General features: G+C 26.8%; 47 protein-coding genes and 2 tRNA genes (2 of these 49 only partly in view). 10 read left to right on the top strand and 39 right to left on the bottom strand.

Annotation, left to right across the window (positions count from 1 at the left end):
* From fdhD to ACKU4C_RS05810, 7 genes are all read right to left on the bottom strand, one after another.
* Window positions 1–585: the 5' portion of a formate dehydrogenase accessory sulfurtransferase FdhD gene (fdhD, locus tag ACKU4C_RS05840; RefSeq protein WP_321315244.1), read on the bottom strand. 204 nt of this gene lie to the left of the window's left edge; only the first 585 of its 789 coding nucleotides appear in the window; it begins with the start codon at window positions 583–585; its stop codon lies off the left edge, out of view.
* A gap of 77 nt (window positions 586–662) precedes the next feature.
* Window positions 663–1562, bottom strand: coding sequence for a formate dehydrogenase subunit gamma (locus tag ACKU4C_RS05835; RefSeq protein WP_321315242.1), 900 nt, complete (start codon window positions 1560–1562; stop codon window positions 663–665).
* A gap of 11 nt (window positions 1563–1573) precedes the next feature.
* Window positions 1574–2185, bottom strand: coding sequence for a formate dehydrogenase FDH3 subunit beta (gene fdh3B, locus ACKU4C_RS05830; protein ID WP_321315240.1), 612 nt, complete (start codon window positions 2183–2185; stop codon window positions 1574–1576).
* A gap of 10 nt (window positions 2186–2195) precedes the next feature.
* Window positions 2196–5021: a formate dehydrogenase subunit alpha gene (locus ACKU4C_RS05825; protein WP_321315238.1), complete on the bottom strand. Its 2826-nt coding sequence runs from the start codon at window positions 5019–5021 to the stop codon at window positions 2196–2198.
* Window positions 5022–5048: 27 nt separating this feature from the next.
* Window positions 5049–5255 (bottom strand): Tat pathway signal protein, encoded by a 207-nt coding sequence (locus tag ACKU4C_RS05820; protein ID WP_321315237.1) that lies wholly within the window; start codon window positions 5253–5255, stop codon window positions 5049–5051.
* A 91-nt stretch (window positions 5256–5346) separates the two neighbouring features.
* Window positions 5347–6138 carry a molecular chaperone TorD family protein gene (locus ACKU4C_RS05815; RefSeq protein ID WP_321315234.1) on the bottom strand — a complete coding sequence of 264 codons (792 nt, stop codon included), beginning with the start codon at window positions 6136–6138 and terminating at the stop codon, window positions 5347–5349.
* 485 nt (window positions 6139–6623) lie between these two features.
* Window positions 6624–8327: a 4Fe-4S binding protein gene (locus ACKU4C_RS05810; RefSeq protein ID WP_321315233.1), complete on the bottom strand. Its 1704-nt coding sequence runs from the start codon at window positions 8325–8327 to the stop codon at window positions 6624–6626.
* A 151-nt stretch (window positions 8328–8478) separates the two neighbouring features.
* Here ACKU4C_RS05810 and ACKU4C_RS05805 point away from each other — a divergent pair, with 151 nt between their 5' ends.
* The 4 genes from ACKU4C_RS05805 to ACKU4C_RS05790 are packed head-to-tail and all read left to right on the top strand — an operon-like array spanning window position 8479 to window position 12413.
* Window positions 8479–9636, top strand: a complete 1158-nt coding sequence (locus tag ACKU4C_RS05805; RefSeq protein ID WP_321315231.1) for an ABC transporter substrate-binding protein — start codon at window positions 8479–8481, stop codon at window positions 9634–9636.
* Window positions 9620–11251 carry a HAMP domain-containing sensor histidine kinase gene (locus ACKU4C_RS05800; protein ID WP_321315229.1) on the top strand — a complete coding sequence of 544 codons (1632 nt, stop codon included), beginning with the start codon at window positions 9620–9622 and terminating at the stop codon, window positions 11249–11251. Before ACKU4C_RS05805 ends, ACKU4C_RS05800 begins: the two co-directional genes overlap by 17 nt.
* Window positions 11244–11909 (top strand): response regulator, encoded by a 666-nt coding sequence (locus tag ACKU4C_RS05795; protein WP_321315227.1) that lies wholly within the window; start codon window positions 11244–11246, stop codon window positions 11907–11909. The genes ACKU4C_RS05800 and ACKU4C_RS05795 overlap by 8 nt, the downstream gene beginning before the upstream one ends.
* A gap of 9 nt (window positions 11910–11918) precedes the next feature.
* Window positions 11919–12413: a type II toxin-antitoxin system antitoxin SocA domain-containing protein gene (locus tag ACKU4C_RS05790; RefSeq protein ID WP_321315226.1), complete on the top strand. Its 495-nt coding sequence runs from the start codon at window positions 11919–11921 to the stop codon at window positions 12411–12413.
* An 11-nt stretch (window positions 12414–12424) separates the two neighbouring features.
* Here ACKU4C_RS05790 and ACKU4C_RS05785 read toward each other — a convergent pair whose 3' ends face one another.
* The 4 genes from ACKU4C_RS05785 to ACKU4C_RS05770 form a co-directional block, all read right to left on the bottom strand.
* A complete protein-coding gene (locus ACKU4C_RS05785; protein WP_321315225.1) occupies window positions 12425–14464 on the bottom strand; it encodes a methyl-accepting chemotaxis protein in 2040 nt (679 codons plus the stop codon).
* 141 nt (window positions 14465–14605) lie between these two features.
* Window positions 14606–14887 (bottom strand): heavy metal-associated domain-containing protein, encoded by a 282-nt coding sequence (locus tag ACKU4C_RS05780; protein ID WP_321315223.1) that lies wholly within the window; start codon window positions 14885–14887, stop codon window positions 14606–14608.
* 2 nt (window positions 14888–14889) lie between these two features.
* Window positions 14890–15216, bottom strand: a complete 327-nt coding sequence (locus ACKU4C_RS05775) for a hypothetical protein (protein WP_321315220.1) — start codon at window positions 15214–15216, stop codon at window positions 14890–14892.
* Window positions 15213–16307, bottom strand: a complete 1095-nt coding sequence (locus ACKU4C_RS05770; protein WP_321315218.1) for a transglutaminase family protein — start codon at window positions 16305–16307, stop codon at window positions 15213–15215. The genes ACKU4C_RS05775 and ACKU4C_RS05770 overlap by 4 nt, the downstream gene beginning before the upstream one ends.
* Window positions 16308–16720: 413 nt before the next feature.
* Between ACKU4C_RS05770 and selD the strand changes: the two genes are divergently transcribed.
* On the top strand, window positions 16721–17758 hold the full coding sequence (gene selD, locus ACKU4C_RS05765; RefSeq protein ID WP_321315216.1) for a selenide, water dikinase SelD: 1038 nt from the start codon (window positions 16721–16723) through the stop codon (window positions 17756–17758).
* Between the two features lies 1 nt (window position 17759).
* On the opposite strand, the gene ACKU4C_RS05760 is transcribed toward selD, so the two are convergent.
* Window positions 17760–17859, bottom strand: a tRNA-Sec gene (locus ACKU4C_RS05760).
* A 53-nt stretch (window positions 17860–17912) separates the two neighbouring features.
* Between ACKU4C_RS05760 and selA the strand changes: the two genes are divergently transcribed.
* Complete coding sequence (gene selA, locus ACKU4C_RS05755) at window positions 17913–19262, top strand: L-seryl-tRNA(Sec) selenium transferase (protein WP_321315214.1); 1350 nt, start codon at window positions 17913–17915, stop codon at window positions 19260–19262.
* On the top strand, window positions 19255–21084 hold the full coding sequence (gene selB / locus ACKU4C_RS05750; protein WP_321315213.1) for a selenocysteine-specific translation elongation factor: 1830 nt from the start codon (window positions 19255–19257) through the stop codon (window positions 21082–21084). The genes selA and selB overlap by 8 nt, the downstream gene beginning before the upstream one ends.
* Window positions 21085–21104: 20 nt before the next feature.
* On the opposite strand, the gene ACKU4C_RS05745 is transcribed toward selB, so the two are convergent.
* The gene (locus tag ACKU4C_RS05745) at window positions 21105–21971 is read right to left on the bottom strand and encodes a GyrI-like domain-containing protein (RefSeq protein ID WP_321315211.1); all 867 of its coding nucleotides are present in this window, start codon (window positions 21969–21971) and stop codon (window positions 21105–21107) included.
* Window positions 21972–22115: 144 nt separating this feature from the next.
* Between ACKU4C_RS05745 and ACKU4C_RS05740 the strand changes: the two genes are divergently transcribed.
* A complete protein-coding gene (locus ACKU4C_RS05740; RefSeq protein ID WP_321315210.1) occupies window positions 22116–22265 on the top strand; it encodes a hypothetical protein in 150 nt (49 codons plus the stop codon).
* Here ACKU4C_RS05740 and ACKU4C_RS05735 read toward each other — a convergent pair.
* The 8 genes from ACKU4C_RS05735 to ACKU4C_RS05700 all read right to left on the bottom strand — a co-directional run bounded on the left by ACKU4C_RS05735 (window position 22260) and on the right by ACKU4C_RS05700 (window position 31046).
* Window positions 22260–23594 carry an SLC13 family permease gene (locus ACKU4C_RS05735; RefSeq protein WP_321315208.1) on the bottom strand — a complete coding sequence of 445 codons (1335 nt, stop codon included), beginning with the start codon at window positions 23592–23594 and terminating at the stop codon, window positions 22260–22262. The genes ACKU4C_RS05740 and ACKU4C_RS05735 overlap by 6 nt on opposite strands.
* A gap of 158 nt (window positions 23595–23752) precedes the next feature.
* The gene (gene mog, locus ACKU4C_RS05730; RefSeq protein WP_321315206.1) at window positions 23753–24292 is read right to left on the bottom strand and encodes a molybdopterin adenylyltransferase; all 540 of its coding nucleotides are present in this window, start codon (window positions 24290–24292) and stop codon (window positions 23753–23755) included.
* Window positions 24289–24801, bottom strand: coding sequence for a pimelyl-ACP methyl ester esterase BioV (gene bioV / locus ACKU4C_RS05725; protein WP_321315204.1), 513 nt, complete (start codon window positions 24799–24801; stop codon window positions 24289–24291). The genes mog and bioV overlap by 4 nt, the downstream gene beginning before the upstream one ends.
* Window positions 24791–26278: an AAA family ATPase gene (locus ACKU4C_RS05720; RefSeq protein ID WP_321315203.1), complete on the bottom strand. Its 1488-nt coding sequence runs from the start codon at window positions 26276–26278 to the stop codon at window positions 24791–24793. The genes bioV and ACKU4C_RS05720 overlap by 11 nt, the downstream gene beginning before the upstream one ends.
* A complete protein-coding gene (mtaB, locus tag ACKU4C_RS05715; RefSeq protein ID WP_321315201.1) occupies window positions 26238–27506 on the bottom strand; it encodes a tRNA (N(6)-L-threonylcarbamoyladenosine(37)-C(2))-methylthiotransferase MtaB in 1269 nt (422 codons plus the stop codon). The genes ACKU4C_RS05720 and mtaB overlap by 41 nt, the downstream gene beginning before the upstream one ends.
* Window positions 27507–27513: 7 nt before the next feature.
* Window positions 27514–29226, bottom strand: a complete 1713-nt coding sequence (locus tag ACKU4C_RS05710) for a mechanosensitive ion channel domain-containing protein (protein WP_321315199.1) — start codon at window positions 29224–29226, stop codon at window positions 27514–27516.
* Window positions 29223–30263, bottom strand: a complete 1041-nt coding sequence (gene aroB, locus ACKU4C_RS05705; protein ID WP_321315197.1) for a 3-dehydroquinate synthase — start codon at window positions 30261–30263, stop codon at window positions 29223–29225. Before aroB ends, ACKU4C_RS05710 begins: the two co-directional genes overlap by 4 nt.
* A 141-nt stretch (window positions 30264–30404) precedes the next feature.
* On the bottom strand, window positions 30405–31046 hold the full coding sequence (locus ACKU4C_RS05700) for a thioredoxin domain-containing protein (protein WP_321315196.1): 642 nt from the start codon (window positions 31044–31046) through the stop codon (window positions 30405–30407).
* A 158-nt stretch (window positions 31047–31204) separates the two neighbouring features.
* Between ACKU4C_RS05700 and ACKU4C_RS05695 the strand changes: the two genes are divergently transcribed.
* Window positions 31205–31969: a TSUP family transporter gene (locus tag ACKU4C_RS05695; RefSeq protein WP_321315194.1), complete on the top strand. Its 765-nt coding sequence runs from the start codon at window positions 31205–31207 to the stop codon at window positions 31967–31969.
* A 239-nt stretch (window positions 31970–32208) separates the two neighbouring features.
* On the top strand, window positions 32209–32658 hold the full coding sequence (locus tag ACKU4C_RS05690) for a Fur family transcriptional regulator (protein ID WP_321315193.1): 450 nt from the start codon (window positions 32209–32211) through the stop codon (window positions 32656–32658).
* Window positions 32659–32668: 10 nt separating this feature from the next.
* On the opposite strand, the gene ACKU4C_RS05685 is transcribed toward ACKU4C_RS05690, so the two are convergent.
* From ACKU4C_RS05685 to ACKU4C_RS05600, 18 genes are all read right to left on the bottom strand, one after another.
* The gene (locus ACKU4C_RS05685; protein WP_321315191.1) at window positions 32669–33031 is read right to left on the bottom strand and encodes a diacylglycerol kinase; all 363 of its coding nucleotides are present in this window, start codon (window positions 33029–33031) and stop codon (window positions 32669–32671) included.
* Window positions 33015–33710, bottom strand: coding sequence for a phosphatase PAP2 family protein (locus ACKU4C_RS05680; protein ID WP_321315190.1), 696 nt, complete (start codon window positions 33708–33710; stop codon window positions 33015–33017). Before ACKU4C_RS05680 ends, ACKU4C_RS05685 begins: the two co-directional genes overlap by 17 nt.
* The gene (locus ACKU4C_RS05675) at window positions 33691–35301 is read right to left on the bottom strand and encodes a phosphoethanolamine--lipid A transferase (RefSeq protein WP_321315188.1); all 1611 of its coding nucleotides are present in this window, start codon (window positions 35299–35301) and stop codon (window positions 33691–33693) included. The genes ACKU4C_RS05680 and ACKU4C_RS05675 overlap by 20 nt, the downstream gene beginning before the upstream one ends.
* Window positions 35302–35311: 10 nt before the next feature.
* Entirely contained in the window at window positions 35312–37216 is a 1905-nt protein-coding gene (locus ACKU4C_RS05670) for an LTA synthase family protein (protein ID WP_321315186.1), read from the bottom strand.
* A gap of 165 nt (window positions 37217–37381) precedes the next feature.
* Window positions 37382–37693: a monooxygenase gene (locus tag ACKU4C_RS05665; protein ID WP_321315185.1), complete on the bottom strand. Its 312-nt coding sequence runs from the start codon at window positions 37691–37693 to the stop codon at window positions 37382–37384.
* A 210-nt stretch (window positions 37694–37903) separates the two neighbouring features.
* Window positions 37904–37979 (bottom strand) — tRNA-Glu (locus tag ACKU4C_RS05660).
* Window positions 37980–38028: 49 nt separating this feature from the next.
* Entirely contained in the window at window positions 38029–40464 is a 2436-nt protein-coding gene (locus ACKU4C_RS05655; RefSeq protein ID WP_321315183.1) for a PAS domain-containing sensor histidine kinase, read from the bottom strand.
* A 24-nt stretch (window positions 40465–40488) separates the two neighbouring features.
* The gene (locus ACKU4C_RS05650) at window positions 40489–41280 is read right to left on the bottom strand and encodes an ABC transporter substrate-binding protein (protein WP_321315182.1); all 792 of its coding nucleotides are present in this window, start codon (window positions 41278–41280) and stop codon (window positions 40489–40491) included.
* Between the two features lie 103 nt (window positions 41281–41383).
* The gene (locus tag ACKU4C_RS05645; RefSeq protein WP_321315180.1) at window positions 41384–42319 is read right to left on the bottom strand and encodes a tetratricopeptide repeat protein; all 936 of its coding nucleotides are present in this window, start codon (window positions 42317–42319) and stop codon (window positions 41384–41386) included.
* Window positions 42312–43088 (bottom strand): hypothetical protein, encoded by a 777-nt coding sequence (locus tag ACKU4C_RS05640; RefSeq protein WP_321315178.1) that lies wholly within the window; start codon window positions 43086–43088, stop codon window positions 42312–42314. Before ACKU4C_RS05640 ends, ACKU4C_RS05645 begins: the two co-directional genes overlap by 8 nt.
* Window positions 43089–43097: 9 nt before the next feature.
* A complete protein-coding gene (locus ACKU4C_RS05635) occupies window positions 43098–45137 on the bottom strand; it encodes an EAL domain-containing protein (RefSeq protein WP_321315176.1) in 2040 nt (679 codons plus the stop codon).
* A gap of 143 nt (window positions 45138–45280) precedes the next feature.
* Entirely contained in the window at window positions 45281–49414 is a 4134-nt protein-coding gene (locus ACKU4C_RS05630; RefSeq protein WP_321315175.1) for a TolC family protein, read from the bottom strand.
* A 14-nt stretch (window positions 49415–49428) separates the two neighbouring features.
* Complete coding sequence (locus tag ACKU4C_RS05625; protein ID WP_321315174.1) at window positions 49429–50184, bottom strand: hypothetical protein; 756 nt, start codon at window positions 50182–50184, stop codon at window positions 49429–49431.
* A gap of 8 nt (window positions 50185–50192) precedes the next feature.
* Window positions 50193–51332, bottom strand: a complete 1140-nt coding sequence (locus ACKU4C_RS05620; protein ID WP_321315173.1) for a hypothetical protein — start codon at window positions 51330–51332, stop codon at window positions 50193–50195.
* A gap of 9 nt (window positions 51333–51341) precedes the next feature.
* Window positions 51342–52295 carry a hypothetical protein gene (locus tag ACKU4C_RS05615; protein ID WP_321315172.1) on the bottom strand — a complete coding sequence of 318 codons (954 nt, stop codon included), beginning with the start codon at window positions 52293–52295 and terminating at the stop codon, window positions 51342–51344.
* Window positions 52296–52402: 107 nt separating this feature from the next.
* Complete coding sequence (locus ACKU4C_RS05610) at window positions 52403–53680, bottom strand: HlyD family type I secretion periplasmic adaptor subunit (protein WP_321315171.1); 1278 nt, start codon at window positions 53678–53680, stop codon at window positions 52403–52405.
* A gap of 2 nt (window positions 53681–53682) precedes the next feature.
* A complete protein-coding gene (locus ACKU4C_RS05605; RefSeq protein WP_321315170.1) occupies window positions 53683–55785 on the bottom strand; it encodes a type I secretion system permease/ATPase in 2103 nt (700 codons plus the stop codon).
* 4 nt (window positions 55786–55789) lie between these two features.
* Window positions 55790–57671: the 3' portion of a tetratricopeptide repeat protein gene (locus ACKU4C_RS05600; RefSeq protein ID WP_321315169.1), read on the bottom strand. Its footprint extends 548 nt past the window's final position; the window shows 1882 of its 2430 coding nt (coding positions 549–2430); its start codon lies beyond the right edge, outside the window; the stop codon is at window positions 55790–55792.

Here is a 57671-nt window from a genome sequence, read left to right as displayed (position 1 = left end):
TGTAGTATCTAAACCTTTTAATTTACACTTACCTACAACCTTATCAATTGCATTGTGTCTTCCTATATCTTCAGCTGTAACCGTGGTACCATCTTCTAAATAAAGCATAGCCTTATGTACACAACCAGTTAGCATATATAGTTCACTATCTTGATAAAATTGTTTTATTTCACTACTTATAACTTCTGGACTAATCACAAATCTAGTTTGGTTAAAAGGTATTTGAACTTGCCCTGCAATATTACCTGTTACTCCTCCACCACATCCACTTACAAGAGTTTTTTCTTTATATAGGTTTGTTAAAGAGTCTTCATCCACTGCTGCTTTAATATCAACTCTTAAACCATCTTCACTAATAGTAATATCATCTACATCATCAATAGATGAAATCACATTTTCACTCATTAAAAATCCAATTGCATGAGCTTTTTGGTCAATAGGGATACACATCATTGAAATTGCTTTTTCTCCATTTAGAAAAATATTTAATCTTGATTCTTCAATTGTAATATCTTCTACTTCAGCAATATCATCGCCATTTACTTTATCTATAATTACTTTTTTTAAATAATTCCTATTTTCCATTTTCCTCTTCTTTAATATGTCAATTTTGCATATTTTAATAATTTTTTTAAACAGTCCCCTTATAAAAGAGGACTAATTTAAATTTTATTATTCTCTTTTAATTTTTTATAATATGAACTATGAAGAATTTCAACTTCTTCTTCCTCTTTATCCCCTGTAATCATAGAGTGTATTGCACCTTTAATTGCAAATACAGACATATAAATATGTACAAAAAATAAAGCTGCTACAGCCATACCTAAAATATTATGTATAATTGCACTTAATCTTAAGAAATCTATTTGTGATAAACCAAGTTGAGCAATTATTTCAAGTTCAAAGTCTTGGAAATACATCGCTGCACCTGTTGCAATCATAACAATTCCACCAACTGTACAAAGCCAAAACCACATTTTTTGACCTGCATTAAATTTACCAGCTGGTATTGGGTCTTTTCTTTTATTTAAGTAACCACCCATAATCATCATCCATTTAATGTCGTCAGATGTTGGTAACATCTCTTTTAACCACATCAATAACATAGGAATTACTGCTATTGCAAAAAATACAGTTGATATAGCATGCAACTCTTTACACACTCTAACAAACTCTCCCCCACCAAATGTTGTACCAAAAATCATTACAAATCCTGTTGGTACTAACACTATAAAAGAGAATCCTGCAATCCAGTGTATTATCCTATGAAAAATCGTAAATACATGAATCTTTTTTCTATCATGTGAAAAAATCATAGGTCCAATAATTAAATAGTGTATTAAAAATACAGTAGGGATTCCTAATATAATTGCTAAAAACCCTAAAGAAAAATATTTACCTTGTAAAACAGTAAACCATTTTCCAAGTTCTAAAGATCCCTCTTTATCATAAGCTAAAATGTTTGGCACTAAATCTTTACCCCAAATTGCACTATCAGCATTAGCACAAAAAGCTAATGTTGATAATGTTAAAAGAGTAAGGATAATATATTTAATTTTCATTTTAACTCCTACTACTTAGAACCGTATGCCGTAGACCAACCATATGGATTTGTTTTAGGTCCGTGACCAGCAGATAATACTCTTTGTCTATAAATATTAGCTACTTCAGTTGCGTCACCTACTAATAATGCTTTTGTTGAACACATAGCTGCACATACAGGAACTTTTCCTTCAGAGATTCTATTTTGACCATATAATTCTCTTTCATGTTCACTATTTGTTTCAAGTGGTCCACCAGCACACATAGTACATTTGTCCATAGCTCCTTTAGTTCCAAAAGCTCCATCTTGTGGAAACTGTGGTGCACCAAAAGGGCAAGCATATAAACAATATGCACATCCAATACATTTTTCTTTGTCATGAAGTACAATTCCATCTTTTCTTACATAAAAGCAATCAACAGGACATACTTGCTCACAAGGTGCATCAGTACAATGCATACAAGCAATTGATAATGAATATTCTAATCCTTCGATTCCCTCATTCATAGTAATTACTTTTCTTCTGTTTATTCCAGCTGGAAGCTCATGAGCTTCCGCACAAGCAACAGAACATCCGTCACAAGAGATACATCTATCTTCATCACAATAAAATTTTAATCTAGCATTTTCTACATTACTCATCTCTCACTCCTTACGCTGGCTCTACTCGGCATAATCCACCTTTAGTCTCAGGAATCTGAGTAATGATGTCATAACCATAGTTAGTTACTGTATTTGCACTTTCACCTGTTGCATAAGGTTTTGTTCCTGCAGGATATTTGTGACTCATATCTTCCCCTTGGAAAACACCAGCAAAGTGGAATGGAAGCCAAACTCTATCTTCACTAACTGCATGAGTGTATTTAGCTTTAACTTTAATTTTTGTTCCTTCTGGAGAATGAATCCACATCATAGAACCATCTCTAATACCCATTCTTCCTGCTAAATCAGGATTAATTTCACAAAACATTTCAGGTGTTAATGCAGCAAGATATTTACTTGCTCTATTTTCCATACCAGCACCATTCATATTTACAAGTCTTCCTGTTACTAAATTTATTGGAAACTCTTTAGACCAATCTTTTTCTGTTTGTTTAGAAACATATTTAGTATCAACTCTATAATGATCAGCTTTATCAGCATAAGAAGGATATTTCTTAGCTAAATCTGCTCTTGGAGAGTGTAATGGCTCTCTATGCATTGGAATTTGATCTGGGAATGTCCATACTTTTGCTCTTGCTCTTGCATTTCCATAAGGTGCGACACCAGCTTCCATACATTTTTCAGCAATAATATTTGAAGTATCAACTTTCCAGTTTTTACCAATTCTTTTTTTCTCATCTTCTGTTAATTTGATTCCAAGAACCTCTTCAATATTATCTCTTGTAATTTCTGGATATCCATTTGGATTTGCTGAATCTTTTGGTGCACTACCCATTCCCGCTAATTGAGAAACTCCATCATGCTCCAATCCAAATCTATTTCTGAATCCCATACCACCTTCAGCAACACTTCTGTTGATGTTATAAAGAATTGGACTTCCACCGTGTTTTTCTGTCCAACAAGGCCATGGTAATCCATAATATTCACCTTTCATTTTTCCATAACCTCTACCTGAGATTTGGTCAAACATATGCCAATTTTCAGTATGTTTTTTAATTCTTTGAGCTGTCCATCCTGTAAGACCAATAGTTTTAAGTGTTCTAGCTATCTCATTAGTAGCATCTTCTGGCCATATGAAGTCTTTTTTATCACCTCTCATAGCAGCTGTATATTCATCATAAAATCCTAATCTTTTAGAAATATCAAAAAGAATATCATGGTCTGTTCTTGATTCATACATTGGTTCAACTACTTGAGTTCTCCATTGTACAGATCTATTTGTTGCAGTTACTGAACCTGAAGTTTCAAATTGAGTAGCAGCAGGTAAAATAAATACATCATCTTGCTTATCTGTTAATACAGCAGCTTCATTTACAAATGGATCACAAAGTACTAGCATATCAAGATTGTCAAGACCCTCTTTGATTTTTGCTTGTTGTGCAACAGAAGTAATACCATTACCCATAACAAAAAGTGCTTTTAGATTTGTTCCACCATTTTCAATTGCATCATTACCATCTTTTCCATCTAATACACCAGCCCACCATCTAGCAAGTGTGAAACCTTTTTTATTCATCCACTCTTTAGCTTTGAACTGACCTTTTAGCCATTCATAATCAACTTTCCATTGTTGTGCAAAATATTTCCAAGAACCATCAGCAAGACCATAGTATCCAGGTAAAGTATGTGATAAACAACACATATCTGTAGCACCTTGAACATTATCGTGTCCTCTTAAGATATTAGTTCCTCCACCTTCTTCACCCATGTTACCAAGAGCAAGTTGTAAGATTGGAGCCATTCTTGTATTTGATGAACCAATAGTATGTTGAGTTAAACCCATAGCCCAGATTAAAGTACCTGGAGTGTTTTTAGCATATAATTCTGTGATTTGTAATAACTGATCAGCTGGTACACCTGTAACATCCTCAACCTTTTCAGGAGTCCACTTTTTAGCTTCTTCCATAATATCTTCCATACCATAAACTCTATCTTTGATGAAACTTTCTTTGTGCCATCCGTTTTTAAATATGATATTTAACATACCGTACATAAATGGAATATCTGTACCAGGTCTTATTCTACAGTAATGATCCGCTTTCGCAGCAGTTTTCGTGAATACAGGATCAACAACAATAATTTTTGCATTATTTCTCTCTTTTGCTTTCAAAAAATGCCCAAAACCAACTGGATGGTTTACTGCAGGATTCGCTCCAAAGATAATAATTGCTTTCGCGTTTTGGATATCTCCAAGTGAGTTAGTCATAGCGCCATAACCCCATGTATTTGCCACACCGGCAACTGTTGCACTATGTCAGATTCTAGCTTGATGATCTATATTATTTGTCCCATACATTGCAGCAAATTTTCTGAAATAATAAGCTTGCTCTGTACTCATTTTAGCTGATCCAAGGAACATTGTAGAATCAGGCCCTACAGTTTCTCTTAAGTTTTTCATCTTGTCCGTGATCCTTGTTAAAGCATCATCCCAAGAGATTCTTTTCCATTTTCCTTTTTCTTTTACCATTGGATGTTTAAGTCTAACTTCAGACCTAACCATATCAATCATATCAGCACCTTTACAACAATGACCCCCAAGTGAAATAGGATGGTCTTGTGCAACCTCTTGTCTTACCCAAACACCGTTTTGAACTTCAGCAATAATACCACATCCAACTGAACATGCAGTACAGATAGTTTTAACTTTTTTTGAACCAGGAAATGGATTTTTAACCTCTTCCTCTGTAGCTTCTCTAGTTATTCCATCATTTGCCAAAGCGCTTGTAGCACCTGCAGCAGTAGCAATTGCAGCCATTTTAATAAATGCTCTTCTCCCTACTTTTGCATTCAGTGCTTCATATGTACTTTGTGACATATAAAACCCCTTTGACTTTTATATCTATTATAAAGCTTGTTTATAAAACTCTTCCCAAGCTTTAGACTTTTTGTATAGAACCTCTTTTTTAGGAGAGTGTCCTACAACAACACCGTTAGAGTCTGCTTCTTTTGACTCCGAACTGTTAGCAGCAGCTAACGCAGTGGCACCCACAGCAGTAGCACCAACAACTATTGCAGTTTTCTTAGCAAAATCTCTTCTACTCTCTTGCATAGCTGTCTCCTTTGATTGTGATTAGTCCCGTTTTAATGAGACTCAAATAAAACAAACACTTTTGACTTATTTGAATTTCATATACTTTTAACTAAATATCTTCCTCAACATCATAAGTTACAAATACTGGACAAGCTTCATCTTGAGCATTCTTTGGGCCATTAGCTTTCATAGCTTTATTTCTTGCTCTTCTTGCTTTTTCCTCTTCTGAGATATCATCTTCTATAACATTAGGAATAATTTTAGTTCGTGCCATAGGTCTTGAAACTTCTAAATACAATCTTTCAAACTCAATAAATGCTTTTAATACAACAACCACATCTTTATATATATTTGAACTTTCATGTTCATATAAAGCCTTTGAAAACTCATCTACAAACTCATTTAATATTGATTCAAAAATACAATGTATTGTATTTTTATATTCAGAATTACCTTTAACTTGTAATTCACAAAGTTCATTTAATACTGTAAATATAAACCCAATATTATCTTCATAATCAGAGTATTGTTTTTCATCTCTTCTAATTTTTGTTTTTGCTAAAAAGTTTTGCATTTCAACTCTTTTTTTACCACTTTCTACCCCTTCATGATAATATGAAGCAGTAGTTCTAATCTGTGAAGTTTGAGGATTATCAAAAATATCATCATACTCTTGTAGTAACAATATATTTGAATCGTTTTGAAGTTTATTTGAAATGTTTTCTAAGGCATTTGCTGATGTATCATTTAAAGGGTTTTCTTTTAATACATTTATTAAATTTAATAAATTAAAATATCTTTCTACATCTTTAGTATAAACAAAAAAACTACTAAAAACTTTGTAGTAAATTGCTCTTGCTTTATTAATCTCTTCTTCTCTCATAATTTCCTCACAAAACATATTAAAAATAAAACTAAATAAGACATTTTTTGTCATATTTGTCACAGTTTTATTTTAATAAAAATTAATTTGGTAAATTTTTATTTACCCTAATTGTAATCTATAAACTTTAAATACAACTTAGCTAACATCTCAGTAATAACACTTTATAATGGTATCTCGAGAGTTAGTGTTAAAAAATGAAACATATTTATTGTTAAATTTTATTGACTATTTTTTTACAGATTTTTTACAAATTTTAAAAGTTTTTTTTACTATTCCCTATTTATCATATTTTTAAAAATATGCTATTTTTGCATATTAAATTTTTCTATACATTTATCTTAAAAACTATGTTTTTTAAAATTATTTTTTGATAAATATTAAAAAGTTTATAAATTTTCTAACAAGAAATAAAATTTTAATTAAATATTTAAAAAAAATATCTGATTTTTTTAAATTTTTATGTAAGAATTGTGTATAAGAGATTCCTCAATAGGATTCTCTTATAAAGATACACCTTGAGGATTATTATATGAGCCTTTGTTTTCCATATAACTTTTCATCATTATTTTAGGTTTGCAGGTTTCACAACAATAAAGTGTTCTTTCTTTAATTGGATCATTTGCAAAAATTGGAGACATTATCGAAGCTATTTTCTCAACTGATTTTTTAGTTGCAAACTCTTTTCCACACTCTATACAGGCAAAAAGTTCATCTTGAGCTAAAACTTCTTCTTTAAACCAAGTAGGATTTAGTTTTATTATATCTTGCTCAATAGTTAAGCAATCTTTTTCAGGACAACTTACTTCACAATAACCACAGGCACTACAAACTGAAGCATTAAGTCTTAATGTATTATCACTTGCATCTGCAAATAATGCATTAACATTACAAGCACCAACACATGAAAGACATAATGTGCATTTTGATTCATCAACTTTTACTTGAGCATAATGAACATTTTCACCAGTTTTAACTATACCTAAATCTTCATCTTTTACAATATTTGATAATCTTATCGCAAACTGCTCTCTTTTGTTCATTTCCATGTTACTAAGTTTATATTTTGAACCTTCAATAAAATCAACTTTTTTTAAGGCTTTTACTAATTCATTTTGATCCATTGCAACTATAATTGCATCTTTTTTATATTTTGCTTTATATATTTGATTTAATATAGATATTGAATCTTTGGTACCTTTTGATAAAAAATCAGTATAAAATACAATTTGTGAACCTGATTCTTGTAAAAGTGTTAAAAGTGTAGATTCATGTAAAAATTTTTCACCCTCAATTTTAAAAGGCAAGACATCCTCTTTTAATTTAATATCTAATGATGAGATATCCATTTTATCTGGAATTATCAAAGGTATTTGGTCTTCATAGAATCTACTCATATAAGATATAGTTTCTCTATTTGATGGAGTATAATCTATTGCACCTGAAGGACAAATAGAAACACATCCCCCACAACCATGACAATCTATTTGTGAAAACTTAAGATGTCTATTTGATTCATCTTTTTCAATTGCTACTGTAGGACATACATCCGCACACCTTCCACAAATATCTTCTCTTCTTTCATGATATTGGCAAATTGTTTTATCATAAGTTGTAAATTTTTTATATTCATAGTTTGAAATATTTTCTCTTATTTTTGCTAAAACTTCATCTACTGAACTCTTTAAAGGATCAAAACATCCACTTTGTTTAGTTCCTAACTCTTTTTCATCAAACCAGATTATTTGGTCGACATTTAAATTTACATCTTTCCCATCATCATTTACGATAACTGTTAAATTTCCTATATGACCATTTACATCTTTGATAATCTCTTCTTGAATATGAAATAGATCAAATTCATTTGATGCCAAATGTTTTAAAAGTTCATTTTTTTGTTCATTATCACAAACTAATAAAACCTTGTTTGAAACTTGCTGAGAATAAACCATATCTTGTGCCAAATCAAATCTAATAGCATTTACTTCATAAAGTTTTTCAACATTTTTAATTTTTTTAGAAAAAGAATCTTTACTATGATTTATATAAAAATCTATTTCATTTGCTACTAATTCAGTATTTGTCATACTAACATTTGATACAATAAAATTATCATCTTTGTAGTCAATCAATTTATTGGTTACAACAATTGATTCAGGAAGGGGAAACTCTATTCCATTTGGATTGTAGTATAAAAATTCCTGCATAACCTATGCCTTTGGTAAAATATTATTTACCAATTTTAGTTTTAAAATACTTAGTGTTTTATTAAATTAAATATTTATTCCACTATTTGATATAATAAAATATCTTTGAAGTATCTATATAAACTAGTCTATAAAAAATAAAGGAAAATTGTTGTTTAAATATATTTCTGCTTTTATATTAATAATAATCACAATTTTTTTTATATCAAAATTAAATATTTATACAAACAAAACCATTATACTAGGTAGTTCATTACCTAAAACAGGTATTATGAAAGAATGGGGAAGAAGTGTAGAAATAGGTTCAAATGCTTATTTTAAATTTGTAAATGAAAGAAAACTTTTGCCCGATGGGAAACAAATAAAACTTGTAACACTTGATGATAAATATGAACCAGATTTAACTTTAGAAAATACAAAAGAGTTTCTAAAAAGAGATGACCTTTTTGCTTTATATGGTTATGTTGGCACACCTACAGTAAAAAATATTTTACATATTGTAATTGAAACAGATATCCCTTTTATTGCTCCATTTACAGGAGCTTCTTTTTTAAGAGATTCAAAGTATAAAAATATTGTTAATTTTAGGTCATCTTATAAAGAGGAGATACAAGAAATTATTAACTATCTATATGATATTAAACATATAGATAAATTTGCTGTATTTTATCAAAATGATGTTTATGGGGAGGAAGGATATATTTCCTTAATCTCAGCATTAAAAAACAAAAATCTCAATTTGGTTGGAGAAGGTACATATAAAAGAAATACTTTATCAATAAAACATGCATTTAAAGAGATAAAAAATAGTAAACCTGAAGCTGTTTTAATGGTAGGATCATATAAAGCTAACTCTTTATTTATAAAAAGAGCATTAAAAGATGAAGATTTAAAAAATGCCATATTTTGCAGTATATCATTTAGTGATTCTAATGAAATGATAAATAACTTGAATAAAAAAAACTTAGAAAATATAATTTTTTCAGAAGTTGTACCTAGTAATAATAATTATGAGATTGATGTAATTAATGAATATAAATATTTAATGAAAAGATATTATCCCCAAGAACCCTTAGGTTTTATATCTTTAGAATCTTTTCTTATTGCAAAAGTTACTGTAGAAGCTTTAAAAAAAGCAAATAGTTCTTTAACTTATAAAAATTTCTTAGATCAGATAAAATATCATACGAGAAATGCCATAGAAGGTATTCCTTTAAAATATAACAATACAGAACTATTAAATAAAACATATCTTTTTAAATATAAAGATAATAAATTTGTTGAGCTTAAATATGATAAAAAAAACTAAATTTAAATTAAAAATTTTCAGTAAATTATTATCAACATTTTTCAAATATTTTGATACTCTATCTTTCTCATATAAAACATATTTTCTTAGTTTTATTATTGCTGGAGGAATGATAATAATCATACTTTTATCACAAATTTCAGTTTACACTTTAAAAAATGATTTTGATATTCTTTTTACAAAAAGAACAAAACCAATTATTCAATTAGAAAACATAAAAGATACTTATAAAATTAATATTTATGATACTTTTTATGATATTCAACACAAAAATATAGCTATTAATGAATCAAGGGATATTCTAAGTTTAGGTCAACAATTAATAAATAAAAGTTGGAAAAACTATAAAGAAAATTCACTAACTAATATTAAAAGATCAAATATATCAATTCTTACTAGTAAATTATTTAGTATAGAAAACAGTTTAAATAGTACAGTTTTACATAAAAATATTGTATTAAATATAAATAAAAAAATAGAAAAGTTACACCGAACAATTAATCACATAGTAAACCTTTTAGAAGATGAAAATTTTATTGATGCAAATACCGAAATAGATACTATTTATTCTAAGATAAACTCTGTAAATATCTATATTTCAAATTTAATTAACTATGATTTAAATCAAGCAATAGTTGAAAGAAATAGAACACAAAAAATATATAGTACTCTTACAACATTTTTAAATATTTCTATAATATTTGTATTTGTTTTTTCTATAGCTTTATCTTTAATAGTTATCAGTAACTTTAGAAAACTACATTTTGGTCTTGAAGATGCGGTAAATGAAAAAACAAAAGAGTTACAAGAATTAAATGAATCATTAGAAAAAAGAATTAAAATGGAAGTTACAAACTCTAGAAAAAAAGATTTGTTAATGTTCCAACAATCAAAACTTGTAAGTTTAGGAGAGATGTTAGGAAATATTGCCCATCAATGGAGACAACCTCTTGGTTCTTTAATGATGATAATTCAATCCTTTCAAACTAAAATGGAATTGGGAAAATTATCTTATGATTTTGTTGAGAAAAAAACAAATGATGCTATATTATTAGCTGAAAACATGTCAAATACTTTAGAAGATTTTCAAAACTTTTTTAGTCCCAATAAAGATAAAACTATATTTAGTGTAAAAAATTGTGTAAAACATTCTATTGAATTATCAAAATATATCTTAGAAAAAGAGCATATAAAATTAAATCTAATTGTAGATAAAGATATAAAGATTCATGGTTTTTATAATGAATTATCCCATGTGATTTTAAATATGATTTCAAACTCAAAAGATGCTTTAAAAAATATTGATACTAAAAGAGTGATAAAAATTGTTGTAAAAGAATATAAAAAAAATGTTAGAATTAATGTTTACGATAATGGTGGAGGTATCAATGAAACAATACTTCCACAGATTTTTGAACCTTATTATACAACCAAATACAAAAGTGCAGGAACAGGTATTGGCTTATATATGTCAAAGCAAATTATAGAAAAGCATATGAACGGTAATATAAAATGTAAGAATGTTTATAATAAAATAGATGGAGATAAATTAGAGTTTGGTGCTTTATTTATAATTGATATTCCATTAGAAAAAAAAGGTGAAAATAATGATTGAAAGAAACTTGAATATATTAAATAACTTTAATATACTTTATCTAGAAGATGATAAATCTTTATTAACACATACTAAAGATATATTAGATGATTTTGTAAATAAAGTTTATGCAGTTAATACTTCAAAGGAAGCTTTAGAAGTTATTGAAAAAGAAAAAGTAGATGTGATAATCTCAGATATTCTTCTAGAAGATGAAAATGGTATTGATTTTTTAAGATACTTAAAAGAGGAAAAAGAGATTAATATTCCAACTATACTCATTACAGCGCATACAGATACAAAATATTTATTAGATGCTATAAAATTAAAGGTAGAAAACTATATTGTAAAACCAATTAATATAAAAGAGTTATTAAACACTATACATGATATTGTATTTCCAATTATTCAAGCCCAAGAGATTCAAAAAAACTCTAATGTGATTAAGATGATTTCAGCAGTAACAGATGGAAAACAAGTAGAGGTTATAAAATATATTGTAAGTAATTTAGATAAAGATTCTATTTTTATAGCTTCTTATAGTGATATTATGAATGAGATATCAATCTCTAAACCAACATTAATAAAGTTATTTAAAGAACTTTCTGAGAAAAAAATACTTGTAAAAACAGCACACAAAACATATAAATTTAACGAAATAGAATTAAATAAAATATAAAGGATAAACTTGAAAATTGATATTACAAAAATTGCAAATGTAATACTCTATATGCTTGAAAATGATGTAAAACATCTAAATGATAAAAAACTCTCTATTCTATTGTTTTTAATAGAATTTGAACATTTAAAAAATTTTAATGAAAAAATTTTTAATGAAAAATTTATAAAACAAAAAAGAAATCCAGAACCCGTAATTTTAGGTGAGATTTTTGATATTGTAGCCAATGGTGAAGATCTAGATGAAGATGATGAAAGATTGTATTTAATAACAGAATTACTTGATTATCTTGATATTGAGATTTTAACAAAAGAGAAATTTATTGAATTAAATTTTTTAAAAATGGAAGAGGATTTCGATAAATCTTTATTTTCAAAAGAAGAGATAGAAACAATCTCAAATATTACTAAAAAATACCAAGAGGATACTGCAAGAAAAGTTGCAAATGCTTGTTTCCAAATTGAAGAAGTAAGACAAACACCTTTAGATGAATTTATCATCTAAAGGTTATCTGTTTAAAAACTTTCCCACTCATCGCTATGAGTTGATTTAAGTACTTTTTCTTTTTTTACAGATTCTTCTGAAGTTTTATTAATATTTTTTGCTTTAACACTATCTTTACCTTTAAACTCTTTTTCATCTGCATTTTTTACAATTATTTTTGCAATAGAATCAGTTGATATTGCAATATCATTTGTTTCAGAGGCAATCTCTGCATTTTGTTGTGTTTGTTGATCAAGTTCTGCCACAGCATCATTTATTTGTTCAATACCTGATAACTGTTCTTTACTAGACATCTCCACATCAGATATAAGTTCAATAGTTTGTACAATATCTTCATTTAACATTTTATAACCATTAATCATATTTGTTGCTATCTCTTTACCTTCATCTGCTTTTTTAGTTGCATTTTCAACCATACCTTTAATCTCTTTAGCAGCTTCAGCACTTCTAGTAGCAAGATTTCTTACTTCTTGTGCAACTACTGAAAACCCTTTTCCAGCTTCACCTGCAGTTGCAGCTTCAACAGCTGCATTAAGTGATAATATATTTGTTTGGAAAGCGATTTGATCAATTACACCAATAGCTTCATTAATAGATGTAACTTGAGTATCAATATCTTCCATAGATGCAACTGTATCATTTGCTAATTTTTCACCACTATTAGCAGATTTTGTAACATTATTTGAGATTTCTGCCATCTTAGCTATATTTTGTGTATTATTTCTAATATTTCCTGTCATTTGCTCTAATGCAGCTGCTGTTTCTTCTAGTGAAGCTGCAGCTTCATTTGCACTATTATTTAATTTTCCAACATTATCTAAAAGCATTGTTGAACTATTATGTAAAGTAATACCATTTGATTTATTTTCAACAAGCATAGTTGTAATTGAATCACCAAGGCTATTTACACCATTTGCCAACTTTAATAAATCCTCTTTTATACCAGTTGTATTTACTTTATCTAAATAGTTAAAATTAGAATATTTTTCCAATACATTTAAAACATTATCTATATTATGTTCTAAATTTTCAGCCATTTTATTTAAAACATTTTTTAATTGCATCATTGCTGGATTTGAAACATTCATATGTAATCTTTGACATAAATCACCCTGTTCAAACTCTCCTAAAACATTAATTGTTTCATCAATCAATTCTCTATCTTCTTGAATACCTTTTTTAGCTTTTTCAATATTTGAATTAATTAAATCTGACATAAAACCAAACTCATCTCTACAAGTGATTTGTTTAGTCTCTACATCATTTGTTTCTCTATTTAAATATGCAAAAAAGTTTTCTAAACCTTCATTTATAAATTTCACTTTTAATACAATCTCTTTTGTAATCATACTGAAAATAAAAGACAAAATACCAAGAATGATTAATACAATCAAGCCTGCTTTTTGTGCAGAATTCATAAACTCTTCTTCTATATCATCAATATAGATTCCAGAACCAAAAACCCATCCCCAAGGAGCGAACTCTTTTACATAAGAAAGCTTTTTCTGTAATTTTTTTGTTTTTTCATCAACTCTTGAATAATGAACAAAACCTGAACCGTTTTCTTGAGTTGCCTCTACAAAAGCTTTAAACATATTAGTATTTGCTAACTTTTTACTTCTTTTTGAATCTTTCCCAAAATCGATTGCTGTAGCAACATTATAAACTTTTGCATCCATAATTTTGCCATCTCTACTTGGAGTCATTGGATGCATAACCATTTTTACTGAATCTATATTATTATCATTTATCCAAATATAATTATTACCTTGATACCTAAAATTTTTATAAGCTTCTATAACATTATTTTTTGCTTCATCTTCTGTAATTTGACCAGCTTTAAACTTTTTATACTCTTTTTCTACAAAACTATAGGATAAATCAATTACATTAATTAACTGAGTCTTTTTCTCTTTGACCATCATTTTTTCTTGTCCTAATAAAAGGATAAGTGTTAATATAACCATCGAGATTAGTGATACAATTGATACCAATAACATTTTTTTAAAAACTTTAAGATTACCAAAAAGCTTTCGCCATATTTCATACATATTTTCTCCTTGAAAAATTATCATTTGTTTAAATTATAATTTTAATAAATAATTTTAATATTCTATAAGAATTAATGTAAAAGAATGTTTAAAAGTAAAAAATTATTTTCCATTTATTGGAATTAAATATAAGTTAATTTTTTATTTTAATATAAGTTTTTCTGTAGAGATTTCAACACCCTCATAAGATGTAGTTTTTATTGTAGCTAAAATGTCATTAAGTAGAACATTATCTTTATAAATTACTTTTACTTTTTTTGTATTAAGTCTTATTGAAACCTTCTCAATCCCATCTAAAGTCTTTATAGCTTTTTTAACAGCTGTAGTACAAAGTGGACAATGCATACCCTCAACTTTTATAATTGAAACTTTTGATGCATATACAGAAAGTGAAATAAGTAGTATTAAAAAACAAATTTTCATAATTAATCCATTACATAAGATATTAATTCTGGATAAAAAAGCAATACAAAAAGTAAAATTAAAATAACCGAAAAAATCAACACATTGATTGTTAATTTTTTTCTAGGAGATTTACATATAACTTTTTTATTAAGATTTTTTATTCCCCAAAGAAAAAAAGCTATTGATAATATAGCTAAAGGAATTCTTGTATATTCTAAAGTAGTAAAATAGGTTAAAATACCACCTGATACACCAAAGAATAAAAATAAAAATGCTGGTAAACAACATAAAGTTGATAATAGTGCAGTAATAAGTGCACCAATTATCGGCATTATGACATTTTTCATATATTTTCTTGTGAAGTATAACTATATGCAAACGATTTTGCATCATAATAGTTTTGTACATCTTCACCAATTTCAGCATAAGGATATCCTAACATATTTAAAGGATATTGTGTTGGTTTAGGATTTAATACAAAATCTCTAGCATAATTAAAAGCAACCCAATTCATTTCCCATGATCCAAACATAAATTTTTTAGTCTGGATAGTTTTTTCAGACTCATTTGTTAATTTTTCACCCAACCTTACTTTTGTAACATCTGCTGGATCAGCTGGAACCCAACCTAAACCACTAATAAAGAATTCTGCTCTACAATGTTGACCACCAGTAATTTTTGCAAATCCGTTTTCATCTGCTTTTCCACAAACTTTTGAGATTTTAGATTTACCTGCTCTAATACCAAATACTTCCCTTGCTGGAATATTTGCATTTCTTAAAAGTGCAACAAATACAGAACTAATATCTGTACATTTCCCACCATAGATTTTTTCTTCAATTGCTTTACCTGCATCTCCAAGTCCACAACCTACAACACTATTATCTCTATACATTGTAGTTACTGTCCAATCATAAATTGCTTGTGCTTTCTCTAATGGTGTTTTAGCATCTTTTGTAATATTATTTGCTAAAGCAGTAATTTTTTCTGTAACAGGAATATGCTTAGTTGGCTCTAAATATACTTTTACTTCTTCACTATATGTTTCTTTGTTATCAGCTTTTGATAAATCAAGACTTTTCTGATTTGTAATAACATCAAAAGTAACATTTAATACTCTTTCTTTATCACTTTTTACCCAGTTAACATAAAGAACTTTTGTATCATAAGGATTTTTAACAATTTCTGCTTTTTCATAATTCCCATCAAATTTTATATCGACTAATTCTTGATATTTAGATGTTAATGGAATTGGAACCCAAAGTTGAGTCACTTCATTACTTGCTTCAAGTTTATAATTATTTTTGATTGTGAATTTTCTAAATCCATCTTTTATTCCAAAAGGATTTTTTTCAGTTTTTGCAAATGCAAAACTAGGGTTAATTAGCACTGTAGTTGAAAGTAGTGCTGAACTTTTAAGAAAGTTTCTTCTTTCCATAAATTACTCCAATTTGTTTTTGAAGCATATATAGTCATAAATTTCATGCATATGAAAATGTCCAACCTAATCCTTAGGTTATGCTTTATTATTTTTACTACTATAATAAATTATAAATAATAGCATACTTAAATAGTAAAATATTATTTACCATTATTCCATTTAAGCAATTTTGCTATAAACTCATGCCTAATTAGCTATATTTAAAATATTAATATTTAATTTAATTATTTCATGCCTTCAATTATTTTTTAAATTTATTAAAAAGTAAACAAAAACTTACTATTAAAGTTAATCTCTATTTAACTAATTTAAATGTAAAATTTTATAAAGATGAACCTATGGTATAGGTGTACATAAAAGTCTAGACTTACTAATCTTACAATTGTACTCCTCCATAAATTAGGATAATTATGAATAATGATGAATATAAACTAACAAAATTTGTTCAAGCTGCTGGTTGAGCTGCTAAATTAGGTCCGGGTGATCTAAAACAAACTATTAGCAACTTAGTACCATGCGATGACAGAGTTCTTGTTGGATTTGATACAAGTGATGATGCTTGTGTTTATAAACTAAATGATGAAGAAGCATTAGTTCAAACACTAGATTTTATTACACCTGTAGTTGATGACCCATATATTTATGGGAAAATTGCTGCTGCAAACTCTCTTTCTGATATATTTGCAATGGGTGCAGAAGTAAAAACTGCACTAAATATTGTAGGTTTTGATAGAAAAAACCATGAGAAAGAAGCTTTAGGAGAGATATTAAGAGGTGGAAACGAAAAAATAAAAGAGTGTGGTGGATTACTTATGGGTGGACATACAATTGAAGCTCCTGAGATGTTTTATGGTCTTTCTGTTTCAGGGATGATACATCCTGATAAAATTTATAGAAACAATGCAGCAAAGATTGGACATGTTTTAGTTTTAACAAAACCTTTAGGTATGGGTATATTAACTACAGCTATTAAAAGAGACTTAATTAGTGAATCAACGAAAAATGAAGCAATAAAAATAATGGAGTCTTTAAATTATCTTCCATCAAAAATATTAAGAGAATATGATGTAAGTTCTTGTACAGATATTACAGGTTTTGGTCTTTTAGGTCATGCCCTTGAATCAACATCAGATTTAACCTCTTTTGCAATACATTGTGGAATAGTTCCAGTTATTAAAGATGCACAAGAGTTTGCTGAACAAGGGGTTGTTCCAGGAGGAACAAAAAGAAATATGAAATATCTAGAGGATAAAACAACTATTATGTGCCCTACTTCTAAATGTTATCAAATCTATTGTGATGCACAAACTTCAGGTGGACTGTTAATTGCTATGGATAAAAATGATGCTAAAGAGTATATTAAAAAAGTTGAAGAATTAACTTTTGGTTATGCTACTATTATTGGGGAAGTTATACCTAGAGGAGTTACACCTCTTATAGTTTATTAATTGGCGAGAAGGCGTAGGAATTGAACCTACCGCGGTGTTTGTCATCAAAACCGCCGATCAGGGTTGAAGCCTGCGGTGCCCACCAGGGTCACATGCCCTCCAATTAAAATGAAATTCTACAATAAAAATATTAAAAAACTCTGAAAGGGTAAAAATGATTTTACTTAAGTCTATTCCAAAAATAGATAAATTTGTTTCAAATAAAGCATTTGAAGATTACTCAAAAACTCTTATAACTTCTATTTCAAAAGATGTCATACAAAAACTAAGAAAAGATATTTTAAATGAAAACATAGACTCATTTAATGAAGAAGAATTGATTAAAGAAGTAAAAAATGAATATAAAAACATCACCTCTTCTTCTCTAAAAAAAGTTATAAATGCTACAGGAGTAATAATCCATACAAATTTAGGTAGAAGCTTAATAGACAAAGATGCTTTTGATAGAGTTAAAGCTATAGCTACGTCATATAACAATTTAGAATATGATTTAAAAGATGGGAAAAGAGGGGAAAGATATGCTCACATATCAAAAGTTGTAAAAAAACTTTTAGGATGTGAAGATGTTCTTATAGTAAATAACAATGCAAGTGCAGTTTTTTTGATTTTAAATACCTTTGCTAAGAATATGGAAGTTGTTGTAAGTCGTGGTGAACTTGTAGAGATTGGTGGTAGTTTTAGAATACCTGATGTTATGAATAGCAGTGGAGCTATTTTAAAAGAGATTGGAACTACAAATAAAACCCATGAAGAAGATTACCTAAATGCAATCAATGAAAACACTTCAATACTAATGAAAGTTCATAAATCCAACTATACTATCGAAGGCTTTAGTAAAGAAGTAGAGTTTAAAAAGATTATTGAAATTGCAAATGAAAATGAACTAATAGATTATTATGATATGGGAAGTGGTCACATAGTTGATTTACCATATGGATTACAAGATAAAGAACCTTCTGTATTAGATTATATGAAATATAATCCTTCATTGTTAAGTTTCTCAGGGGATAAACTTTTAGGTTCAGTTCAAGCAGGGATAATTGTTGGAAAGAAAAAATATATTGATGAATTAAAAAAGAATCAACTCTTAAGAATGTTAAGAGTTGATAAACTTACTTTAGCATTATTAGAAGATAGTATGAAATCATTGCTTTTAAATCAAAAAGAGAATATTCCTACTATGAAAATGCTTTTTAAATCACAAAATGAATTAAAACAAAAAGCCCAAGAATTAAAACAAATGATAGATAAATATTGTGATTGTACTATTTTAGAAACAAAAACAGTAATAGGTGGTGGAACAACACCAAATAAAAAAATCCCATCAATTGCAATAAGTATAAATTTAAATAACTATAAGCCAAATAAAATTGAAAAACTTTTTAGAAATAAAAATATTATTGGAAGAATTGAAGATGAAAAATTTTTATTAGACTTAAGAACAATTCAAGATGATGAATTAAACACTATAAAACTAAAAATTGAAGAGATTATAAATGAGTAATTATATTATAGGAACTTGCGGACATATTGATCATGGAAAAACTGCTTTGATAAAAGCATTAAATGGTTTTGAAGGGGATAGTACAAAAGAGGAAAAACAAAGAGGTATCACTATTGATTTAAGTTTTTCTAATATGAGTAAAGGAAAAAGAAATGTTGCCTTTATTGATGTTCCTGGACATGAAAAATTAGTAAAAAATATGATTGCTGGTGCATTTAGTTTTGATTGTGTAATGATAGTTGTTAGTGCAGCTGAAAAAATAATGCCTCAAACAATAGAACATCTAGAGATATTAAATCTTTTAGGTGTAAAAAATGCTATTCTTACTGTTACAAAAAAAGATTTAGTAGAAAAGGATCAACTAGAAAATATTCTACAAGAGATTGAAGAGTATATAAAAAGTTTTGATTTTAATCTTCTTTTTTCTACTGCGGTGTCAATATATGATGAAAAATCTATTGAAAATTTAAAAGAAAAACTTTTCACTTTAGATGCAAATACTAAAATTGAAGAAAACTTTTTTAGATATTATGTAGATAGAATATTTTCTTTACAAGGTGCAGGTACTATTGTAACAGGTACCACACTTGGAAAACCAGTATCCTTAAATGACAAGATTTTTATTTGTGATATAAAAAGAGAAGCAAGAATAAAAAAACTCCAAGTTCATGGTCAAGAGGTTGAAGTTTCTAATATCTCAAACAGAACTGCAATTAATCTATCTGGAATAAAAAAAGAGGATATTAAAAAAGGTTTTATTATCTCAAAAAAAGGGTATCTAAGAGGTTTTAATACAATTGATATCTCATTTAAGACGCTTAAAACTAAAAAATTAAAACATAATACAAACTACTCAATATTTATTGGTTCAAAAAAAGTTGAAGCAAAAGTATTACTATTTAATAATCAAAATGAACTAGAATCTGGATTTGCAACGCTAAAACTAAAGGATGATATATTTTCAATCTACAATGAAAAACTAATAATAAGACAAGGAAATATTACAATTGCTGGTGCAATTGTTTTAAATCCTATTGTTGACCCTATGAAAAAAACCCAAAAGTTAGAACTTTTAGAAGCACTTAAAAGTAAAAATATACAAGAAGCTTATAAGATTTTGATAAAAGCACATAAAAAAGGTTTAGGGCTTATCTCTTCTGCGCAAAGATTTGCATTAAGCCATGAAAAAGCTTTAGAGTATGCAAAAAATATAGATGATATTTTTATTGATGAAAAAGCTCTCGTAATCTATCCTTTAACAACTAAAGAGATTATAAAAGAGTTTATTCTAAATATATACAAAAAAAATCAATTTGCGCTACTTTCTAATCAGTCCATTTCTTTAAGATTAAAATGGGCAAGTGAAAGTTTTATTCAAACAGTTTTAGATGAACTAGAAAAAGATGGGATTTTAAAAAAAGACAAAAACCTTTATAAAAATCCAAATATAATAACAGATATAAAAGAATCTCTTGAAACATTTATCCTAAAAAGATTTGAAGAAGAAGATATCACCCCAACAGCTCCATATAATATTTATGATGAGATGGATTTAGATAGAAAAACTGGTGATGATATTTTGAAATCTTTGTGTTCAAAGAAAGTACTAGTAAGACTTCAACATAATATATTTATCCATGCACAAAGCCTTACAAATATTATTAGTGAGATGAAAAATATTATAAAAGAGGATGGATATATAAATATAAAAAACTTTAAAGAGAAATATCCAATTAGTAGAAAATATTTAATTAGCTATTTAGATTATTTAGATAATTTTCCTGAAATAAAAAAAGAAGAAGATAAAAGAGTCTTTGTATAAGATAGAAGAGATATACTCTTCTATTTATACTTTATAGGAACTCTAAACTCCATATCAAATTCATCTTTTTCATCAAGATAATTGTTTTTATAATATAATACACTAGCAGAAGTTTCCAAAGCTTCATATTCACTGCTAGGAAGCCATTCATAATACATCTTCTTATACAAAGTTAAAGCATCTTCACATACACCCTGAAAACGAATTGTTGCAAAAAGTCCACCTGAAATTGAGCATAAACCTATATCACCTTTTGGAGTTATCTTTCTACCTTCTAAATCTACACAAGCAATATATCTATAATCTTCTAAAGATGTGATATTTGGATTACTATGATGTACAGCCATCATCTTTCCATCACTTATTCCAAAATCCTTTTCTAATAGATATAAAAACTTTTGCCACCCTGTTTTTATAGTTTTATCAAATCCCATATGTCTCATATATGCAATTTTTACTTCAGATAAATTTTTTATTTGTATTTGGGAGAAGTCTATCTCTCTATCATTTAAAGTACATTTGCTTGATTGATAGTTTTTATATTCAGTTTCCCTCCATTGTGTAGGTGAACAATTATATTGTTTTTTAAACTCATTACTGAAAGTTGCAGAAGATTTAAAACCACAATTATAAGCTATATCAGTAATTGTTGAACTTGGATTAAAAATTAAAAAATTTGCTGCACATTCAAGTCTTAAATCTTTGATGTAAGTAACTACACTTTTTGTAGTAATCTCTTTAAATATTCGTTGAAAATGATATACAGAATATGAGGAAATTTTTGCTAAATCTTCAATTGTAAGTTTTGTGAATAAATATTTGTAAATATGGTATTGAACTTCATTAATCCTTTGTTTGTGTTCATTTCTAGTATCTTTCTTTTTCATAAAAAGAATAATATCACATTTTATAAAGAAAAATACCATAAAACACAATTTGATAAAAATAATAGCACGATTTGATAAACTATTTAACACAAAAATAAAAGACAAAAACTTTTATTAATTTTATACTTACAAAAAAGGATTTTGATGAGAATATTTTTAATAATTACTGTTTTTGTTTCTATTTTTTGTGTTTTAAAAATAACAAATAAAGTAGAAGAAAAAAGATTAACAAATAAAGAAGATGTTAATCTTATATTTTCTTCCATTCATAAAGAGAATTTAGACCCATTATAGAGCATACTGCCAATATAATAAAGCAGTTGCTGTAACACAAAGGATACCTAAAATATTAAACACTATTCCAAACTTTGCCATATCTTTTACTTTTACAGCTCCACTACTCATTGCAATTGCATTTGGAGGGGTTGCAATAGGTAACATAAAAGCATAAGAAGCACAAATTGTTGCAACGAGAAGGATAAGTGTAGTATCAATATTTGTCACATTACTTAATGAATATATAATTGGTAAAGCAATTGAGATTAAGGCTGTATTTGAAGTAATCTCTGTTGTAAAAGTGATTAATGAAGCTACAAGTAATATTAAAACAAGTACTGGTAAATTTGTCAATTCTAAAAGATAATTTGCTATCTCTTGAGCAAGACCTGTTGAAGAGAATGCTGCTGCAATTGAAAAACCCGCACCAAAAAGAAAGATTATTTCATAAGGGATTTTTTTCATATCATCCCATTCAAGAAACCCTATTTTTGGAACTAACATTAATAGTCCATAACTTAATAATATCCCTTTTTCATTTAACCCAAGTCCAGAATAGTAAGGTTCTATTTTTGAATTAACTAAAAGTAAAACAACCAATGAACCTAAAATATACAATAATCTTCTTTGATCCGTTGTTAAATCCTCTTTGTGTGATAATTCAGTATCAAACTTAATATCATTTACCCCAAAAGATAAAAATAAAGGGATAATCAATAACATAACAAAAGCTAAAGGTGCAGTTAAAAATATCCATTTTACAAATGGTATAGCTTCAAGGGAATGATGATCCATAAAACCTAATAAAATCAAATTTGGAGGTGTACCAATTGGTGTAACAATTCCACCAATACTTGCTCCATATGCAATAGCTAAAACAAGTCTCATTTTTAGTTTTGTATTATCTGTTAAAAACATTGCAATAGGGATTAACAACAATGCAGTTGTAGTATTTGAAATAAGTGAACTTAAAAATGCAGAAGTGATTGCAAGTGAAAAAAGTATTCCCCTTGGTGTATTTGGAAACAAAGTTAATAATTTGTTTGAAATATACTTGTGTAATTCTGTTTTTTGTGTAGCAATTGCAATTATAAAACCACCTAAAAATAGAAAAATGATAGACTTTGAATAGTTTATTGTTGTAGCATTGGTACTTAAGATATCAAAACTAGGGAAAAGTACAATAGGAAGTAAAGATACAACTCCTATAGGTAAAGCTTCATTTGTCCATAATGTAACAAGAAATACAATTATCGCTAAAAGTATTGAGTGTTGAGTATTAAATGCAAAGCTTGCAAAAAAATAAGCTCCAAATGTCAAAATAATTGTAAATAAATATTTTTTCATATATGACCTTTTAAATTTCTAATATTTAATAATAAATAAAAAAGCTTAAATAAAAGGTCATATTAATATAAAAATTAAAAAAATTTACTAATTAAAATAAAAAGGTAAATAAAAGTAAACTTTTTTTTCAAATTTACATCAAATTTACATGATTTTATTTACTTTTTCTTTGGTCTAAATGGTTTTATAACCTCTTCATTACATTCTAAAAATGGTCCCTCCATTAAATCGATGCAATAAGGAATTGCTGGAAAAACAGCATCTAAACACTCTCTAATAGATTTTGGTTTTCCTGGAAGATTTACAATTAAAGAACTCCCCCTAAGACCTGCTGTTTGTCTTGAAAGAATAGCAGTTGGAACAAATTTTAAAGATTCGGCTCTCATAAGTTCACCAAAACCTGGCATCATTCTATCACATACTGCTTCAGTCGCTTCAGGAGTAACATCCCTTGCTGCTGGTCCTGTACCACCTGTTGTAACAACTAAACAACAACCTTCTTTATCAACTAAATCAATCATTGTATTCTCAATAGTTTTTTGATCATCTTCAATACATCTATAAACTGGTTTCCAAGGAGATTTTAAATAATCATTCATAGTATCTTCAATAGCTTTTCCAGAAATATCTTCATAAATACCTTTACTAGCCCTATCACTTGCAGTTATAATACCTATTTTAGCTATATTTTCACTCATAATATATGTCCTTTATCTTTAATATAATATACAGTAGCAAACTCTTTAAAAAAATCTTTTGCAGCTTCATGGTCTATAATTTTATCTTTGCCACCTAAATAAACTTCTATTTTTATACCTTTGTTTACTAACTCTTTAAGTTTTTCCTCGTCCCAAACATAGTTTAATAATTCTTCTAATTGAGATTCACTACCCTCATTTAAATACTTATTAATATTAGTATTTTCGGGAAAAACTACATTTTCTAAAAAATTTTTAATATAACTATTTTTATCTTTTTTAAAAAACATAAGTTGTAGTCTTTTTGTTTTTTTATCCATAGTTTGAAAAAAAGCGGGAGAAAATAGTTGTAAAGTGTCTACTCTTTTGTTTTTTAAATACACATAATCAAAAGCTTTTATAGCTCCATAGGAAAAACCAGCTACACAAAAATCCTTATCAAGAATATACTCTTTAAATAACTCTTTTTCATTGTCTAAACAAAAACCTGAAAAAAATTTAGATATCATCTTCTACAATAACCTCATTTTTTAGCATTATCTCTTTTAATCTAATTATCTCAGCGGAGTTTTCTGAAAGTTCAGAACGCAAGGAATTACTTACATCTTCAATTAAACTATCAATATCTTTAGCCATTTTGTATTCATCTACAATTTGTTTTGCAAGTTCATATGCTTTTTGTAAATCTTGCTTACGTACTGCATATTTTTGTTTTTTTATAACTTCAACACCAATTGTTCCAGAAAGATACCTTTTTATATTTTCTAGAAGTTCTTTATATGAAGGATAAATAGAATCAACAATAGTTACTTTTTCATCAAAAAGGCTTACTTTTGATTTTGTTATAAAAGCTTTACTTGCCTGATAAATACTCAAAATCTCTTTTTGTTCTTCATTTAAAATTTGAGTCTCTTTTTTCCCAAATTCTAGTTTATTTTTAGCTAATTCAATATCAATATCTTGAAGAATTTTTGAATCTCTTTTAATCATATTTAATAAGGCTTCATTTATCAAAGTTGCTAAAGCTGCTGAACTAAAACCTGAAGTTTGCTGAGCTAAAATATCCAAATCAAACTCATAATGTTTAGCTTTCAAATATAACTGTAAAATCTTTTTTCTATCATCAATATTTGGAAGATTTAAAAATACTCTTCTATCAAATCTTCCAGCTCTAAGTAGTGCTTCATCTAAAACTTCTATTTTGTTTGTAGCAGCAATAACAATAACACCTGAATCACCTTCAAATCCATCCATTTGTGTTAAAAGTTCATTTAAAGTTGATTCCCTTTCATCATTTGTTTTGCCACCTCTTTTTTTACCAATTGCATCAATCTCATCAATAAATACAATAGCAGGTGCTGAAGCTTTTGCTTTCATAAAAAGTTCTCGCACTTTTTTTGCACCCATTCCCACATAGATTTGAACAAAACTTGCACCACTTTGATAAAAAAATGGAACATCAGCTTCCCCCGCAACTGCCCTTGCAATAAGGGTTTTACCAACTCCTGGAGGTCCAACTAAAAGTACACCTTTTGGAAGTTTAACTCCATAGTTTAAATATTTACTTGGGTCATTTAAAAATTCAACAACCTCTTCTAACTCACCTTTTACTTCACTAATTCCTGCAATATCTTTAAAAGTAATATTTGAATTTACTGCAATGATATTTGAATTAGTAGTCTCTTCTGTTGTATCTTGTGCTGTAGATAATTCCTCAGAAAAAGATTGTTTTGTATTTTTAGGATTTATTTTTAAAAATTTTTGTAAACTTTTTTGTTTATATTTTGCAAATATTGCAAATGCAAGTAAAAAAAGTAAAAATATTATTCCAAAATAATATGAATTTGTTTGAATATGGTCACTACTCTTATAAAGTGTATATAAAAATAGTACTAATAAAACGATTGCCGATAAGCCCATAAGCTTCATGTTTTTATCAAGTTTATTATTTGAATTCTGCGACATTTTTATCTCTCTTTGCTTCATACTCCTCTAAAAATATCCAATCTCCAACTAAATCAACACTACTTTTAACCTCAATTTGATTAAAATATTGATCTAGTCCAGTGTAGACACCATCTTTATAAGATTCAATTAACACTTCTAAAGGTTTAGTATTGTTTTTTCTAAAGTTATAGTTTTTTTCATCTATTATGCTTACTAATTCATTATACCTTGATTTAGCAATATCTCCTCTAACTTCACCTTTCATTGTTGCACTTGGAGTCCCATCCCTTTTTGAATAAGTAAAAGCATGAACATGCGTAAGTGGAAATCTATGTAGATTTTCAACTGCTTCTTTCCACAATTCATCTGTTTCTCCTGGGTGTCCAACAATAAAATCTGTCCCTAAAGCATAACCATTTTCTCTTAAAAATTCAAAAAGCTCAAGATCTGATAATACTTTATTTCTTCTGTTCATTATTTTCAACATCTCTTTTGAAGTGTGTTGAAGTGCTATATGAAGGTGTTTTGCCATAAAAGGTTCATTGATAATCTCTTTAAACTCATCATCAATTTGAATAGGCTCAACAGAACCAAGTCTTATTCTTCTAACACCTTTTATCATTGCAATTTTTTTAAGTAGTTTTGCTAAAGAGGTATGTTGTTTTTTACCATAACTTCCCACATTTGTTCCAGTTAAAATAAACTCTCCAAAGCCATTTGAAGCTAAAGTTGTGATTTGTTCTAGGATTTTCTCCTCTTTATAACTTCTTGCATCACCTCTTACATAAGGGATAATACAATATGAACATCTAAAATCACACCCCTCTTGAATCTTAATAAAAGCCCTACTCTTACCTATAAACTCTTCAACTATAGTATCATCAATATGCTCTAAATCTCCGGCATCAAAAAATCTTTCATCTTTTTGAAGAAGTTCATTTATTTGCTCTTTTTGACTATGTCCAAATAAAGAATCTATTTTATCCTCTTTAAAAAGATTTTCACCTTTTGTCCAAACTCCACATCCTGTGAAAACTACTCTTGGTGGTTTGTTTAATCTATTTAAAGAGTTTATATATCCTCTTGCTGTACTATCTGCACTGTTTGTAACTGTACATGAGTTTATAACCACGATATCTGCTTCTTTTTCATCTTGGGTTACTTCAAAATCTTTTAGATTACTCATCATAACTTGAGTGTCAAATAGATTTGTTCGACACCCAAATGTTTTAAAAAATACTTTTTGTTTATTTGTTGAAAACTTCATAAAATCCTTAAACCTCTGGTAAATCTGGTGGAGGAGTTCTTAAATTTTCACTACCTTTACCTACATTCACTGTTTGTGTTGGGTAAGCAATAGTGATATCATCCTCTTTCATAAACGCTTCTAAAATTTCTGGTGACATTGTACTTCTTAAAACTAAAGCAGAGTATGAATTTGTTAAGTACCATGCAGATATAACTATTCCATAAGGTTCAACAAAAGTATAAACCCTTGGCTCAACCCCTGTAGCTCTTAACTGATATTTACTTCTCATTTTTGATAACTGTTTTCTAGTAATATCTGTATAACCTTTAGAGTAGTGTTTTAATATCTCTTTTGCTATATGTTGTGCTTTTTTATAGTTTGAATCAAAAGTAATAGTAATATCAATACCATCCCAAACTGTTCTAAGTCCTGAATGAGTATAGTTTGCTATCATTTCAGAAAAGATATAATTGTTTGGAATAAAGAAAATTCTTCCTGTCCTTCTGTTTACTGTATATGATGTTAAGGTAATATCTTCTCTAATAGTTATTTTAAATAATGAGATATCTAAAACATCCCCTACAACTTGTTGACCATCTCTTGTTACTTTTATTCTATCCCCTACATGAATAGAACCAGATGTTACAATAACAAGCCAACCAAAAATAGACATAAACCAGTCTTTTAAAGCAATAGCAATACCTGCAGATGCAAACCCTAAGATTGTTACAATATATGAAACATTATCAATATATGAGAAAAGTACTACTATTAAAACAAAAAATACTAAAGTGAAATTTATCACTTTATTTGTCATATAAAAATTCTCATTTTGTGAATAATACTTTTTAAGTGCCATTTTAATCAAAAGAGTAACTACAAAGAAAACCACAATAATAAATGCAATATTAAATATTTTTTCTATTTGAACTGAGATTTGAGATTTTGTTTCAAGAATAACTTGTTCTATTTTTCTTGTATAAACCTCTTCTGTAGTAGAAACAATCTCCAGAACCATAGTGAAATCTCTTTTTTCTTTATCTAAAAAGTTTATCACTTCTTTATACTCTGTTTTAGGGTCAGTATTATAAAGCTCTAAATATGCATATAGTTTCTCTTCTATTAAGTTTGTAACTTCTCTTACACCTTTTTCAACAGATAAAAACTCTTTTTTGTTGTTTTCAAGTTTTTTTATATATGAAAGAGCATTAATAATTCCAAATGGATTTGAAATCTGCTCATAATTATCTATTTCGGGAGGATTAATCAAAGAACCAATAGGAGAACCTTTATACTCAGATATTAACTCTAACTCATTCTCTTTAATTCTTATTTTATTTGTTAAGTGATGAATCTGTTCCTCTGTTTTATTACCTATCTTTTTTGCACTTTTTTTAAGGTCAGCCAACTCATCAGAAATTTTAATATAAGCATTATAATTGCTATATCTTTTTAGTAAAATATTATCTTTTAACTTTTCATCAATAGTATCAATTTTTGACTTGAGTTCATTTATTTTGTTCTCTTTTGCTAATCTTTTTTCCTCTTCAATTCTTTGTTTTTCTTCAGCTTCAAGTCTAGCTTTTTCCTCTTCTTGTTTTAACTCTTCAATTTTTTCAATATCATTTAAATTGTTTGATACAATATGTTTTTCATCAACTATCTGTTTTTCTTGCGCAGCAAAAAGATTTATCGATATAATTGATACAATTAAAAATACTTTTAGAATATTTTTCACTTTTGGAAACCTTTAAGAACTTCCACAACATCACTTTTTGAAATTCTATCTGTGATTTCACACTCTCCAATCCCTCTTGGGACAATAAATTTTATTTTATTATCTAATGATTTTTTATCCAAGAAAAAATGTTCATAAAAATCTTCAACATCATTTATAGAGTAATCTGTTGGAATATTATACTTTTCTAAAAGTGATTTAACTCTTTTTGCTTCATCTTCACTCATATTTCCAATTTTTACAGCTAAATCATTTGCCATAACCATACCTATTCCAACAGCCTCACCATGTAAATAAGTATTATAATTTGTTTCATTTTCAATAACATGACCAAAGGTATGACCATAGTTTAATGCAGCTCTTAAGCCTTTCTCTTTTTCATCTTGTGATACAACCCAAGCTTTTGTTTCAACAGATTTTGCAATAGCAACTTTAATATTTTCATCTTCATTTAAATCATTATTTTCAAGCCACTCAAAAAACTCTTTGTTAAAAGTTACTGCCATCTTCACTATTTCTGCAACTCCTGCACCAAACTCTCTTACAGGTAATGTTGTTAAAAAATGTGGATCAATATAAACAGCAATTGGTTGATGAAATGCACCAATAAGGTTTTTCCCATATTTGTTGTTTATTCCTGTTTTTCCTCCAACACTTGCATCCACTTGTGAAAGTAGAGTTGTAGGAATTTGTACAAAATCAATACCCCTTTGATAGATTGAAGCAGCAAAACCTGTCATATCACCAATCACTCCACCACCAAAAGCAATAAGTAAGGAACTTCTATTTAATTTATTTTCAAAACAGTGTTCTAAAATAGTATCTATAGTACTCATATTTTTATACTTTTCCCCATCAGGAATAGTAACTATACTTAACTCTTTTGCACTAATATTGTTTTTTAAATAGTCTAAATGAAATCCACTAACAGTTGGGTTTGTAACAATAACAACTTTTCTGTCAAAACTTAATTGTTTTAACTTGTCTATTGTTATATCATATGAAGTTTTATCTGGTAAAGTAATATTAACAATCATTAAAAATCCGTATATTATAATTTTCTAGATATTATCTTTTTTTTCTTGAAAAAGTACTGAGTTTAAGGCTATTGTTTGAAGTTTTTATATTTAGAATAAAAAGTTTACGAACCTAATTTAAAAATTAGATTCGAACTATTTTTATAGATGAGAATCGATTAAATTTACTAAATTGTCCCAACCAAATTCTACTAAAGGTTCACCATTTACAAAATAAGATGGTGTTTTATCAATATTTAGAGTCTCAACATCTTCCAAATCTTGTTTAATTATATCATTAGCTTTAGGTGAATTCATAAACTCTCCTAAGATTTCCATATCTAAGTTTTTTGCATTTGCTAAAACTGCCCACAATTTTTGAGGATTTACAACATGTTGTTCAACCCATGAATTTTGAGATACAAACATCAACTCTAAAGTTTCTTCGAAAAGCCCTTGTTCCCTTGCTCCCTCTAACATTTTTACTGCATAATTTGAATTTTTATGAAAAGGTGCATATCTAAGTACAAGTTTAATATCACCTTTTTTCTCTTCCATAAGTTTCTTAACTTTTGGATAAAAATAGGCACAAGCACCACAAGCTGGATCAAAAAACTCTACTAATTGTACTTTTGCATCTTTATTTCCTATAACTAAAGAATAAGGCCTTTGCAATGTTTGAACTTGTTCTTTTGTCATCTTTACTTTATTTTCATTTTGTAAATTCTTGTAATAAGCTCCAGCTGCAAAAAAAGCTACAAGTAAAATTACAATTGAAAAAACAACCATCTTTTTATTTTGCATATCTACTCCAAATTAAAATTTATCAATTTTATCTAATCAATGTGTAGTTTATATGTATTACTAATATATAAAATTATAATTAGTTATATTAACTATACAAAATAATAAAAATTTTTTTACCATTAGTGATATAATTAATATTTTTAAAGGATATTTGTATGGAATTTGTTGATAATATCACAACAAGCTGGATTATTATTTTTATACTAGTTGGTTTTATTGCAGGATATATTGATTCTATTGCTGGTGGTGGGGGAATGATACAAGTTCCAGTTTTACTATATAGTGGAATCCCTCCTGTTTTTGTTTTAGCTGCAAATAAATCTGCTGGAATGTTTGGTGCACTTATGGCAACAATTAAATATGCATCTAGTAAAAAAATAAATTGGAAAGTTGTTTCAATAGCTATAATACCTTGTCTTCTTGCATCTTATTTAGGAAGTTTACTTGTTATGTATTTACCCCAAGATCTAATCCACTGGGCGATATTAATATCAATTGCTGTTGCAATGATTAGTTTGTTCAAAAAAAGTAAAACTATAAAAGAGGAAAATTTAAAACTAACTAAAAAAAATATTATTTTAAGTACAGCACCTATTGGTTTTTATGATGGAATTTTAGGACCTGGAACAGGAACATACCTTACTATCTCTATGAAAAAATTTCTGAACTTAGATTTTTTAATTTCTACTGCATCAACAAAACCATTAAACTTTGCAACAAACTTTGGTTCAGTTGTTGCTTTCTTTTTTGCAGGGAAAATCCTTTGGTTAGTTGCAATACCAATGGGTATAGCAAATATTTGTGGTTCTTATGTAGGTAGTCACTATGCAATAAAAGGTGGTGAAGAGTTTATTAAAAAAATTCTAATAATTGTATTAGTATCAATGTTAATTGCAAATATTTATAAAATGTTATTTTAATGGGAACAATATTTGCATTAAGAAGAATATATAGTGTTAAACTTTTATATAATTATTAAGTTTTCACTTGTATAATTTTAATTAAAGGCTAAAAGATGCTAATAGATCAAAAAAAGAATAGTTTTGAATCTTCAATGTTTTATAAAATGAATATGAGAATAAACAGAGGATTACCTTATATTTATTCAGTCACCCTTTTAGTTTCTTTAACAATCATATGCATAGGAAAATAATTAATTATGACAAAAAAAGAAGAAAAAAAGTTTGAACATTTTTTAGATGAATTTAAAACCTTAGTTACAAAAAAAGGTTTTAAAAATACTGTTCAAAAAGATTGTATTTTGAAAGTTTTATATTTTAGTAATGAACACTTAAGTGCAGAAGCGATTACTAAAAAAGTTCAAAAAGAGTTTGATTTAGATATTGGTATAGCTACAGTTTATAGAAGCTTAAACTTCTTTGAACAAATGAATATTGTAGAATCTTTAGATGTGGGAGATAATACTAAAAGGTTTGAATTTAAACAAGAACAACATCATGATCATATGATTTGCACAAATTGTCATAAAATAATTGAATTTTCAGATGATTTTATTGAATTAAACCAAATAAAAATTGCAGAAAAAAATGGTTTTATATTGGAAGATCATATTATGACTATTTATGGAATTTGTGAAAATTGTCAATAGACTATTTTCACTAAAAAAATATAATATAAAATATTGTAAGCCAAGTTACAACAAAAATAATAATACTAAAAAAGACTATTGCACTTCCAACATCTTTTGCCCGTTTCGCCATAATATGATGTTCCAATGTTACTAAATCAACTGTTCTTTCTATTGCACTGTTTATCGTTTCTGCAATCAACATCCCAAACAAGCTAATAAACATTAGAAGTTTATTTATTAATGAAGTATCAATAAATATTAATACTGGCAATAAGAATAAAACTAATATCAACTCTATTTTAAATGAGCTTTCTGTTTTTACTAAATCAACTATTCCATTTAGTGCATAACTTGTGTTTTTAAAAAAATTGTATTTAGGTTGATTTCTCAAAAAATTTCCTTTTTGTAAATTTAGCTATTAATAGTATCTCTAACCATGCAATTAACATAGTTATTATTGTATGACTTAAGAAATGATCTCCTATTGCCATCTTATATAAGCCCATTAGCCATGCCAAACTAATAGCAAAACCTAATGCTAAAATTTGGTTTTTTCTTTTTTTAAATAGAAAAAACAATGACATCAAAGCAAATCCGCCACTTGCATGACCTGCAGGCCAACATCGAATTTTACCATATTGTACAAAATCTTTAGGGTAAGAATCAAAAACCTTGATATCAGGATAGTTTCCACCAAAATATTCTATATTTTTAGGACAAGGAGTATTTGTAATATTTTTTAAACTAATAATAGTAAAAGGGACTATTATAGAGGATAAGACTATTACAATTAGACCAAAACGATACTTTTTAATAATCTGTTTTCTCCAAAAAATCACTAAAATACCTAAAATAAATAAAGCAAAAACAATTAAACTTTTCTTTAATCCAGAATATAATAAAAACTCACTAATTGGTTCTTGTCTATTCCATATCCAAGTCATATTATTAAAATTGAAAAAAAGTTCTTGAATATAAATATCTACATCAGTAACTTGAAAAAATATTAATACAAAAACCAATAAAATAAAACTAAGAAGAATTTGAAAATTAATCGATTTTTGCGTCATTTAATATATCCAATTCTTTTTTATACACTTTTGATTCAACCTCAAAAAGACCTAAAAGAGTATGAAAAAGATTATCTTGTGAAAATCTTTTATTGGAATAACTTTTAAGCTTCTCTACATCTATATCTTCTCTAATATCACCCTTTCCTAACCAAATAAATGAAGCAACATGTTTTTGATTTTCTGGGGCTATTAAATATGGCATTCCATGTAGATATAAACTATTTTCACCTAAACTTTCCCCATGGTCACTCATATATAACATTGCAGTTTCATAATCCTTTGAATAGGGTTTTAAGAAGTTTATCACTTTTGATAAAAAATAATCTGTATAAAGTATTGCATTATCATAAGCATTACTTACCTCTTCTTGTGTGCATTTTTCTAATTCATTTGTTTTGCATACAGGAGTAAACTTTTCAAACTCTTTTGGATATCTTTTATAATATGCTGGTCCATGATTTCCCATTTGATGTAAAACTATAAATATATCTTCATTTTTATTTTGTTTGATATATTCATCTAAGCCTATTAACATACCTTCATCACGACATTCAAGATCACAAACCTTATTGTTTTTTGCTGTTCTATAATCTTGAAAATCTACTCTTAAAGCAACACCTTTTGAGTCTGAATTATTATCTCTCCAAAGTACCTTTACATCTTTTGTATCAGTTAAAACATCTACAACATTTTCTGTAGAAATACCTTTTTTGTAACTGTAATCATCTTTTGTATAAATAGAAAACATACATGGAACTGAAACTGCTGTTGATGTACCACAAGAATACATATTAGAAAAATTTACTATATCTTCTTTTTCTAAAAGTGGATTTGTTTGTTTTTCATAACCATTTAAAGAAAATCTATCTGCCCTTGATGCTTCCCCAACTACCATAATAATAAGTTCTTTTTTATCTACTTCATCTAAAGGTGGTGTTATCTTTGCATCAGCTCCTATAATTTTGAACTGTGTAGTATCTGGAGTAATTGACTTTGTAAAATAATTACCAATACTATAAACCCAATATGTAGGATTTATATAATATCTTAAAGATTTATGCTCTCTAAAAAATGATGCATAAAACTTACTAAAACTAAAAATTATAACAATAATAATAAAAAAGCAAAAAAACAATACTTTAAGTTTTTTAATCGCCTCTTTTTTTATATTTTCATATTTTATTTTAGATTTGTAAACTAAAAAAGATGGAACTAATCCTAAAAAGAAAACATATAAAACTAACTTCATACTAAATAAATCTAAAGACTCATCTATATTTGTTTGTAGAGTATTTCTTATCATTTCACTATCAACAACTATATTATATGTATCCATAAAATATGCTACAAAAGATGAAACCATAAAAACTAAAATTAAAAATGGCTTTGTGGAATATCTGCTACTTATAAGTGTAAATAAGAACACATTTAGAAATATAAAAACTACAAAAACTGACAAAAAATATATAATATTTACTCCTACTAAATCATATACCTTTGAAAACTCCCTTATAAAAGTGAAATTGTAAAATAATGCAAAAACTAAAGCACTAAGTGTAATAAGTTTATATTGTGTAATATTTTTCATTTTAAATTCTTTATCTAAATAATTTATTTTCATAAATATGGTTTAATAATACAATAAATGCCAAAAGGTCTTTTTCCAACTCTATATCCTCTAAAGCTTTTACTAAATGTTTATTTTTATACAAAAAAGTTAATGGTTTTGTATTTGGTCTTAGTACAGATACCTTATCATCAACTCTTAAAGCATACCTATCATTGAACTGCATAAGATTTAAGTTTTGCTTTTTATCACTAAATATTGAGTGTCCCATAATTGAATTATTAGTTTCTATTCCTGCTAAATCTAATACAGTAGCTAATAAATCAGGTTGGGTAGCTAACTTCTCATATGTTTGAGGTTTTATTCCATCTGCTAAAATTAATCCAGGAATCTGAAACATATCAACAGGAACAATATCTTCTCCATAAACTCTTACATTATGATCAGCAGCTATAAGAAATATCGTATCTTTATAATAATCCTCTTTTTTAGCTAATTTAATAAATTCACCAATAGCATAATCTGCATATTTAACTGCATTTTTTACACTCTTTTTTGCTTCACCTTTTACTAACTCTATCTTTCCATCAGGGAAATCAAATGGTGTATGATTTGAGGTAGAAAATATTACTGATACAAATTTTTGATTATCTTTATAAAGTTTTTTATACTCTTCATTTGCTTTTTTTACTACATCTTCATCACTTACTCCCCAAGTTCCTACAAACTCTGGATTAGTAAACTTTTCTTGGTCAATAATCTCATCAAAACCATTTCCTAAAAACCAAGATTTCATATTATCAAATCTACTTTCTCCACCATATATAAATGATGAATAATATCCGAAAGGCTTAAGTAAAGAGGCAATTGTAGAAAAACCATTTTGTGCTTTATTTCTTTTTACCACACCTTTTCCTGGGATTGAAAAAATACCTGAAGTAAGTCCTGCAATTCCTCTAACACTTCGTGTTCCATTTGAATATAATTGCTTAAATAAAATCCCCTCTTTTGCTAATGAATTAAAATTTGGTGTTATACCATCTTCTCCTCCAACTGCCTTAACAAACTGGTATCCCATACTCTCTTGAATAAATATAACTATATTTTTTTTATTATCATTTGAGAAATGTGTAGGCTCTTTTCTATTTAAAACATATTTAGCATCACCTTGTTCTATCTTAAGTCTTTTTTCTACTCTTTTTATTGCTTCATCAATACTCATACTTCCATATCTTTTTTGAATATCTTTATTACTGTGTTTAAAAGAAGAATATAAGGCATAACCAATACTATAAATAGAGTTTTTACTTACTTCATTTAATACTCTATTAGATGAATACATGGCATCAGAAATATTTGCAGGTCTATGTCCAAAAGATGAACGAATCCCTATAAAAAGAACTATCATCAAAGGCAAAAACAATAAAAATCTCTTAAAATAATTTATTTCAAATAATTCAACAAAACTATCTTTATATTTTTTTAGATATAAAAAACAAAAACTTAAGATAATAGTAAATGCAATTAGAAGTTCAATCTTATAATCTGCAAAGATCATTGAAGAAACTTCTTTTGAATATTCAAGATATTCTATAAACAAATAGTTTGGTCTAGAATCATATTGTGCCATAAAAGGGAAAGTTGCTACTTCAATAAAAATTGCAAAAATCGAAAATACTAAAAAATAAATTTTTAATATTTTGTCTATAATATTACTAAAATATCTAGGCATAATTGTTAACATAAATGTTGGAATAATTAATATTATTGAAGCAACGATTGTATCCATTTTTAAGCCATATAAAAAGCTTAAGTAGATATTTGAATCAGAATCAATAAAATGGTCAAAATAGCTAATAAATAGTACAAGCCGTCCAATAAAAAATATACTTATTAATAAAAAATAATATTTTAAAAGTTTAAAAATAATATTCACTCGAAGGTTCCTTTATAAAGTTTAAAGGATTGTATTACAAGTAAATGAACTTTTTATGAATAAATTATGAAATAAATTTCATAATTTATTTACTTTTTGTTAATTGTATAATGAATAAAAAATAAGATAATCAAAGAATAAAAGAATATTAGTTTTTAAAGATATTTAAACCTTCAAAAACTCAGCCTTAGAAAGTACACTTAACTCTTCATTTATATTAAATATCTTTGACTTGATATTGTCATATCCAAAAGATTGTAGTCTCTTTGTGTGTTTTTCTAAATATCTATTTGCATCATCAAGATTATTAAATACATAAATTCCACCAGCTTCTTTAGTAGCTTCATTTTCAGTCCAAATTTTAAACTCCAAGCCCTCTTCTGTAGCAATATCTTTTGCTAAATCAGCCATAGCTTCACTCATCTCTTTACCAAAAGGTCCATTATGTGGAAAATCAATTTGTAATAAATATTTCATTTGTCATCCTAATTTTTTCGCTATAATAACCAAAATTAATAATTTTTGTCAACTAAATTTACAATGTAAATATTCTCTTAATCGCTTAAAAGAAGAAGAATATAAAAATATACCATTAATAATGTTCATATTTAAGATTTATTCTATCAATTTTCTTTGCACTTTTTAAAAAATGTACAGCATTAAATTGATTTTATAGTAAATATAAGTTGGCGACCCCAGGATGATTCGAACATCCGTCTTCAGGAGGAAATCCTGACGTCCTTGGCCACTAGACGACGGGGTCATAAATTTGAGAGTGAAATTATATAAAAAAGCTCTTTAAATATTGCTTTTTATTTTTTATTTGGTACTTTAATAATAAAACATGCTCCTTTGTATTCTTGTTTATTATATTTAAATTCTTTATTCTTTACAGATAAAAATCCTTTCATATGATTTTTAATAATCTCTTCACACATATATAAACCTATCCCCGTACCTTTTGATTGATGTTTAGTTGTAAAATATGGTTCAAAAACTCTATTAATTATGTTTTCAGGAATTCCTCCAGCATTGTCTTGAATTTTTATATAAATATAACCATCTTCTTCGGTTACATTAATTAACAATATTTTATTTTTTATTTTAGAAGACTCTAAAGCATCCTTTGCATTATTTAAGATATTAATCAAAACTTGAATAAACTCATTTTTTATTCCATAAACTTGCAATTTTTCTAAATTTAGTACAATATTAATCTCTTCACTTTTTACTTTAATACTAGACAATGTTAATGAATCTTCAATTGCTGTATGGATATTAAACTTCCTTACATCTTTATCAACTTTTAAAAAATTTCTAAAATCATCTATAGTTTTTGATAAGTATTGACATGAGTCATTAATAAAAAGTAATGATTCTATATCATCTTTTTCATCTGATATACCAATATTTTTCTTAAGAACCATTCCTGTAGCAGCAGTAGATATTACTGATAAAGGTTGTCTCCATTGATGAGCAATATTAGCTATCATTTCCCCCATAGCAGCCATTTTTGATTGTTGGTATAAAACATCATCTTTTTCTTTTAAAAGTTTCTCTTTTATTTTTTGTTCTGTAATATCACTAAAAACTCCAATATAATTTAACACTTCACCATTTTTATCAAAAATTGCATTTATTGTTAGCCATTCAGTGAACTCTTCTTGATTTTTATTTTTATTTATTATTTCACCTTCCCAATAGCCAAATTTGTTTATTTTTTCCCACATTTTATTATAGAAGATTTCATCATTTAAAGAAGACCTTAATATTTTTGTTTTTTCTCCTATTACTTCCTCTTTTTTATAACCAGTAATTTTCTCAAAAGATTTATTTACATCTATAAGTTTTGTTTCTTTATCTGTAATCATAATACCATCTCTAGTATTATTAAAAACAGTATATGCTTGTTTTAATCTTTTTTCTCTAGACTTTCTTTCAGTTATATCAAAACCTATAACAACAATAATTTTGCCATTTTCAGTGTCTAAGGATGAAATAGTTATATCAATAACTCTTTCTTGTTTATTTTTGTCTATTGCTATAACTTCTGTTTCTATGTTATTTCTATTTATATTTTTTATAAAAAACTTTATAGTTTTTCTTGATTCGTCATTCCAACAATCTAAATCCCAAAAATTATTTCCTCTTAAATGAATAGCTTTTTTTCCTAAAAAGTTTATAGCTAAATTATTTATATCAAAAATTTTTCCTTCAAAATCTAATACAACAGCTAAAAAATGAGAATCTTGAAATAAAAATTTAAATTTTTCTTGTTCTTGAATTTGCAATTTATGTGTCTTTATTTCATCTTCTCTTTTTTTATTATATAAAAAGAAAAAAACTAATGCTATTAAGATACTTATGATTAATATTGTAATAATTATGATAAAAAAACTATATTGTTTTTTATTCCAACTTAGAAGATTTTTTTCATAATCAAGTTTTACAAAAATGCCAATTGGATAATTTTTTGTTAAGGTTGAAGTTAAAATATATTTTACTCCAGCAATATCTTTTACTCCTGTGTATATATTATTTTTTATCGTTTTATTCAAAATATCGATCTCTTCAATATCTTTTCCAATAGACTTTGTACTATCAGAACTTAGTAATAATATTCCATCTAATCTAACTAATTCAAAAACTACATTTTCAGAATCTATATTTGTAATAAAACTATTTATAAAGTAATCACTATTTAAGTTAATTATAACTTTAAAATCACCTTCTATTGTTTCTATTTTTTTAGAAATAGGAATAAATGACTTTTCAATTGTTTCAGAATCATCTTCATAATTATATATATCATTACCACTTATAAAATCTCTTCCAGTCCAAGGAGTAGATACTTTTAAAATATTATCATCAAATAAAGTTTTAGGGAAAAAGTTTTGATTATTTATAACCACTCCCAAATTATAAATATTTGAGCTATAGATTATTTTTTCATTTTTTAAAATATTTAAAGATCTAATTTGAGGATAGTTTATTTGCATTTGTTCTAATCGATTATTTATATCAACTTTTTCTAAATCAAATAAAGATGCAATATTTGTAATTATTTGTTCAATGTTACTAATATCTTGGTTTAAACCTTTAGAAAAAGATTTTGCATTTAGTTTTGATATTGTTAAATAATTATTTACAGCTTCTTCTTTTAAAATAGACAAGGCATACATAATACTACTTGTAATTATCAAAAATGATATAAAAGCACCAATAAACAATTTAATATTTAACTTCATAACTATACACTATCTATTAATAAATTACTTTAATTTAACTATAGGTAATAAACCATTTCTTTTAGCAAGCTTTTTTAATCGTCCATCAGTTTTAATATCTTTAATAAACTTTTCTACTCTATTGTAAAATTTATCATCACCATATTTCATTGTCCAAGCATAAGGAATTAAATAGAAAGTATTTTTAGGAATAATTAATTTTGCCCAATCTGTTTTTGCTAACATTTTTTTACCATAAGGATAATCAGTCATAAAAACATCTGCTCTACCTGCTCTTACTTCATCCTCTCTTTGTTTAAACCCTTTAATTACTACTAGCTTTGCATTTTTTAATTTTTCTTTCATAATAGGTTCATGGTAAGTTCCTTTTGCAACTGCAACTACTACACCCTTTTTATCAATATCATCCCAAGTTTTAACTTTTTTGTTTGTTTTTGTTGTAACAGCGTAAATATCACTTTCTAAATGAGGGGTTGTAAATCTTATTTTTTCTCTTCTTTTTTCTGTATTACCTATGGCAAACATTGCAATATCACATTTGTTTGAGCTTATATCATCTATAAGTGTTGGAAATGAACTTTTAACTAATTTTAAATTGACATTTAAATCTTTTGCTAATTCAATAGCTAAATCACTATCAATACCCTCAAGTTTTTGTGTTCTTATATCAATATACGAGATTCCATAGTATTGTGGCCAAATACATACTCTTATTTCGTTATTAGCTTTTATTAGATCTAATCTACTATCTTTTGCATATAAAAAATTTGTAAAAAGTAATATAAATAAAATATTTATTTTAAACAATTTTTTCATTATTTTCCTTTTTTATAAACGTATAATACATAATTAATTTAGGTTGAAACTTAATTTGTAGAATTAATACATATTATAATATTAATATGTAGAGTGTGTGGATTTAAAAAAATTTATGTGTTTCTAAAAAATTTTTTGATCTTTCATGACCTTGTGATTCTGCCATTTTCAACCAATATCTAGCTTTTTCCATATTTTTAGTTGTACCATAACCGTTATAATAAAATAGACCTAAATAGTACATTGATTTAAGGTTATTCTGATTTGCGGCTTTTTTATATAACTGGAAAGCTTTTTTATAATCTTGCGAAGTGATATTACCATTTCTATAAATATCTGCCAATTTTATTATTGCTGTTTTATAATTTTGAACTGAAGATTTTTCTAGCCAAAAAACTACTTTTTCAAAATCTTTTTCTACTACATCACCAGACAAATACATCATGGCTAAATTATATTGTGCTACCTTATCTCCAGCATTTGATGAAACTTGATACCAATATAAAGCTTTTTTCTTATCTTTTTTAACTCCTTTTCCATAATAATACATTGAAGCTAAATTATTTTGTGCAATAACTACACCTTGTTGAGCAGAGTCTTTGTAGTATTTAAAAGCTATTTCAAGATTCTCTTTTGTTGGATTTTTTTCATAAATTAATCCAAGATTTAATTGAGCTAAAGCATATCCTTGATTAGCAGATTGCTCATACCAATATTTTGCTATTTTTAAATCTTTATTAACAACTTCTCCAAGAAAATACATATGAGCAAGATTATTTTGAGCTTCTTTATTCCCATTTTTTGCAGCAATTTCATACCAAAATAAAGCCAATTCTTTATTTTGCTCAACACCTAAACCTTTATAATTTAACAATCCAAGGTTATATTGAGCTAAAGGATTATCTTCCAATGCAAGTTTATTTAATTGTTCTAAAGCAAGTGAATATTTCTTTTTTTCTATATTACTTATTGCTTCATCAATTGAAACTGCATAAAGATGTAAAAAAGATAATAAAAAAATTGTTATTAATCTATTCATTTTCTGTTTTTATTCTATCCAGTGTTTTATCAATATTTGTATTTACTATATCATCTAATTCCTGAATTTTTTTATCTAACGCATCTTCTGCCTCAAGACTTTCTTGAGTATCTTCTAAATTTCCATTTTGTTTTTCAAGAATATCATTATTTGAATCCTCTAAAGTAAAAACTATATCATCAGCTAATATATCATCTTCAATTTCAGATAAAGATTTACTAGCTTTTCTTTGAGAAATTAAAATATTTGTAACCAAATCATCTTTTGTTGGTGAATTTATTGTATTTAAATCGATTCCATCACATAAAGCATCATCTAATGAAACCATACAACTATTCCATTTATCATTTAATCCTAATAAATAATCTATTCTTTCTAAAAGAAATTTATGTAAATCTTTTGACAAATACTCACTAGTCTCTTTATCAAAATCTTTAATTCTTTTTAAATTAATTTTAACAATAGATTTTCCATCTTCCTCTTCAATTGAGATGTTCCAAATATCATTTGTAGTATAGGCATAAAAAGGGAAATGATTAAGTTTAGTTTTTTGAACTTCTAAATTGTTTCTATATGAATCTATTCTAAATTGCTCTTTTCCTAAAAGAATGAATACTTTTTTAGCTGCTTCAAATATTGCATCTTTTGAAATATCTTCATAAACTTTTGTTGTCGTATTTTTTTCATACTCTGAGGTATTTATACTTTTTGTAGTTGAACTACAACCTACAAAAATAAAAAATATGAATATATAGAAATATTTAATCATTTATAAATCCTATCTACTTGCTGCATAAGTACCAAGTCTTTCTAATAAATCATAATCTGCATCAAGTTTAACTGTATCTGCAACTACTTTGATATTGTATAATTCTGCAAAAATTAAAATATTTTTTACTTTATGCTTTTTAATTACATCATTTGAAAAACCTGTTGTATATTCATGACTCATTCTAATATAATCAAGATTAAGATTTTTTAATTCTTCTAATGGATAATCAGTAGTCTTATATCTTTTTAATATAATACTTGCTCCAACCTTATGAATACTTTTTATAAACTCAATAAAAGAATCTTTATTTAAATAAGCTGTATATGAAGTAATACTAAATACAATTTTATCTATGATATCTTGATTTGCTTTTAACACATCTAATAACCATTTCATAAATTCTTTATTTTTTATTGATGTCATAGAGATATTTATAGCTATCTTATGATCTATATTATTACCTCTAATGTAAGCAAGGGTTTTAACAAGAACTAACTTATCAAACTTATCTGCTATATGAAGTTTATCTGCAACAGAAATAAAAGAACCTATAGGTTGAGGATTACCATTTGAGTCAATTAATTGTGGAGAAGCCTCACTCATAATTAAGTTTTCATCATCATCAAAAGTATATGTATCAAATACAAATTTCAAATTAAACTCAGCTCTTTTTATAATATCAACTACATTACTATCCAACTCAGAATAGTTTCTTTCAATTTCATCTTCTGCAACTATATAAAAAGAGTTTTTCCCTTGAATTTTTGAACGTTCGTATGCCTTTTCTAAAGTTGATAATAAAGAATCAATAGTTCCATATATGTCAAAAAATGTACCACCTATTTGGATATAATCATCTGGGATATTATAAATATCACTTAGTTTTTCATTTAATTCTTTTATAATATCATTGCACATTAATTCACAAGTTTCCATTTCTATATTTTTAGCAATTATTGCAAATTTTGAACCATAAAACCTATAAAGTTTCATCTCTTTATTGTATTTAAAAATCACATTCTTTAATATATTTACATAACTTTCAATAAAACTATTAATATATCCTGAATCATATTTTTCACTTATTTCACTAAGCTTTTCAATTTTTAAAATAAAGATATATCCAGGTATGGCTGAGACATACATACTTTTTATATCAAAATCAAATATTGTTTTATTTGGAAGTCCTGTTAGAGTATCACTAGAAACTTTTAACTCTAATGATTCTTTATTTACATTCAATTCATTTTTTAAAGCTGCAACTTTTCCTGATAATTTAGAGATTTTTTTAGTTAATTCCTTTATCTCAGGTGTACCTTCAAACTGACTTTTATCAATAATTGAAAATTTATCTAATAATATATTTTCCAAATATTCATTTAGATAATTTACTGGCAAAGTAACATATTTTTTAAATAAATATTTATGATAAAAACCTAATACAAAAATAAGAGGTAAACACATAACTATATTAAAAAGAATAAGCGTAAAAAGAAAATTTTGTATCTCACTATTTATTTCATATTTATTTATTTCATAAGTAATAGAAGCAACTGTATATCCTTGCTTTTTGATAGGATATGTTTTATTTAATTTATTTGTATCTAAAAAATTTCTTAAAAATGAACTTTCATTATTGCCTGTAATTAATCTTTTTTCTTTGATATTCGAAAAGTCTAATTTTGCAATAATATTTTTAATTTGACCATTTTTATATAATTGATATCTAACTCTAAGAGGCTGAGTTATTTCATAATTGTTTGAAGATATAAATTCATAATAAGAACTATTTGGTAGTTTGGTTATTAGACCAAATCTAACATCTACTATCACTTCTCCCAAACTCCATGACTTGTCATTAAAACCTTCAGAATTATCTATAAGAGTGTTTTTATCAAATATATATCTATTTTTATCTATTTTTATAAGTGAGAAAAGAGAAGTACTAAATACTTTTTCAATATCTTTTTTTATATTTTCTTTATTATATGTTAGAAAATCATTATTTAGTTTGCTATTTAAATAATTTACATTAACTTTATACATATCAATTTTTTTATTTAATATTATTTGCTTATAATATTGAAAATACAAATATGAAGAAAATATAAACGTCAAAGTAAACACAATTAACATTATATTAGAATAAGTAGTGTTACTATGAGTAAATTTATTACTAAACTTTTTTATCATCTAACACTTCCTATCATTTTAACAGGAGGATTTGATTCATAAATAACTGGATGTAAAGTTTCCGTTGCTTTTTTTGCTTCTTCTTTAGTATTATAAATACCATAATAAAGTTTTACTCTTTTAGAAGATTCTTTTACTACATAATATGGTCCAACTGCTCTTGCACTAACAAACCAATTAACTTCACTTGGCTTTAATGTAGCGATTTCTAAAGTAAATTTATCTTTTGAAACTGTTTGAAATTTTACTCTAAAGTTTTCTAACCTTTTTTTATAAGGGATAAACTCTTCTTTTTTATCTTGCTCTTTTGCACCAAAATCAATTTCCTCTATAGAAGTTTTAGGACGTACATATTTTACTTGTTTAGAGGCTTCTTCTTTTGCTATTTTCTCTGTTTCAAGTTTTGTTAATCTTTCTGCTTCTTCTTTCGCCTTTTTCTCTGCATCAAGTTTTGCTAATCTTTCTGCTTCTTCTTTAGCTTTTTTCTCTGCATCAAGTTTTGCTATTCTTTTTGCTTCTTCTTTTGCTTTCTTTTCTGCTTCAATTTTTGCTAATTTTTCAGCTTCTTCTTTAGCCTTTTTATCTGCTTCAAGTTTCGCTAATCTTTCTGCTTCTTCTTTAGCTTTTTTCTCTGCATCAAGTTTTGCTATTCTTTTTGCTTCTTCTTTTGCTTTCTTTTCTGCTTCAATTTTTGCTAATTTTTCAGCTTCTTCTTTAGCCTTTTTATCTGCTTCAAGTTTCGCTAATCTTTCTGCTTCTTCTTTTGCTTTTTTCTCTGCTTCAAGTTTTGCTAATCTTTCTGCTTTTTCTTTTGCTTTCTTTTCTGCTTCAATTTTTGCTAATTTTTCAGCTTCTTCTTTAGCCTTTTTCTCTGCTTCAAGTTTTGCTAATCTTTCTGCTTCTTCTTTCGCTTTTTTCTCTGCTTCAAGTTTTGCTAATCTTTCTGCTTCTTCTTTCGCTTTTTTCTCTGCTTCAAGTTTCGCTAATCTTTCTGCTTCTTCTTTCGCTTTTTTCTCTGCATCAAGTCTTGCTAATCTTTCTGCTTCTTCTTTCGCTTTTTTCTCTGCTTCAAGTTTTGCTAATCTTTCTACTTCTTCTTTCGCTTTTTTCTCTGCATCAAGTCTTGCTAATCTTTCTACTTCTTCTTTCGCTTTTTTCTCTGCATCAAGTCTTGCTAATCTTTCTGCTTCTTCTTTCGCTTTTTTCTCTGCTTCAAGTTTTGCTAATCTTTCTACTTCTTCTTTCGCTTTTTTCTCTGCTTCAAGTTTTGCTAATCTTTCTGCTTCTTCTTTAGCTTTTTTATCTGCTTCAAGTCTTGCTAATCTTTCTACTTCTTCTTTAGCTTTCTTTTCTGCTTTTAAAATTTCAGTATTATTTAAATTATTTTTTCTAAATGAATCTTGTGATCTAAAAATTTTTTGAATATATGGTTTGTTTCTCTTTAATTCATCTGATAAATTCTGTAAAGCATTTAATGCTTCATTTCTATCAGAATAAATACCTGAAAGAACCATTACCCTTCCACTATTTGAATGTAATAAAATAGATTCTTTTTCAATACCATTTTGATTAACAAATTTTTCAGCTTCTTCTAAACTTATAAATGATGCAAGACTGATTGTATAGTTATCTCTTGAGGCATTTAAAAAAGTTTTTTCATAAGTAGATAAACTATCAATTTCTAAATCTTTAACTTCTTTATTATCTAATTCTTTTTTCTCTTTTTTTGTCTCTTCTAATGATTTCTTTTCTTCTTTAGTAGTATTTAAAGGTTTTACTTTTTCTAAAGAGTCATCTTTATTTATTTTTTCTTCATTAAAAATCAAATTGTCATTATATTGTTTTTTCACAGAAGATACTTTTTCTACTATTGGAAATATATTTTCATTTTCTAAAATTAATTTATTTATTTCATCTTCAATACTTGTATAATCTTCATATATACCTGTAACTAACTTCAATAGTTCTCCACTATTTCCATATCTAAAGAAAAATGAGTCTTCATAAATCTCATTTTTATTTATAAATTGCTCTAATGCATTTAAATCTGTAAATGAAGAAACATTTATTGTATAAAATGCATCATTTGTATTTAAAAATTTTTCCTTAAATTCTGAATTAGTTTTAAATACTTTTTTTTCTGGAGGCTTAATTAATTTTTCTATAACTTTTATTTTAGTCTTTTGCTTTGGAACTTTTACTTTTAAGCCTTTTATATATTCATTATATAATTTTTTTATCTCACTTACTTTTTTAATTTCATATATTTTATCTGAATTTTTTTCTTCTAATTGTTTTAAATAATCTTCTGCACTCTGTCTAGTATCAAAATTATTATGTGCAATCTTAGTTTTAATATTATATTTATCAACCACATCATAAGCAAATGAATTATCATCTAAATCATACTCAATCATAAAATTAAAAGCATCATAAATAGAATCAAAATCACTAATCTCTATCATAAAACTTTCATCATCGAAATTTTTAAACTGCTGTAAATATTTATCAATTTTTTCTTTTAATGATATTTCAGGAATTTTAATCTCTATTTCTGGCTTTACTTCTTTCTTATCTTCTAGATCTTTTTTTGATTTTTCATTTTCAACTAAAGTTAAATCTTGACCATCTTTTGCAATTACAGTTTTTTTATAATCACTTTTAGAAAAATCAATAAATTTTGAACTATCTGGATTTACATCAAAGAAAGATGATAGTTCTCCTGTAAGCTCTAATATATTAAAGAAGTCTACAAGTTGGTTTTTTTCAAAATTTACAAGCTCTGTTTCAGCAGAATTTAGTTGTCTTTGCCCTTGTAAAAGTGTATTTAAATCTTGTTCTCCTAATTTAAAAGCTTCCCAATATGCAGTAACCATTTTTCTTGAAGCTTTAATCTCTTCAACTGTACTTTCTATAGCATCTTTTACAGTTTTTACAGATGTATGAATTTTAGATAAATTCCATTTTACTTTCTTTTTTTCTTCTTCAAGCTTATAAGATAAATCTCTTATTTTACTATTTGCTTCTAATACTTTATTTTTGTCTCTTCCACCATTAAATAAATTATAAGTAAGTTTAACTTTTCCACTTAAATCTGTTTCATCTTCTTCAATATCTTCACCATCAAATGTCTTTCCATAAGATAATTCAAAATCAACTTTTGGTTTAAATGCTGATCTCTTATTTTTTTGATTATACTTTTCAGCTTCTATACTTTTATAATAATTGATTAGGTTTCTATTCTTTTTTAAAGCTCTTTTATAAAGTAAATCAAAATCTGTAATATCAATATTGAAATTTTTTTCATAAGGGATAGTTTTTTGAAACTCTTCACCTACAATATACTCATAATATCTAAGTGCCTCAACAAATTTTGATTTAACTTTTACAAGCTTTGTCACTGCATTTGCAACATTAGCTTTTATTGATGTTAAATCCCCAATTGAAGCTGCACCACTTTCATATTTTGCAGTAACAATCTCTAATATTTTATTTAACTTCTTCATATTTCGTTCATTTACCATAACTGAACGATTTGTAAAAACTACATCAAAATATGCTTTAATAGCTTTTTTAATCTCTTCATCTAGTTTAATTCTATATTGATTTCTGGCAACTTCAAGTTTTTTAGAAACACTTTTTACATTATTAAAAGTTGCATTTCCAGAATATAGATTTTGTCTTAATACAAATTCAAAATTATTGTCAGTATAAAACTTATATTTTTCACCCTCATTTTGTCCAGGCTTAGTTCTTGTTCTTCCATATTCATAATTAAAATTTAATGTAGGATAATAATCTGCCATTGCATTTTTAACTTTTATTTCATATTGAATAACACTCTCTCTTGATGATTTTAAAATATCACTTTTTGATAAGGTTTCTAATACAACATCAATAAGTTTTACTTTTTGATAAAGATTTGTATCAAGATCATTTTCAGAATTAAAAGTCTTGATTTTAGAAATTCCCGGTACCTCTGATACATACTCTTTTTTTACAGCATTGATAGGTTCTTTTTTACCTTCAATTTGTTTTAATTTTGTAGGTCTAATTAAATTTAAATTATTTGTATCATCCAATCCATACATTGATGAGATAATTAAAAAGATTAATAAAATATATTTCAAAATACTCTTGTTCACTATTTTTTTATCCTAATCACCAAATATCCATTCTGTTTATTTATCTTTTCTTTAACTTCAGTACTAGATAATAAATCAATTCTTACATCTTTTTTTTCATATCCTAATTTTCTAATTAAGTTTCTAGTTCCTATTGATCTAGCTAATGAGATTTGTTTTGCAATTGTAGCACTAGCCCTTCCTTGAACATCTGCTGCATTAATTAAAACTTGATGTTTTCCATATTTTTCTTTTACTTCAGCAAGAAAAACTTTTAATTGTTTTGTAATAGCATTATCAAAGAATATTTCATCACCTTTAAAAGTAATTATAAAATAATCATCAACATTTAAAATCTGTTGCTTTGTATCATTATCATCATCTTTTCTATCTTTTACATCAATACCACCAGCTTCAATTTCTGACTCTTCTTTCTCTTTTGCTTTTACAGTTCTTTCTTCAATAGTTTTTCTAAGCCTAATAATTTCATTTTGCATCTGTGCAATAGATTGAGACTGATTTTGTGTTTGAACTTGTGCTTGTGTAGGAACTTGTTCTTGATACATTTTAGTTGTTCCTTCACTAGGATTATCATTTACTATTAAATCATCAGTTGCAATTGAACCAGTATATGATACTTTATATTTAAATTGAGCATAGTAACCAAGGTTAACTAATACTACTAATAAAAATAGTAACATTACTAAAATAACTGATGAAAAAATATCCACGAATGAAGGCCAAGGATTAAATTCATCTTCACATCTATTTGCCATACATTAACCTATTTTTTTGACTCTAATTTATCTAGCTTTTTACTTAAAGTTGAAACTAACTCTAATAATAACTTATTATTTTCTTCTTGTAATGTTAAACTTTTTTTAATACTTCTGTGTTCTGATAAAATTACATTTGATATCTCTTCCAAAGACTCTTGCATCATTGAAGCATTAGAGAATTGATTAACATTAGATTCTCTTAATGTAGAAACAATGTTTTCTAATAATACTGCTTCTTTTTCATTAACTTGATTAGAATTAGAAAGAGTATCTGTAATTTGTTTATAGATTTGTTCTGAAGACCTGTTTGAATGTTCAAGCTTATCTGTAAAATCTCCCATTGTATCAATAAATACATCTAAGAAACCTTGCATATTTCCCCCTCCACCTTGAGACGAGGCAGCTAATATTCCAAGTTGTTCTCTTGCTTCTTCCATAGTATCTGAACTTTGAGAATCGATAATTTTACCTTTCATCCAATCCTCAACATCTTGTAAAAATCCAGCTTGATTTCTTGTTAAAATATATTGCATTACATTTAAAATTACAGCTGAAGCAACACCAAATAAAGAAGAAGCAAAACCTACAGCCATACCACCTAAAGGACCAGAGAAATTAGTCATAATTTCACCAATATCAATATCATCTCCACCAAAAGATAAAATAATTGCTCCCATTTCATCAATTGCAACTAGTAATCCTGTAAAAGTACCAAAAAGACCCAACATAAGTGAAGTACCAACGAAAAAGTTAGTATAACCTTTTTGATTAAAAAATTGTTCATTTAGCCATTCACTAACATCTTTTGCTTCATCTTGTGTAAAATAAAGAACACCTTTTTTTGCTCTTTTATTAAACATATGTGCAATAGTTGCAGGAAAGATACCAGTGATTCCTTGTAGATAAAACTCTAAAGCTTTTCCTTTTTTATATGCTAAAATACCAAAAGTACCAGAAAGCATTGTAAGTTTTATAGCTGCTTGATATAAAATCAAAAGTCCAATTGAAAATATTGTTAAAATAGCAACATTAAAAGTTAATGTTGCCATAAAGAATGTTTTAATTAGATTTAGATTTGAAAAAACTAAAAATAGTATAAATAATAGAAAAATAAAATATATTTTTAATATTTTGATACGTCTCATTTAAAAACCTTAAAACATAAATAGAAGAATTGAGATAACCAAACCTAAAGCAACTGTGGTGACGGTTTTTGTCATATTATCAACTATATTAACAAATGCACCACTACCCTCAACAGGTTCACCAATTACTACTAATCCAATAACATTTCCTTCTATATCTGCTACTCTTTGAACTGCCCTAAAATATGTATCACCTACAGAGTAACCATCTTCAAGCATTTGTTTGTAACTGTCTTTTCCAGCTTCAATTATTTTTGCAAAGAATTGACCGTCATATTTTTCTTCTTCTACATATAAAGTATCAATAACCTCTCTATATTTACCATCTCTAGCGTTTATTGAAAGTCTATTTAACATTCTTTCTTCTATCATAAAAAGAAATATTAAATCATCTTTCATATATTCAGCTTTATAATCATGCATCTCTTCTTTTAATTCCAAAATTCCTATTAAATTATCATTTGAAATTATAGGTTCAATATAAGTATAATAAATACCATCTGATAAAACTTCAATTCCAAAAATCTTATTTTTAGTGTTTATTACAGAGTTAATAGTACTTCTGTATTGATTAACCTGATTGAAAACTGGATAGAAACTCATTTGTAAACTGCTAAAACCATTTTCTTTATAACTATTATTAAAACTTGTTACTACACTTCCTACATTTTGTAAATCATTGTTTTCGATACTAGAAATGAAGTTTTGATTTGATTTCATTGTTAAAATAATTTTTTTAAGAGTTTGTTCTTTTTTTACAACTCTATTTTTATAATTTTTTACATAAGTTGAAGACATATTTATATATACATCTTTTGATACGCTCTCAGTCATATGAGTTAAAAGATATAAAGACAAGAAGATACCTGAAACAGATAGAAATGCTAAAATTGTAAACCATAAACCTTTTTTAGATTTTAAGTCAGAAATAAATTTTTGAAGAAACTTGAAGAAGCTAAACATTAATTAACCCTTAAAATAATATATTAAGTGTATATATTATTTAAATTTCCCTTTTATTAAGATGAAAATTTGGTTTAATTATGTAAAAAATAATAACTTATTATCTTTTATTTCTCTCCTAAAGCATTATTACTGATATCTTTTAGTGGTTTAATAATATATTGAAGTATTGTTTTCTTACCAGTTAATATATTTACATTAGCAATCATACCTGGTAAAATTGGTAATTCAGGTGCAAACTGATTACTATCTACTTTAACTTTTACTAAATAATAAATATTACCATTTCTATCTTCAAAAGAATCAGGAGAAATAGAGATTAATTTACCATCTAATAAACCATATTTAGAAAAATCATACGCCGTGATTTCTACTGAAACTTTTTGACCAGCCCAAATTTGTGCTCTACTGCTAGTAGCCACTCTAGCCTCTATTGTTAAAGAATCATCTAGTGGTGTTATTTCAGCAACTTTATCACCAGATTTCACTATACCACCTATGGTGTGAAAATATAGTTTATTAATAATACCATTTACAGGAGAAGCTATATGTTTTCTAAGCTCTCTATCTGTATTTGCTTTATTTTTCTCTATAAGTTTATTTATCTCTGCTTTTAAACTTGAGTACTTTTCTAAATATTTAGTTTTAATCTCTGATTTAACACTTTGAATCTTCTTTTGAGCCTCTTGTATCTCTTCTTTTATGATAGGTATGCTATTTCTTGTTTCTGAGAGTTTTGTTACTATATTTTGTTTCTTAGAAAGTTCCCCAATATACTCTTTTTTTGATACAACTTTTTTCTTATATAAAGATTCCAAAATTTGCATATTTGTTTGAGCTAGATTAAGTTCTAAACTCAAATTCTCAAATTTGGTTTCTGCTTCTTTTAATTTATATTCTTTTTGTTTTAGTTGGTCTTTTGTTATATTTATTTTTGTTTTTTTGTTTTTTAAATCTTCAAAGAATATTTTTTTCTCATTTTCAATTATATCTGGTATTTTTTCTTTTAATTCATCAGGAAAACTAATCTCTTCTTTTTCATCAATTGAGGCTTCTAATCTTATAGCAGAAGCTTTAAATGCTAATAAATCAATCTCTTTTGATTTTAAATCTGCTTTAAAAAACTCATTTGAAAGAGTATAAATTATTTGACCTTTTTTAACAGTATCACCCTCTTTTACTCTTATATCAGATACGATTCCACCCTCTAAATTTTGTAAAATTTTTGTTTGACCTGAAGGAACAACTTTACCACTTCCTCTTACTACTTCATCAACTTCACTAAATGTAGCCCATGAAATAAATGCAATAAAAAATAGCATAATAGGTATAACTGAAACATAATAGTTCCATTTCTTTTCTTCAAATAATAATTTATTGCTCATACCTATTTCCCTCGTTGTTGTAACGCTGCTAAAACTTTATCTTTTGGACCATCAGCTACAATTTTACCATTATTTAAAACTATTACTCTATCAACAAGTTCTAGTGCGGCAAACCTATGTGTAATAACTAATAATGTTTTATCTTTTAAAATCTCTTTTATATGAGTTATCAATGTTTTTTCTAATCCTACATCAAGTCCTGTTGTTGGTTCATCCAAAATTATAGTTGAAGGGTCTTTTAAAATTGCACGTGCTAAAGCAACTAGATGTCTTTGTCCAACTGAAAGATTACTTCCCCTTTCTCCAACTTGAAGCCCATCGCCTTGTCCAGATTTTTTTACTAAATCATCTAATCCTGTTAATTTTATAATACTCATCATTTTTTCTTTACTAATAGGACTTGATAATTCTATATTCTCTTTTAAAGTTCCAGAAAATAAAAAAGGTTCTTGGGGCATTACTCCAATATTTTGTCTAATCTCAACTGGATGAATAGTTGAGATTTCATGTCCATCCAAAAATATACTACCTTTACTTGGTGAATCCAAGCCCGTTAATAATCTTAAAAATGTAGTTTTCCCAGCACCTGTTTGTCCAATAATACCAACTTTTTCACCAGGTTCTATTTTTAATGAACAATCATCTAAAGATGGATATTTACTGTTTTTGTAGAAAAAACTTACTTTAGAAAACTCAATTTCACCTTTAAATTTTCCAGCACCAATCTCAACATTTTTATCATTTTCAAGTGGTAAATGCCAAAACTCATTTATATTGTTTAAAGACTCTTTTATCTCCTTAAATCTTATTACCATCATAGATGTTTGGATTACTGGAACCATAGCACGACTAGAAAGAATCGTAACAGCAATTAAACCACCAACAGTTAAGTTTTTTGAAGAGATTTCAAATACACCTACAATAATAACAGCCATAGTTACAAACTGTACAACAGTTTGAGAAAGGTTCATTGAAAATACATTTAAAGATTGAATTTTTCTACCAATACTATCAGTAGAAGCAACCATATTACGCCAATTAAACAATTTACTTGAAGTTGCATTTGAAAGTTTTATTATCTCACTTCCTTGAATTGTTTCTACTAAATAACTATTTTTTGATTGCAAATTTTCAACATTTTTCTTACTTAAATTAGAGATTGGAATTTGCATAATAACATTAAATATAATAATCAAAATAGCTACTGAAAGAGGAACCATAGCAACGGCTGGAGATATTAAAAATATTACAAAAATTGCAATAAAGAAGAAAGGTAAATCTATTACTTGAAGGATTGATTTAGTTGCAAAAAAATCTTTTATTTGATTTAATTCTCTAAAAAGATTTGCTTTTGAACCAACTAGCATATTATCAAACTCTGATTTTATGCAAAGCATTCTTTTCATCAATTCTTCTTCTAAATATAAACCAAGTTTTTTTGCAACATTTTCTATAATATGATTTCTTACACTTTTAAAATAAACATCAAATATTAATATTATAATAACTCCTGAGGCTAATACAAAAAGTGTTTCGGTTGCATTATTTGGAACAACTCTATCATATACACTCATTGTAAATAAAGGAACAGCCAATGCAAATATATTAATAAAAAATGTTAAAAATCCTATTTCCACATATGAACGCCAAAATGTTTTTACAGGTGCCCAAAACCAATCTTTTGTTCTTTCTACTTCTAATAATTCTTCTTTTTTTGAATCTCTGAATATTAAAATTGCTTTTTTAAAATGTTTTAAAAAGCTTATATTCTCTTTTATTGTTTTATCATTTATTGGATCATATAAAGATACTGTTTTATCTTTTTTCAATAAAACATAAGGTTTGTTTTCTTTATCAAATATTATACAAGGGAAAAAGTGAGAAGGGATATCAACACCATCAATATCCTTTTCAACTGCACTTAAACCTACTTCATTTGCAACATCAATTACCATCTCTGTAGTAAAACCATTGTGGGATATGGCTGAGAGATTTAAGATAGTATCAATAGAAATATCACCAAAATAAAAATCTAAGATATATTTTAAGGTATATAAAAGTGGATATTCCTCTTTATATACCTCTTTTTCTAAAACTTCGTCCAAGTAGTTACCTATCTATTTTAATTTTAAAATTAGAAAATAGTTTATCATAAATAGACTGAAATACGCTATCCCAGACTCTTGCAGTTTTTTGTCTAAAAAGTTTCGCACTTTTATACCAAGGAGTTGTATCTCCTTTATTTGACCATCTCCAATCTGGAATTTTTTGAAGAGGAATCCAAACTGGAACATCTAAAGCTCCTGCTAGATGGGCTACTGAAGTATCTGAAGAGATAACTAAGTCAAGCTCTTTCATAAGACTTGCTGTTTTCGAAAAATCTGTTAATTTATCAGTTAAATCAATAATTTTATCTTCAAGATTATACTTTTTAATATCTTCATTTTCAGGTCCAACTTGTAAAGAATAAAGGTTTATTTTTGGATTATTAGCTAAAGGTATAAAATATTCTAAACTAAATACTTTCCCATCATAACTCTCACCTGTAACAGATGCACTCCAACATATACCTATGTTTAATTTCCCTTTTTCCTCTTTTACTTCCAACTCTTTATCTTTTGTGGCAAATAGATATGGAAACTCTTTAGGTAAATCTTTTGATGATTTTAATTCTAAAATTTTTGCTAAACTCATTATTGGAAGATGATAATCAAACTCAGGCGTATCTTCACTTCTATCAACTAATATATCAATCTCTTCAATAGCTTTAAATAACTCTTTTAATTCATCTCTACATTTAACTGCAATTTTACAAGAAAATTTCTCTTTAAAAGGTTTTAAAAATCTTATAAACTGTATAGAATCACCAAAACCTTGCTCTGAATGTAAAAGTATAGTTTTATCTTTTATCTTTTCTTTTCCAGTAAACATAGGTTTTGAAAAGATATCTTTATTATTTGCAATATGGGATAACATCTCATCTTTTCTAAATCTCCACTCATACTCAGCAAAACCATTTTTATAATCCCCTTTTGCCAAATACATTGTTGCTAAATCAAAATGAGCATTTACAAAGTCTGGTTTTAATTCAATTGCTTTTTTATATGAATCAATCGCTTTTTTTGTTTGACCTAAATGTTTATATGAATTACCAACATTACTATAAGCATTTTCCCCTTTTGGTTCTAATTCAATAGATTTTTCATGTAGTTTTGCTGCTTTTTTGTAATCATATATTTTATTATATACATTACCAAGATTTGTATAAGCTCCACCATTTTCAGGATTTTTTTCAATTGCTATATTAAGAGATTCTATAGCTTCATCATACATTTTAAGTTTATTATAACAAGCTCCAATATTGCTATATAATTCATAATATTTTGGATTTACTTTTAAAGCTATTTTAAATATTTCAATAGCTTCTTTATATTTTTCTTGTTTATATAAAACTACACCAATATTATTTATAGCTTTATCATAATTTGGATTGATTCTTACTGCTTCTTTATAACTTTTAATAGCATCATTATATCTTCTTGACTTTTCATAAACCATACCGATATTGTTATATATTTGAAAATCTTTTGGATTTATCTTAAGTGCATCACCATATACTTTTAATGCTGCTTCTAAATTTCCTGTATCTTTTAACAAGTTACCAAGATTATTATATGTTAAACCATATCTTGGGTTCGAATTTATAGCTTTAATATAACTATCAAATGCCTCTTTATTTTTTCCAAGTTTTCTTAAAATAAAACCTAAATTACAATATGCTTCTGCATTTTTAGAATCCTCATTTAATATTTTCTCATAAAGTTTTTTTGCCTTTTCTAAATCATTTTGACTATAAGCTTTATGAGCTTCTTGAAATAAAGAGATCAATTTATATTTACTATTTTTTAATAAACTTATAAAAGTATTGTTAGATATTTTTTCACTTGATATTTCAATAGGTAACTTTGAAATACTTTTTTCTTCAAATTCT

This window comes from Halarcobacter sp. (genome assembly GCF_963676935.1).
Classification (GTDB): domain Bacteria; phylum Campylobacterota; class Campylobacteria; order Campylobacterales; family Arcobacteraceae; genus Halarcobacter.
Note: the sequence above shows the minus strand (reverse complement) of the source record. Positions and strands in the feature narration are given on the sequence as shown.

What these genes read in the sequence shown, in the direction of transcription:
- ACKU4C_RS05835 (WP_321315242.1), bottom strand. Translation starts at nt 1,562, where the DNA reads ATGAAAATTAAATATATTATCCTTACTCTTTTAACATTATCAACATTA.
- fdh3B (WP_321315240.1), bottom strand. Translation starts at nt 2,185, where the DNA reads ATGAGTAATGTAGAAAATGCTAGATTAAAATTTTATTGTGATGAAGAT.
- ACKU4C_RS05820 (WP_321315237.1), bottom strand. Translation starts at nt 5,255, where the DNA reads ATGCAAGAGAGTAGAAGAGATTTTGCTAAGAAAACTGCAATAGTTGTT.
- ACKU4C_RS05815 (WP_321315234.1), bottom strand. Translation starts at nt 6,138, where the DNA reads ATGTTTTGTGAGGAAATTATGAGAGAAGAAGAGATTAATAAAGCAAGA.
- ACKU4C_RS05810 (WP_321315233.1), bottom strand. Translation starts at nt 8,327, where the DNA reads ATGCAGGAATTTTTATACTACAATCCAAATGGAATAGAGTTTCCCCTT.
- ACKU4C_RS05800 (WP_321315229.1), top strand. Translation starts at nt 9,620, where the DNA reads ATGATAAAAAAAACTAAATTTAAATTAAAAATTTTCAGTAAATTATTA.
- ACKU4C_RS05795 (WP_321315227.1), top strand. Translation starts at nt 11,244, where the DNA reads ATGATTGAAAGAAACTTGAATATATTAAATAACTTTAATATACTTTAT.
- ACKU4C_RS05785 (WP_321315225.1), bottom strand. Translation starts at nt 14,464, where the DNA reads ATGTATGAAATATGGCGAAAGCTTTTTGGTAATCTTAAAGTTTTTAAA.
- ACKU4C_RS05780 (WP_321315223.1), bottom strand. Translation starts at nt 14,887, where the DNA reads ATGAAAATTTGTTTTTTAATACTACTTATTTCACTTTCTGTATATGCA.
- ACKU4C_RS05775 (WP_321315220.1), bottom strand. Translation starts at nt 15,216, where the DNA reads ATGAAAAATGTCATAATGCCGATAATTGGTGCACTTATTACTGCACTA.
- ACKU4C_RS05770 (WP_321315218.1), bottom strand. Translation starts at nt 16,307, where the DNA reads ATGGAAAGAAGAAACTTTCTTAAAAGTTCAGCACTACTTTCAACTACA.
- selA (WP_321315214.1), top strand. Translation starts at nt 17,913, where the DNA reads ATGATTTTACTTAAGTCTATTCCAAAAATAGATAAATTTGTTTCAAAT.
- selB (WP_321315213.1), top strand. Translation starts at nt 19,255, where the DNA reads ATGAGTAATTATATTATAGGAACTTGCGGACATATTGATCATGGAAAA.
- ACKU4C_RS05745 (WP_321315211.1), bottom strand. Translation starts at nt 21,971, where the DNA reads ATGAAAAAGAAAGATACTAGAAATGAACACAAACAAAGGATTAATGAA.
- ACKU4C_RS05740 (WP_321315210.1), top strand. Translation starts at nt 22,116, where the DNA reads ATGAGAATATTTTTAATAATTACTGTTTTTGTTTCTATTTTTTGTGTT.
- ACKU4C_RS05735 (WP_321315208.1), bottom strand. Translation starts at nt 23,594, where the DNA reads ATGAAAAAATATTTATTTACAATTATTTTGACATTTGGAGCTTATTTT.
- mog (WP_321315206.1), bottom strand. Translation starts at nt 24,292, where the DNA reads ATGAGTGAAAATATAGCTAAAATAGGTATTATAACTGCAAGTGATAGG.
- bioV (WP_321315204.1), bottom strand. Translation starts at nt 24,801, where the DNA reads ATGATATCTAAATTTTTTTCAGGTTTTTGTTTAGACAATGAAAAAGAG.
- ACKU4C_RS05720 (WP_321315203.1), bottom strand. Translation starts at nt 26,278, where the DNA reads ATGAAGCAAAGAGAGATAAAAATGTCGCAGAATTCAAATAATAAACTT.
- mtaB (WP_321315201.1), bottom strand. Translation starts at nt 27,506, where the DNA reads ATGAAGTTTTCAACAAATAAACAAAAAGTATTTTTTAAAACATTTGGG.
- aroB (WP_321315197.1), bottom strand. Translation starts at nt 30,263, where the DNA reads ATGATTGTTAATATTACTTTACCAGATAAAACTTCATATGATATAACA.
- ACKU4C_RS05700 (WP_321315196.1), bottom strand. Translation starts at nt 31,046, where the DNA reads ATGCAAAATAAAAAGATGGTTGTTTTTTCAATTGTAATTTTACTTGTA.
- ACKU4C_RS05695 (WP_321315194.1), top strand. Translation starts at nt 31,205, where the DNA reads ATGGAATTTGTTGATAATATCACAACAAGCTGGATTATTATTTTTATA.
- ACKU4C_RS05690 (WP_321315193.1), top strand. Translation starts at nt 32,209, where the DNA reads ATGACAAAAAAAGAAGAAAAAAAGTTTGAACATTTTTTAGATGAATTT.
- ACKU4C_RS05680 (WP_321315190.1), bottom strand. Translation starts at nt 33,710, where the DNA reads ATGACGCAAAAATCGATTAATTTTCAAATTCTTCTTAGTTTTATTTTA.
- ACKU4C_RS05675 (WP_321315188.1), bottom strand. Translation starts at nt 35,301, where the DNA reads ATGAAAAATATTACACAATATAAACTTATTACACTTAGTGCTTTAGTT.
- ACKU4C_RS05665 (WP_321315185.1), bottom strand. Translation starts at nt 37,693, where the DNA reads ATGAAATATTTATTACAAATTGATTTTCCACATAATGGACCTTTTGGT.
- ACKU4C_RS05655 (WP_321315183.1), bottom strand. Translation starts at nt 40,464, where the DNA reads ATGAAGTTAAATATTAAATTGTTTATTGGTGCTTTTATATCATTTTTG.
- ACKU4C_RS05650 (WP_321315182.1), bottom strand. Translation starts at nt 41,280, where the DNA reads ATGAAAAAATTGTTTAAAATAAATATTTTATTTATATTACTTTTTACA.
- ACKU4C_RS05645 (WP_321315180.1), bottom strand. Translation starts at nt 42,319, where the DNA reads ATGAATAGATTAATAACAATTTTTTTATTATCTTTTTTACATCTTTAT.
- ACKU4C_RS05640 (WP_321315178.1), bottom strand. Translation starts at nt 43,088, where the DNA reads ATGATTAAATATTTCTATATATTCATATTTTTTATTTTTGTAGGTTGT.
- ACKU4C_RS05635 (WP_321315176.1), bottom strand. Translation starts at nt 45,137, where the DNA reads ATGTATAAAGTTAATGTAAATTATTTAAATAGCAAACTAAATAATGAT.
- ACKU4C_RS05625 (WP_321315174.1), bottom strand. Translation starts at nt 50,184, where the DNA reads ATGGCAAATAGATGTGAAGATGAATTTAATCCTTGGCCTTCATTCGTG.
- ACKU4C_RS05620 (WP_321315173.1), bottom strand. Translation starts at nt 51,332, where the DNA reads ATGAGACGTATCAAAATATTAAAAATATATTTTATTTTTCTATTATTT.
- ACKU4C_RS05615 (WP_321315172.1), bottom strand. Translation starts at nt 52,295, where the DNA reads ATGTTTAGCTTCTTCAAGTTTCTTCAAAAATTTATTTCTGACTTAAAA.
- ACKU4C_RS05610 (WP_321315171.1), bottom strand. Translation starts at nt 53,680, where the DNA reads ATGAGCAATAAATTATTATTTGAAGAAAAGAAATGGAACTATTATGTT.